Origin of the sequence: Acinetobacter sp. MD2 (assembly GCF_035615575.1) — a bacterium.
Classification (GTDB): Bacteria; Pseudomonadota; Gammaproteobacteria; order Pseudomonadales; family Moraxellaceae; genus Acinetobacter.
In genome coordinates, this window is the sequence record NZ_VTDK01000002.1 from 288358 (window position 1) to 346028 (window position 57671).

58 protein-coding genes and 1 riboswitch (2 of these 59 only partly in view) are annotated in these 57671 nt (G+C 40.3%); of the genes, 39 read left to right on the forward strand and 19 right to left on the reverse strand.

Features of this window, described 5'->3' with window-relative positions; translation table 11 throughout:
• Both FXN70_RS04575 and FXN70_RS04580 read right to left on the reverse strand, forming a co-directional pair.
• Window positions 1–504 carry the start of a hypothetical protein gene (locus FXN70_RS04575; protein WP_324646299.1) on the reverse strand. 870 nt of this gene lie to the left of the window's left edge, so the window shows 504 of its 1374 coding nt (coding positions 1–504); its start codon is at window positions 502–504; its stop codon lies beyond the left edge, outside the window.
• A 242-nt stretch (window positions 505–746) separates the two neighbouring features.
• Window positions 747–2459, reverse strand: coding sequence for an electron transfer flavoprotein-ubiquinone oxidoreductase (locus FXN70_RS04580; protein WP_324646300.1), 1713 nt, complete (start codon window positions 2457–2459; stop codon window positions 747–749).
• 187 nt (window positions 2460–2646) lie between these two features.
• Here FXN70_RS04580 and FXN70_RS04585 point away from each other — a divergent pair, with 187 nt between their 5' ends.
• The 6 genes from FXN70_RS04585 to FXN70_RS04610 all read left to right on the forward strand — a co-directional run bounded on the left by FXN70_RS04585 (window position 2647) and on the right by FXN70_RS04610 (window position 7361).
• Window positions 2647–3258, forward strand: coding sequence for a DUF1285 domain-containing protein (locus FXN70_RS04585; protein ID WP_324646301.1), 612 nt, complete (start codon window positions 2647–2649; stop codon window positions 3256–3258).
• 47 nt (window positions 3259–3305) lie between these two features.
• Window positions 3306–4169 carry a glutamate racemase gene (murI, locus tag FXN70_RS04590; RefSeq protein WP_324646302.1) on the forward strand — a complete coding sequence of 288 codons (864 nt, stop codon included), beginning with the start codon at window positions 3306–3308 and terminating at the stop codon, window positions 4167–4169.
• 163 nt (window positions 4170–4332) lie between these two features.
• Entirely contained in the window at window positions 4333–5328 is a 996-nt protein-coding gene (locus tag FXN70_RS04595; protein WP_324646377.1) for a DUF4062 domain-containing protein, read from the forward strand.
• A gap of 116 nt (window positions 5329–5444) precedes the next feature.
• Complete coding sequence (gene hemH / locus FXN70_RS04600) at window positions 5445–6443, forward strand: ferrochelatase (RefSeq protein WP_324646303.1); 999 nt, start codon at window positions 5445–5447, stop codon at window positions 6441–6443.
• A 12-nt stretch (window positions 6444–6455) separates the two neighbouring features.
• Window positions 6456–7100, forward strand: a complete 645-nt coding sequence (locus tag FXN70_RS04605; protein ID WP_324646304.1) for an MBL fold metallo-hydrolase — start codon at window positions 6456–6458, stop codon at window positions 7098–7100.
• Window positions 7101–7148: 48 nt separating this feature from the next.
• Window positions 7149–7361, forward strand: a complete 213-nt coding sequence (locus tag FXN70_RS04610) for a hypothetical protein (RefSeq protein ID WP_324646305.1) — start codon at window positions 7149–7151, stop codon at window positions 7359–7361.
• 44 nt (window positions 7362–7405) lie between these two features.
• Here the strand turns inward: FXN70_RS04610 and FXN70_RS04615 are convergent, their stop codons facing one another.
• Window positions 7406–7594: a DNA gyrase inhibitor YacG gene (locus FXN70_RS04615; protein WP_324646306.1), complete on the reverse strand. Its 189-nt coding sequence runs from the start codon at window positions 7592–7594 to the stop codon at window positions 7406–7408.
• A gap of 91 nt (window positions 7595–7685) precedes the next feature.
• Between FXN70_RS04615 and FXN70_RS04620 the strand changes: the two genes are divergently transcribed.
• From FXN70_RS04620 to crcB, 4 genes are all read left to right on the forward strand, one after another.
• Window positions 7686–8315: an SAM-dependent methyltransferase gene (locus FXN70_RS04620; protein ID WP_324646307.1), complete on the forward strand. Its 630-nt coding sequence runs from the start codon at window positions 7686–7688 to the stop codon at window positions 8313–8315.
• Window positions 8315–9526: a TIGR03862 family flavoprotein gene (locus FXN70_RS04625; RefSeq protein WP_324646378.1), complete on the forward strand. Its 1212-nt coding sequence runs from the start codon at window positions 8315–8317 to the stop codon at window positions 9524–9526. Before FXN70_RS04620 ends, FXN70_RS04625 begins: the two co-directional genes overlap by 1 nt.
• A 59-nt stretch (window positions 9527–9585) precedes the next feature.
• The gene (locus FXN70_RS04630; RefSeq protein WP_324646308.1) at window positions 9586–9990 is read left to right on the forward strand and encodes a GFA family protein; all 405 of its coding nucleotides are present in this window, start codon (window positions 9586–9588) and stop codon (window positions 9988–9990) included.
• Window positions 9991–10033: 43 nt separating this feature from the next.
• A riboswitch (Fluoride riboswitch) is annotated at window positions 10034–10099 on the forward strand.
• Window positions 10100–10221: 122 nt separating this feature from the next.
• The gene (gene crcB / locus FXN70_RS04635; protein WP_324646309.1) at window positions 10222–10605 is read left to right on the forward strand and encodes a fluoride efflux transporter CrcB; all 384 of its coding nucleotides are present in this window, start codon (window positions 10222–10224) and stop codon (window positions 10603–10605) included.
• A gap of 107 nt (window positions 10606–10712) precedes the next feature.
• Here the strand turns inward: crcB and FXN70_RS04640 are convergent, their stop codons facing one another.
• On the reverse strand, window positions 10713–11054 hold the full coding sequence (locus FXN70_RS04640) for a HopJ type III effector protein (RefSeq protein WP_324646310.1): 342 nt from the start codon (window positions 11052–11054) through the stop codon (window positions 10713–10715).
• Window positions 11055–11220: 166 nt separating this feature from the next.
• Here FXN70_RS04640 and FXN70_RS04645 point away from each other — a divergent pair, with 166 nt between their 5' ends.
• Window positions 11221–12105, forward strand: coding sequence for a hypothetical protein (locus FXN70_RS04645; protein WP_324646311.1), 885 nt, complete (start codon window positions 11221–11223; stop codon window positions 12103–12105).
• 174 nt (window positions 12106–12279) lie between these two features.
• Here FXN70_RS04645 and secB read toward each other — a convergent pair whose 3' ends face one another.
• The 4 genes from secB to rsgA form a co-directional block, all read right to left on the reverse strand.
• Entirely contained in the window at window positions 12280–12726 is a 447-nt protein-coding gene (secB, locus tag FXN70_RS04650) for a protein-export chaperone SecB (RefSeq protein ID WP_324646312.1), read from the reverse strand.
• A gap of 27 nt (window positions 12727–12753) precedes the next feature.
• Complete coding sequence (gene grxC / locus FXN70_RS04655; RefSeq protein ID WP_324646313.1) at window positions 12754–13008, reverse strand: glutaredoxin 3; 255 nt, start codon at window positions 13006–13008, stop codon at window positions 12754–12756.
• A 12-nt stretch (window positions 13009–13020) separates the two neighbouring features.
• Window positions 13021–13431: a rhodanese-like domain-containing protein gene (locus FXN70_RS04660; RefSeq protein ID WP_324646314.1), complete on the reverse strand. Its 411-nt coding sequence runs from the start codon at window positions 13429–13431 to the stop codon at window positions 13021–13023.
• Window positions 13432–13525: 94 nt separating this feature from the next.
• Window positions 13526–14584, reverse strand: coding sequence for a ribosome small subunit-dependent GTPase A (gene rsgA / locus FXN70_RS04665; protein ID WP_324646315.1), 1059 nt, complete (start codon window positions 14582–14584; stop codon window positions 13526–13528).
• Window positions 14585–14701: 117 nt separating this feature from the next.
• On the opposite strand from rsgA, the gene orn reads away from it, so the two are divergent.
• Window positions 14702–15256: an oligoribonuclease gene (orn, locus tag FXN70_RS04670; protein WP_324646316.1), complete on the forward strand. Its 555-nt coding sequence runs from the start codon at window positions 14702–14704 to the stop codon at window positions 15254–15256.
• A 348-nt stretch (window positions 15257–15604) separates the two neighbouring features.
• On the forward strand, window positions 15605–16492 hold the full coding sequence (locus tag FXN70_RS04675; protein WP_324646379.1) for a DUF535 family protein: 888 nt from the start codon (window positions 15605–15607) through the stop codon (window positions 16490–16492).
• A gap of 53 nt (window positions 16493–16545) precedes the next feature.
• On the opposite strand, the gene FXN70_RS04680 is transcribed toward FXN70_RS04675, so the two are convergent.
• Window positions 16546–18021 carry an aldehyde dehydrogenase family protein gene (locus FXN70_RS04680; RefSeq protein WP_324646317.1) on the reverse strand — a complete coding sequence of 492 codons (1476 nt, stop codon included), beginning with the start codon at window positions 18019–18021 and terminating at the stop codon, window positions 16546–16548.
• Between the two features lie 519 nt (window positions 18022–18540).
• On the opposite strand from FXN70_RS04680, the gene FXN70_RS04685 reads away from it, so the two are divergent.
• From FXN70_RS04685 to FXN70_RS04695, 3 genes are all read left to right on the forward strand, one after another.
• Window positions 18541–19956 (forward strand): FAD-dependent oxidoreductase, encoded by a 1416-nt coding sequence (locus tag FXN70_RS04685; RefSeq protein WP_324646318.1) that lies wholly within the window; start codon window positions 18541–18543, stop codon window positions 19954–19956.
• Between the two features lie 269 nt (window positions 19957–20225).
• Window positions 20226–20954 (forward strand): Bax inhibitor-1/YccA family protein, encoded by a 729-nt coding sequence (locus tag FXN70_RS04690; RefSeq protein ID WP_324646319.1) that lies wholly within the window; start codon window positions 20226–20228, stop codon window positions 20952–20954.
• A gap of 162 nt (window positions 20955–21116) precedes the next feature.
• Window positions 21117–21920 (forward strand): enoyl-ACP reductase, encoded by an 804-nt coding sequence (locus FXN70_RS04695; RefSeq protein WP_324646320.1) that lies wholly within the window; start codon window positions 21117–21119, stop codon window positions 21918–21920.
• Between the two features lie 56 nt (window positions 21921–21976).
• Here FXN70_RS04695 and FXN70_RS04700 read toward each other — a convergent pair whose 3' ends face one another.
• From FXN70_RS04700 to FXN70_RS04730, 7 genes are all read right to left on the reverse strand, one after another.
• Window positions 21977–23356: an efflux transporter outer membrane subunit gene (locus FXN70_RS04700; RefSeq protein WP_420714372.1), complete on the reverse strand. Its 1380-nt coding sequence runs from the start codon at window positions 23354–23356 to the stop codon at window positions 21977–21979.
• Window positions 23357–23396: 40 nt separating this feature from the next.
• Window positions 23397–25388, reverse strand: a complete 1992-nt coding sequence (locus tag FXN70_RS04705; RefSeq protein ID WP_324646322.1) for a MacB family efflux pump subunit — start codon at window positions 25386–25388, stop codon at window positions 23397–23399.
• Between the two features lie 2 nt (window positions 25389–25390).
• Window positions 25391–26713: a MacA family efflux pump subunit gene (locus FXN70_RS04710; RefSeq protein ID WP_324646323.1), complete on the reverse strand. Its 1323-nt coding sequence runs from the start codon at window positions 26711–26713 to the stop codon at window positions 25391–25393.
• A 106-nt stretch (window positions 26714–26819) separates the two neighbouring features.
• A complete protein-coding gene (gene holA / locus FXN70_RS04715; protein WP_324646324.1) occupies window positions 26820–27809 on the reverse strand; it encodes a DNA polymerase III subunit delta in 990 nt (329 codons plus the stop codon).
• A gap of 7 nt (window positions 27810–27816) precedes the next feature.
• On the reverse strand, window positions 27817–28359 hold the full coding sequence (lptE, locus tag FXN70_RS04720; RefSeq protein WP_324646325.1) for an LPS assembly lipoprotein LptE: 543 nt from the start codon (window positions 28357–28359) through the stop codon (window positions 27817–27819).
• 70 nt (window positions 28360–28429) lie between these two features.
• On the reverse strand, window positions 28430–31054 hold the full coding sequence (leuS, locus tag FXN70_RS04725) for a leucine--tRNA ligase (RefSeq protein ID WP_324646326.1): 2625 nt from the start codon (window positions 31052–31054) through the stop codon (window positions 28430–28432).
• 104 nt (window positions 31055–31158) lie between these two features.
• Window positions 31159–31473: a DUF4124 domain-containing protein gene (locus tag FXN70_RS04730; protein WP_420714364.1), complete on the reverse strand. Its 315-nt coding sequence runs from the start codon at window positions 31471–31473 to the stop codon at window positions 31159–31161.
• A gap of 466 nt (window positions 31474–31939) precedes the next feature.
• On the opposite strand from FXN70_RS04730, the gene FXN70_RS04735 reads away from it, so the two are divergent.
• The 4 genes from FXN70_RS04735 (at window position 31940) to FXN70_RS04750 (ending at window position 37937) form a co-directional block, all read left to right on the forward strand.
• The gene (locus FXN70_RS04735; RefSeq protein WP_324646327.1) at window positions 31940–33664 is read left to right on the forward strand and encodes an acetolactate synthase 3 large subunit; all 1725 of its coding nucleotides are present in this window, start codon (window positions 31940–31942) and stop codon (window positions 33662–33664) included.
• A complete protein-coding gene (ilvN, locus tag FXN70_RS04740) occupies window positions 33664–34155 on the forward strand; it encodes an acetolactate synthase small subunit (protein WP_324646328.1) in 492 nt (163 codons plus the stop codon). The genes FXN70_RS04735 and ilvN overlap by 1 nt, the downstream gene beginning before the upstream one ends.
• Window positions 34156–34262: 107 nt before the next feature.
• Window positions 34263–35279, forward strand: coding sequence for a ketol-acid reductoisomerase (gene ilvC / locus FXN70_RS04745; RefSeq protein WP_324646329.1), 1017 nt, complete (start codon window positions 34263–34265; stop codon window positions 35277–35279).
• Between the two features lie 591 nt (window positions 35280–35870).
• On the forward strand, window positions 35871–37937 hold the full coding sequence (locus FXN70_RS04750; RefSeq protein ID WP_324646330.1) for an EAL domain-containing protein: 2067 nt from the start codon (window positions 35871–35873) through the stop codon (window positions 37935–37937).
• 8 nt (window positions 37938–37945) lie between these two features.
• On the opposite strand, the gene FXN70_RS04755 is transcribed toward FXN70_RS04750, so the two are convergent.
• The 3 genes from FXN70_RS04755 to FXN70_RS04765 all read right to left on the reverse strand — a co-directional run bounded on the left by FXN70_RS04755 (window position 37946) and on the right by FXN70_RS04765 (window position 40921).
• Window positions 37946–38656, reverse strand: coding sequence for a M15 family metallopeptidase (locus tag FXN70_RS04755; RefSeq protein WP_324646331.1), 711 nt, complete (start codon window positions 38654–38656; stop codon window positions 37946–37948).
• A 151-nt stretch (window positions 38657–38807) separates the two neighbouring features.
• Window positions 38808–39701 carry an amino acid ABC transporter substrate-binding protein gene (locus FXN70_RS04760; RefSeq protein WP_324646332.1) on the reverse strand — a complete coding sequence of 298 codons (894 nt, stop codon included), beginning with the start codon at window positions 39699–39701 and terminating at the stop codon, window positions 38808–38810.
• Window positions 39702–40027: 326 nt separating this feature from the next.
• On the reverse strand, window positions 40028–40921 hold the full coding sequence (locus FXN70_RS04765; RefSeq protein ID WP_324646333.1) for an amino acid ABC transporter substrate-binding protein: 894 nt from the start codon (window positions 40919–40921) through the stop codon (window positions 40028–40030).
• A 339-nt stretch (window positions 40922–41260) separates the two neighbouring features.
• On the opposite strand from FXN70_RS04765, the gene FXN70_RS04770 reads away from it, so the two are divergent.
• The 19 genes from FXN70_RS04770 to FXN70_RS04860 form a co-directional block, all read left to right on the forward strand.
• Entirely contained in the window at window positions 41261–42523 is a 1263-nt protein-coding gene (locus FXN70_RS04770; RefSeq protein WP_324646334.1) for a glycosyltransferase family 1 protein, read from the forward strand.
• 15 nt (window positions 42524–42538) lie between these two features.
• Window positions 42539–43090 carry a phosphatase PAP2 family protein gene (locus tag FXN70_RS04775; protein ID WP_324646335.1) on the forward strand — a complete coding sequence of 184 codons (552 nt, stop codon included), beginning with the start codon at window positions 42539–42541 and terminating at the stop codon, window positions 43088–43090.
• Between the two features lie 60 nt (window positions 43091–43150).
• Window positions 43151–43351, forward strand: a complete 201-nt coding sequence (gene iscX, locus FXN70_RS04780) for a Fe-S cluster assembly protein IscX (protein WP_324625812.1) — start codon at window positions 43151–43153, stop codon at window positions 43349–43351.
• 107 nt (window positions 43352–43458) lie between these two features.
• Window positions 43459–43890 (forward strand): nucleoside-diphosphate kinase, encoded by a 432-nt coding sequence (ndk, locus tag FXN70_RS04785; RefSeq protein WP_324646336.1) that lies wholly within the window; start codon window positions 43459–43461, stop codon window positions 43888–43890.
• A gap of 118 nt (window positions 43891–44008) precedes the next feature.
• Window positions 44009–45244, forward strand: coding sequence for a 23S rRNA (adenine(2503)-C(2))-methyltransferase RlmN (gene rlmN / locus FXN70_RS04790; protein ID WP_324646337.1), 1236 nt, complete (start codon window positions 44009–44011; stop codon window positions 45242–45244).
• Between the two features lie 27 nt (window positions 45245–45271).
• Window positions 45272–46132 (forward strand): type IV pilus biogenesis/stability protein PilW, encoded by an 861-nt coding sequence (gene pilW, locus FXN70_RS04795; RefSeq protein ID WP_420714365.1) that lies wholly within the window; start codon window positions 45272–45274, stop codon window positions 46130–46132.
• A complete protein-coding gene (locus FXN70_RS04800) occupies window positions 46123–46914 on the forward strand; it encodes a helix-turn-helix domain-containing protein (RefSeq protein WP_324646338.1) in 792 nt (263 codons plus the stop codon). Before pilW ends, FXN70_RS04800 begins: the two co-directional genes overlap by 10 nt.
• A 22-nt stretch (window positions 46915–46936) precedes the next feature.
• On the forward strand, window positions 46937–48055 hold the full coding sequence (gene ispG / locus FXN70_RS04805) for a flavodoxin-dependent (E)-4-hydroxy-3-methylbut-2-enyl-diphosphate synthase (protein WP_324646339.1): 1119 nt from the start codon (window positions 46937–46939) through the stop codon (window positions 48053–48055).
• 3 nt (window positions 48056–48058) lie between these two features.
• A complete protein-coding gene (gene hisS / locus FXN70_RS04810; protein ID WP_324646340.1) occupies window positions 48059–49351 on the forward strand; it encodes a histidine--tRNA ligase in 1293 nt (430 codons plus the stop codon).
• 31 nt (window positions 49352–49382) lie between these two features.
• A complete protein-coding gene (locus FXN70_RS04815; protein WP_324646341.1) occupies window positions 49383–50084 on the forward strand; it encodes a YfgM family protein in 702 nt (233 codons plus the stop codon).
• 1 nt (window position 50085) lies between these two features.
• Window positions 50086–51231, forward strand: coding sequence for an outer membrane protein assembly factor BamB (bamB, locus tag FXN70_RS04820; RefSeq protein ID WP_324646342.1), 1146 nt, complete (start codon window positions 50086–50088; stop codon window positions 51229–51231).
• A 3-nt stretch (window positions 51232–51234) separates the two neighbouring features.
• A complete protein-coding gene (der, locus tag FXN70_RS04825) occupies window positions 51235–52644 on the forward strand; it encodes a ribosome biogenesis GTPase Der (protein ID WP_324646343.1) in 1410 nt (469 codons plus the stop codon).
• Window positions 52645–52799: 155 nt separating this feature from the next.
• On the forward strand, window positions 52800–53429 hold the full coding sequence (locus FXN70_RS04830; protein WP_324646344.1) for a beta-ketoacyl synthase chain length factor: 630 nt from the start codon (window positions 52800–52802) through the stop codon (window positions 53427–53429).
• 38 nt (window positions 53430–53467) lie between these two features.
• Window positions 53468–54232, forward strand: a complete 765-nt coding sequence (locus FXN70_RS04835; RefSeq protein ID WP_324646382.1) for a lysophospholipid acyltransferase family protein — start codon at window positions 53468–53470, stop codon at window positions 54230–54232.
• The gene (locus FXN70_RS04840) at window positions 54216–54479 is read left to right on the forward strand and encodes a phosphopantetheine-binding protein (RefSeq protein WP_324646345.1); all 264 of its coding nucleotides are present in this window, start codon (window positions 54216–54218) and stop codon (window positions 54477–54479) included. The genes FXN70_RS04835 and FXN70_RS04840 overlap by 17 nt, the downstream gene beginning before the upstream one ends.
• A gap of 2 nt (window positions 54480–54481) precedes the next feature.
• Entirely contained in the window at window positions 54482–54748 is a 267-nt protein-coding gene (locus FXN70_RS04845; protein ID WP_324646383.1) for an acyl carrier protein, read from the forward strand.
• Window positions 54733–55281 (forward strand): septation protein IspZ, encoded by a 549-nt coding sequence (locus FXN70_RS04850; RefSeq protein WP_324646346.1) that lies wholly within the window; start codon window positions 54733–54735, stop codon window positions 55279–55281. The genes FXN70_RS04845 and FXN70_RS04850 overlap by 16 nt, the downstream gene beginning before the upstream one ends.
• Window positions 55278–56948: an AMP-binding protein gene (locus FXN70_RS04855; protein WP_324646347.1), complete on the forward strand. Its 1671-nt coding sequence runs from the start codon at window positions 55278–55280 to the stop codon at window positions 56946–56948. Before FXN70_RS04850 ends, FXN70_RS04855 begins: the two co-directional genes overlap by 4 nt.
• Window positions 56945–57671, forward strand: the 5' portion of a protein-coding gene (locus FXN70_RS04860; protein ID WP_324646348.1) for a glycosyltransferase family 2 protein. It continues 20 nt past the right edge of the window; only the first 727 of its 747 coding nucleotides appear in the window; the start codon lies at window positions 56945–56947; its stop codon lies off the right edge, out of view. The genes FXN70_RS04855 and FXN70_RS04860 overlap by 4 nt, the downstream gene beginning before the upstream one ends.

Genomic DNA, 57671 nt, shown 5'->3' on the forward strand with positions numbered 1-57671 from the left:
AAGTTCTATATCACGTTGTAGTTGCTGTGCAACACGCATTTCAACAGAAGCTGCGTCCATATCTTTTAAGAAAATATAATTTTTAGCTTGGGAGATATGTGCAATCACTTGTTCATAAGGTGGAACAAGATAGGGAACAACAGAATCATTACTGAGCATTGATAGTGCCTGAAATCCTACCCGAGAGACACTAATTTTTGCACGCTGATTTTGTTTATCTAACAGTTCAAAGGCTTTTTTATAGGTATCTAAACTGGCTTGATAATTTTGATCCACTTGTTCAATACGGGCTTGTTCTAATAAATATAATACGCCATCTTTTTTAGAGGCATTTTTTTTGAATTTTTCAGTAAAACTGCTTTCATTATTTTGATTCAAAGCGGTTCTAAATTGATCACTTTCCTCTTTATACGTTTTAAACGTTGCTGCATTGAGTGAACTTGATGTAACAAAAAGTAGTGCTGTTATCGTAGTTAGTGATAACGTTCGTCCTGAAATAGTCATTTTATTCAATTTATTATGTTAAAAACAGTGTAATTCTAATTGTATAGATTATTTTTTCAAGCGTTAATTTTTTGTAATCAATATCTTTATTTTATACATATTTTAAAATTCAAAATAACTTATTTATTTTTCTAAAAAAGCTGAAAAATTATCTTTTATTTTCAGGTAAAAATTAGCCCATGTCATATGAGATGGGCTAAAAATTGCTTGAAATGCTACTTTTATTGTAAAGGTGGGTCTATTTACATATTTGGATAATTTGGCCCACCGCCGCCTTCAGGTGCAACCCATGTAATATTCTGTGACGGATCTTTAATATCACAGGTTTTACAATGTACACAGTTAGCCGCGTTAATTTGGAAGCGTTTCGCGCCGTCATTTTCCTCAACAATTTCATAAACCCCAGCTGGGCAATAACGCTGTGCAGGTTCATCCCATTTCGGTAAATTGACATTTACAGGAATGCTGACATCGGTCAATTTCAAATGCGAGGGCTGATTTTCTTCATGCACAGTATTTGAAACAAATACCGAAGATAAACGGTCAAAGGTGAGTTTGCCATCTGCCTTTGGATAAGTTGGTTTAAACGTTGCAGCATCAACTGTTTTTAACGCAGAAAAGTCAGGCACTAAGTCATGTAATGTAAAGGGTACTTTAAAGACATTTTGGTCAATAAAGTTAAATGCACCACCCATCCACATGCCAAATTTATGCATAGCAGGGCCAAAATTACGTGCGCTATGCAGTTCTTCTTTTAGCCAGCTGTGGTCAAATTTTTCGGTGTAACTGGTCAGTTCTTTAGCAAAGAAATCTTCGCCTTCAACCACACGTGCAATGGCCAAGTCGCCGCCTTTTTCTACACCGGCTTGAATGGCTTCAAACACCGCTTCGCCACACAACATGCCAGATTTCATAGCGGTGTGTGAGCCTTTAATTTTGGCAAAGTTTAAGAAACCTGCATCATCACCAATTAAACAACCACCAGCAAAAGTGAGTTTTGGTAGTGAGTTTAAACCGCCTTTAGTCACAGCGCGTGCACCATATGAAATACGCTTGCCACCCTCTAAAAACTGTTTAATTAAAGGATGGGTTTTCCAGCGTTGCATTTCCATAAATGGGAACATGTGTGGGTTTTGGTAAGACAAATCAATAATCATACCCAAAGTTACTTGGTTGTTTTCGGCATGATATAGCCACCAACCACCCGCCGATGCTGTTTCAGCCAATGGCCAACCTGCACCGTGCATGACTAAACCTGCTTTATGTTTGGCAGGGTCAATTTCCCATAATTCTTTAATACCAATTCCATAGTGTTGTGGATCGGCATCTTTGTCTAAATTAAATTTATTAATGAGGCGTTTACCTAAATGACCACGACAGCCTTCAGCAAACAGGGTGTATTTGGCATGCAGTTCATAACCCGGTGCAAAGTTATGCGTTGGTTCGCCATCTTTACCAATACCCATATCGCCAGTTTGAATGCCTTTTACAGTGCCATCTTCATGGTAAAGCACTTCGCTTGCAGCAAAGCCTGGAAAAATAGAAACTTCGAGTTCTTCGGCTTTTTGTCCTAACCAACGAACCACATTACCGAGTGAGACCACATAGTTGCCATCATTGTGCATGGTTTTAGGAACCATCCAATGTGGGGCTTCTTTAGATGTCGTTTCAGACATTAAGAAGAAGGTTTTATCTTCAGTCACAGGCACATTTAAAGGTGCGCCATCTTCTTTCCAATTTGGGAAGAGTTCGTTTAATGCACGTGGTTCAAGTACAGCACCAGATAAAATGTGTGCGCCTACTTCAGAGCCTTTTTCGACCACGCAAACAGACAGATCGTTTAGGTTATGTTCAATTGCCAATTGACGAATTTTAATGGCGGCGGATAGACCGGCAGGGCCTGCGCCAACAATAACGACGTCAAACTCCATCGATTCGCGTTCGATGTGCTCCATGTAGGACTCCTCATACTGCTAAAGGTGGCAACCAAGATCAATGCAATGGTGCTGCCATGAGTGTTCTGTTGCTGTAGACACAAACGTGCTAACGTGTCTAAAGGAATTTTGGTTACTATAGGGTAAACCTATCTCAGTGTGATTGGCTGAGCGGTGTGTATTTTCTGTCAAATAAGGCATAAAAGCGATGGTAAAACAAAAGTTTTTTCCAAATATGAGTGAAAAAACAGCACATAGTGATGATAAAAATTTTGGTCAGATCACACAATATCTAAAAGATGCACAGTTGAGTCACAAAAGAGTTATTCCTCCGCTACAAGATTGGCATCCCAAACACTGTGGTAAAATGGATTTGGTGATTATGGCCAATGGCGAATGGTGGCATGAAGGGCAGAAAATTGAACGCCAGAGTCTAATTGATTTATTTTCGAGTGTATTGTGGGCAGAAGGCGATAAATTTTATTTAAAAACGCCTGTCGAAAAAATTGAAATTGTGGTTGAAGATGCCCCTTTGCAGATTAATCGTGTTGATCAGCTTGAAATAGATGGCAAAACTTATTTACAACTTATGACGCCGCAACAAGACGTGGTGATTGTAGATGAACAACATTCGATATTTTTTCAAAATTACCAAGGCGAACAACGTCCTTACGCACATGTTCGTTTTGGTTTAAATGCGTTAATTCAACGTGCCTGTTTTTATCATTTAATTGAATATGGAACTTTGTTTGAAAGTACGCAAGGCGAAACCGAGTTGCATTTGCAAAGCGGTGATTATTGCTTGCATTTCAGCGTTTGAGGTTTATGCTTAATTGTATTCTTTGATCTAAACAATGCAGCCCGATCATGGCACTGACACAACCCACGATGACAGAAACACTTGCAGCTTCACTTCCGAATCCAAATGCACCAATTGGTATTTTCGACTCAGGGATTGGTGGGCTATCGGTGGCACAAGAAATAGCCCAATATTTACCAAATGAACGGATTATTTACTTTGCCGATACGGCGCATGTCCCTTATGGCCCAAGAACAGGCGATGAAATTCGTAAGTTGACTGCACAAGCAATTGAATGGCTATATCAACAGGGGTGTAAAGCAGTAGTCGTAGCGTGTAATACCGCTTCGGCATTTAGTTTAGATTATTTGCGTGATCATTATGGTGAACATTTTCCAATTATTGGCTTAGTGCCCGCCTTAAAGCCCGCAGTGTTACACAGTAAAAGCAAAGTGGTGGCAGTACTTGCAACGCCTGCAACATTTAGAGGACAATTAATTCAAGATGTCGTCACAAAATTTGCAGTGCCATTGGGCGTTAAAATGTTACCAATCACCAGTCTTGAACTTGTACCATTGGTTGAGGCTGGTAGACAGTTTTCAGATGAATGTATTCAGATACTCCAAAATATTTTACAACCCGCAGTAGATCAGGGGGCAGATTATTTGGTTCTAGGGTGTACTCATTATCCATTTTTAAAGCCTGCTATTGAACAATTGTATGGTTCACAATTAAAATTGATTGATTCAGGCTTGGCTGTTGCCCGCCAAACTGCACAGATTTTATTAAAATATAATTTGCTACGGAATGTTAAATTCACAGATTCAACGCAAATTCAGTGTTATATGAGTGGTGAAGATACCGAGCGTGTACGCATGGTGATTCAACACTTAATGCCATTACATGTGCGTTGGAATGTGATCAAAACTTAAATTTAAGGTGTTGTTTTTGGCAAGATTGATGTGTGTGAGTTTGGAATGTTATCATGTCAAAGACATCAACTTGTTTTAAGTTATTTATAAATAATCTGCTTTAAATCTGTAAAAATCATTTGAGGTTTCATCAAGACTCGAATGAATGGTATGTGATATGGCAATCAATGAGAAAAAATATCAAGTCTTTCTTTCAACCTCAGGCGCTGACATGCAAGCCGAACGACAGGTGTTGTGTCAGACTTTAGTGGGTATGGGCTTTTTTGCTTGGGGGCTTGAACAACGGACGCCTTTAACTACAACCCTTGCACGTCGACAAATTGATGAATGTGACTATGTTGCATTGTTGCTTGGACAACACTATGGTGAATTGTCGATGTCGGGCGTGAGCTATATGCAACTTGAATATTTGCATGCCTTAAATAAGCAAAAACCAATGGTGATTTTTCTTCAGCAACCTAGCGCAGGTCAAAATACAACTGAAGATGCAAAAATTCAGGAACAGTATCGACTTTTTCGCCAAAGCTTAGTTCAAGATGTACCTATAGTGGTTGAATTTAGTAGTTTACGTGAGCTTGAGTTAGCTGTACGTTCTCAAATGTCGGCTTTGGTTAAACGATTCTCGGCGCAAGGTTGGGTGCGTTATCAACAAGTCGATTTAGCCCCGCAGATGCAAGGGTTATACGATAAAATTAAAGATCTAGAAGATGAATTAGCACAGAAAAAGATTGAGCTTGAGTTTAAGCAGCCAAGCATTCAGCTGCATGATATTTATGCGATGAATTATCAAGTTCAAGCCTATCAGGATGGACATTTTAAAGAGCTAAAATTGACCTGTGAGCTGTCATGGAAAGCAATTTTAAATATTCTCGCACCTACTTTTCAAAATCCAAGTCCTGAAGATTATTTTGCTTTACGGTTAAATGCATTTTTAAATGAAACAGGGTTAGAGCTTGCGAAAAAACAAATGCCTAGAGCACATGCTGTCGCACGTTCACAGGTCAATTTTAGAGATTTGCATCAAATAAAAAGTGTCATGAAAAGCGGTGGTTGGCTTGTGCAAATTGGACGAGATGACCGTCATCGTGCACTTTGGCAACTGACTGAAAAAGGCAAAGCGATCATTGAAAATTCTATTGCTGTGGAAAAACAGATTTAAGTTGCTTTGTTATTTATGCAGCACATGAATTGTAAAACACCTGAGGATGAGAGTTTCTTTCACTTGCCGAACAAGGTAGATTAGAACTCTCGATTTTTTCAAAGCATGAGTTTCGTGTGAGTAAACCTAAAGTCACCGTTATTTTAGCCAATTTAGGCACACCAGATGCACCGACTGTTCCTGCGGTACGCGAATTTTTAAAAGAGTTTTTATCAGATTCACGTGTGATTGAAATTCCCAAATTGCTTTGGCAAATTATTTTACGTGGTTTTATTTTACCGTTCCGTCCAAAACGTGTGGCACATGCGTATGCTACTATTTGGGGGCAGCAGGCATCACCAATGCGTGAAATTTTATTGGCGCAGACAGCAGCAGTGAAAGCACAGCTATTGGCGCAATATCCAGAATTTGAATTGAATGTTCTACCTGCAATGACTTACGGTACGACAGGGTTGCGTGACTGTTTGGGTGAGTTAGCACCGCAACAACACTTGATTTTATTGCCATTATTTCCTCAGTATTCGGCAACATCAACCGCACCACAATATGATATTTTAGCCGATTGGGTGAAAAAACAGCGTCATTTGCCCGGTTTAAGTATCATTCGTGATTATCATCAGCATCCACTGTATATTCAGGCTTTAGCAAATAGTGTACGTGCATTTCAACAACAGCATGGTGTACCTGAAAAGTTACTGATGTCTTTTCATGGTATTCCACAGCCATACGCCGATAAGGGCGACCCTTATCCTGAGCAATGTCATCGCACCGCAACATTATTGGCACAAGCACTTGGTTTAACTGAACAAGAATGGGCGATTAGCTTCCAATCGCGTTTTGGCAAACAAGAGTGGGTAAAACCCTATACGGATGCATTATTGCAGCAATGGGCAGAAGATGGCGTGCAGTCAGTACAAGTCTTGAGTCCTGCATTTTCGGCAGATTGTTTAGAAACATTAGAAGAATTGGCATTACAAAATGCAGAACTATTTACCCAAGCGGGTGGTGGCAGTTATGCCTATATTCCTGCACTCAATACATTGCCTGAGCATGTGAAATTGCTTGAGCATTTGGTCAGTGCCCATTTAGATGCATTGAAACTGACCTTACAATAGGATTGAATTAAGATGTTGCAAGTCAAAATTGTGCCCGTGACAGTATTTTCGCAAAATTGTTCAATTGTTTGGGACAGCGAGAGTTTAGAGGCGGTTATTATTGATGCAGGTGGCGAGCCTGAAAAATTACAACAAGAAATTACTGCACTTGGCTTAAATGTTAAAGCATTATGGATCACCCATGGCCATCTTGACCATGTTGGTGCAGTTGGGGCGTTGGCAAAAGTTTGGCAAGTGCCTGTAATTGGCCCACATCCAGACGATCAATTTTGGTTAGATGCATTACAAGATGTTTCAGCGCGTTATGGTTTTCCAATTCCCGAAAAAGTACATGTCACGCAGTGGTTACATGGTGGCGAAAGTTTAAGTTTAGGTGAGCATGAGTTTGAGGTGCGTTTTGCACCGGGGCATACCCCAGGGCATGTCATGTTTTATAACGCCGCCCATCAAATTTTATGGACGGGAGATGTGTTGTTTAAGGGGTCAATTGGGCGCACGGACTTCCCGAAGGGCAACCATGAACAGCTATTGGCTTCCATTCAACGAGAATGTTTTTCTTTACCTGATGAAACGCAGTTTATTTCGGGACATGGCCCAATCAGCAGTATTGGTTATGAAAAACAATTTAATCCATTTGTTGCGAATTCAAGCGGATAAGGGTAGTCTTCGCCCATAAAAAATAGGACATTATGAGAGAGAATAGCCTTGAAAAAGATGACATTATTGATGGTGTTGGGAAGCTTGGTAGGATGTACTGCTGCACCAACATGGCAAAAATCAGGTGTAAGTTCATATAGCGCACAAAATAAATTAGCCAAATGTGAATATGATGTGGGCATGAACAAAGTCAAACCTGAATATGAACAACGCTTAATTCGGGCTTGTATGCATGCACAGGGCTTTCGTTTAAGTTCATAAATAAACATTAAAAAAGAGAATCGAATGAGATTCTCTTTTTGATTTTAAAATTCATCTTGACGTGAAAGTTCCGATTGTGGCGAGTCTTGAGTGGGTAAACGGTATTCATCATTCGCCCATGCACCTAAATCAATCAGTTTACAGCGCTCGCTACAAAACGGACGAAAAGGATTATCCTGCCATTGGCTCGGTGCATTGCAACGAGGGCAAGGAAAAGTTTTGGGTTCTGTCATGGTTTCAATCCTGCATTGACTAGATGAGAGTAGGCATTTGCTTCTACTCTTTGTTAGACTTAAGCGACTTGTTTATTAGTTTGATCCGATTATGCAGATTCGTCAATTTCAAGCACAGCGTATGCGTGCCCCACGTCTTTTCCAAGCAATTGAAAATACACCAATTGCGGTGGAAATAGGGGCAGGAAAGGGCAAGCATGCGGTGTTGTTTAGCCAGCAGCAGCCTCAAACTACGCTGTATGCAATTGAACGAACCAAAGAAAAATATGAAGCGATGCTTAAACAGCATCAGTTAATCGAAACGCCATTGCTGTATCCTATTCATGCTGACGCTTTGCCGTGGATCACCCATGCGCTGTATCCTGCACAGGTCGAGCAATTCTTTATTTTATATCCGAATCCAGAACCGCATAATCCGGCGCAGCGTTGGTTAAATATGCCATTTTTTGAGTTTATTTTGTCACGGTTGCAGGAAAATGGCCGCATTACGCTTGCCAGTAATATTCCTGAATATATTGATGAAGCCGAGCAACAATTAAAAGATCTTTGGCAACTGCCATATGAAAAACAAGTGATTGCCTCTGATTCGGCACGGACGCATTTTGAGGTGAAATATTTAGAGCGTGGAGAATTGTGCCAGCAATTGATCATTCAAAAACCCGCAGGTTACAGCACCCGTTTTGATACCTTTCAACCGCTATTAGGGGCGGTGGTTGAATGATGCCGAAAAAGGTTGCCATTGTGGGTGCAGGCCCTGCTGGATTAATGGCGGCAGAGGTTTTAACTGCCGCAGGGCATGACATTCATATTTATGAACAAATGCCATCTGCTGCACGCAAATTTTTAATGGCAGGTAAAACTGGACTCAATATTTCGCATGCAGAACAACTTGAACAGTTTATTGCTCGTTATGACCAAGCTGAGTGGCTTGCGCCGTGGATACGTGAATGTGATGCCAATTGGATTCAAACATGGATGCAGAGCTTAGGCATACAATCCTATGTGGGAACATCAGGGCGGATTTTCCCCAAAGAAATGAAGGCTGCACCTTTGCTACGCGCATGGCTGAAGCGATTAAGCGAGCATGGCGTGAAGTTTCATTATCGGCATAAATGTGTGGCATTGCAGGGCAACTGTTTAAGTGTGCAATCGACTCAGCAAGGTACAGACCATGCTATTCAACGCTTAGCATTTGATGCCATTATTTTGGCTTGTGGTGCGGTGTCTTGGCCAAAACTTGGCAGCGATGGTGCATGGCAAAACTGGTTAAATGAAGACAGTTTAAGCCCATTTCAAGCCAGTAATGCAGGTGTGGAACGGACATGGTCTGACTATATGCAACCTGTATTTGGGCAACCGTTAAAACGCGTGCAGGCATGGGTGAATCCTCAACATAAAACCCATGGCGATGCGGTAATTAGCCACTATGGATTAGAAAGTGGTGTGGTTTATAAGCTCAATCGTGAATTACGAATGCAATTGAATCAGCAGCAAAATATGACGTTATATGTAGATTTATTGCCTGATATGAGCATTGCTGATTTGGCAAAAAAATTACAACCCAATAAAAAACAATCGGTTTCAAATGTGTGGCGAAAGGTTGGTTTAGATGCAGCTAAAGCCTGTCTTGTACGTGAATTGGTGGATAAATCACTGTGGACGCAGCCGGAGCAACTTGTAAAGGAAATTAAACAATTAAAAATTGAATTTGAGTCTTTTCGACCGATTGAGGAAGCGATTAGTTGTGCAGGCGGTGTGAAAATTGATGCTTTAAGTAATCAATTGCAACTGAAACAAAATCCTGCGGTATTTTGTTGTGGTGAAATGTTAGATTGGGATGCCCCTACAGGTGGCTATTTGCTCACAGCTTGTTTTGCAACTGGGCGCGTTGCAGGGCGTGGAGTCGCACAATATCTAGCGGAAGTTGTATGATTGATGTTGGTTACAGTCTAGGTTAATTTAGTAACTTAAATCATTATAAGGATAGGGCAATGACAGAGATTCACAAAGGCAGTTGTTTGTGTCAGGGCATTCGCTATGAAATTCATGGGTTGATTGGTGAAAGTGTCCAATGTCATTGTCAGCGTTGCCGTAAAGCAAGTGGAACAGCGTATGCTGTGACAGCACCCATTCAGGCGGTAGATTTTAAAATTGTGCAAGGCGAAGACTTGCTTAAAAAATATCAGTCTGCACCCACTATTCAGCGGTGTTTTTGTGCCGAATGTGGCTCGCCAATATTGAGTATTCGACAAGAAATGCCTGAGATTTATCGTTTAAGAGTGGGTACTTTAGACACGCCACTCATGCAAAAACCAGTGATGCATATTTTTACGGCTGACAAAGCAGAATGGCATGATATTTGTGACCACCTGCCGCAATTTGCAGAACGCCCATAATTATCATAAAAAAGCGGTAATGGATTGCGATATCCGTTATATTAATCGAATGGGAGATGGCATTCCTCCTTGCACAAACCGCCATTCGGCTAATGATGCCTACGTTTAATCCTTGATTACAGGGAACGTAGGTTTATGCACGTACTCTGTATCCAAGTTTTTAGAGTACGTGATGATTCCAAATTCTATCCATCGTTATCGTACTCTTTTAGATTTCTAAAGGAATATTTCATGTTTTATCCACTTGCTGCAATTGCACTAGGCTCAATTTTGGGTGGCTGGGGACGTTGGTTTCTAGGTCTTAAACTCAATGCAATTTATCCCAATATCCCATTAGGAACGCTGACCGTTAATTTAGTGGGTGGATTCATTATTGGTTTTGCGATTGCATTTTTTGCCCAAAGTAATTTAAGTCCGAATTATAAACTTTTTGTGGTGACAGGATTTTGTGGTGGGCTCACAACATTTTCAACTTTTTCAGTTGAAATGGTCACGTTATTACAAAGTGGAAAATGGACGATGGCGATAACGGCAATAGCATTGCATGTTTGTGGTTCATTGCTGTGTACGGTGCTTGGAATGATATGTTATCAAGCATTGAGCCAACATGGATAAAGCCAGAGAATCCTTTTTTTGTTGTATTGAAATAGATGCTAGTGCTGTGTGCGACAAAGAAAAAGAGCAATGAAAGCAGGCAATTGACTGCTTTCATGTTTGTTGTTTTAAGCTTTTGGTGTCAGTGCTTGGCCTTCAAATTCAATACCCGACCAGCCATGCTGCATAAACTGGCGAATATTTTGATGGTCGGTTGCATCGGGGGTGGCAAGTACCGCAGCATAATGTTCTGCAAAGAGTGCTAAGGTGTCGGCTTGGTTTAAATTTTGCAATTGTGCAAAAGCAAATACTTTGGCACTGCCTTGATTTTCAGTTGCAGCATTGTGTTGTGCGCCATTTTTAAAAGCAGTGGCTTGAACATGAAAAGCTTGTTCGATCGCTGCAATAACATCTTTAAATTGAATTTGACCTGCTTTTAATTGTGTTAAAAGCGTGTGTGCTTGTGCCATGATAATCTCAAAAATTGAAAATTGCCAAGCAGCATAGCATTGAATCTTATTTTTTTAAAAGTGAGTGATAAAAGTAACAGATACTGCTGAAAACAGCAGTGCTGAATAAAACAAAATTTTATAAAAAATGCTATAACTTGCATAATTAGGTCGGTTATGTGATGACATGCATAAACATCAAATTAAATTCAAACATTTATCGGTGATTCAACGCGTTTTATTGCATTTATTGACATGCAAAGCATTGCTGAAAGTACGTCGTTGGTTGATGCGCTATGTCCCTTTTATGCGGTTAAAAAGTGAAGTGACCGATGTGGTGTATTTATCTTGGTTGGTCGATGCCGATGCAGTCATTGCTCAATATCCTGATTTTGTGCCTTTTTGGCAAAAAGATGGCAAAACGATTTTTACAATTTTGACGTATCAACATCATCATTTTGGCTTGGCATTTTTAGGCCCGTTACGCAAATTTTTTCCATCACCCAAGCAAAGTAATTGGCGTTTTTATTTGGCGCCCATGCAAGCCAATAAAACTGTCATTTTTGAACAGGTGATTGTTGATCAGTTGCTTTATGTACTGGGTGGGCGTTTAGCAAGTGATGTGATGCCTGCACAATTGGCAGCACAGTTTGAGCATTGTATAGATAGCAATGCAGAATATGACGAAATAAGTACGCAAATTCAGTTGGATGAACAGTATTCCTTTTCTGCTCAAGTCAGAACAGTAGATCAAAAACAATTACCCAAAACATGGCAGCCATTTTTTAACGACTGGAGTACAGCGGTCAAATTTTTGGTTGATCAAGACCATGCATGGTCGCAGTGGAGTGATGATGTCGGGCGTCTTTCTCAGGGAAATATTGAGATGCCGATTCAATTTGAGCAAATTTCACCTGCAAAAGTGCAACAAATTCAGAGCCCTGAAATTTTAAAACAGTGGACAACGCAAACAGAACCAGAAGTGTTCGCTTTTATTGTGCCAAATTTAAATTTTTATGTTCAAGGTGAACAAATAGTATTGAGCGATACATTATACAAAAAAGAAGCCTAAGAGGAGGAGGGGCTTAGGCTTCTGAATAATTTGAGTCTAAAGGGCTTAACTTAACCAAAAATTAAAGAAATTTAGTCACGTTGTTCATGTTATGTATTTGCTTTGTTAATAGATTAGATCATTTGATATAAAAAAAGCGACCCTTTCGGATCGCTGTTTGGTTACTTAAAAAAATTAAGCTTGACCTTCAGCAGCGACAGCGCGTTGCATATTCGCTTCAAATTCTGCATCGAAGTTGATTGGCGTTAATAACAACTGCGGGAAACTGCCTTTGGTGACCAATTCATTTACAGCTTCGCGTAAGAATGGGAACAAAATATTTGGGCAATATGCACCTAAAATGTACGGTAGGCGGTCATCTTCAACACCATCGATTAGGAAAATACCCGATTGTGTTACGTCCACAATAAATGCAGTTTCGCCCGCATTTTGTGCTTGAACAACGACTTTTAACGATACTTCAAAATGATTTGCATCAATTTTCTCTGCTGCAGAAGAAAGATTGATGTTGAGTTCTGGCTGCCATTCTTTAGTAAATACTTGTGGGCCTGGAATTTCAAAAGATGCGTCTTTTACATAAATACGTTCTAATGCGAGTTGAACTTGTTGTTCTTCACTCATTGTATAAGTCCTTAATTGAAGTGAGGTTTAAGCGAGTAATTGGTCTAATTTGCCATCACGCTCTAAGGCGTATAGCTGATCAAAACCACCAATAAATTGGTCGTTAATAAAAATTTGTGGCACAGTACGATGATTGGTGCGTTGCATTAATTCAATACGTACTTCTGGTGCTTCATTTGAAAGATTAATTTCTTTAAACGCCACGCCTTTACGTTCAAGCAATTGTTTTGCACGAACGCAATAAGGGCAGACGGTTGTTGAATAAATTGTGACTTCAGCCATGTGTAATCCCCTTTATGCTTTAGCTTTTACAAGTGGTAAGCCTTGTGCTTTCCAGTTCGACACACCACCATCTAAACGGTAGCTATCTGTATGTCCAACTTGTTGTAAAGCACTGCCTGCAACTTGTCCAATATTACAAATGAACACCAATGGACGTTCTGAGCTTTTTAACTCTTCAAGATGACTGCTCAGTTGGCTATATGGAATATTACGGCTGCCACTGATGTGACCTTCGCGGAAGTCTTTTGCATCACGTAAATCGATCAAAATCGCATTTTTAACTTTGACTAAAATACCGAGTGATTGTGGTGAAATTTTACGTCCACTCCGTTGTCCTTCAAATACGAAAAACAGAATAATCAGAACGGCGAGAACACCAAACAAAAAGGGGTGATTCCCCATAAACTCAAACCAACGTTCCACAAATTCACCTTATTAGCATTTCTAAATGCGCTAGAGTATAACGTATATTAATAGTGATCAAAATCACTGCTTCAAGAGCAATAGCGCAACAAAATTAACTTTTTTGTTGTGCATCCAAAATTTCATCCGATAAACGTAAAAAACTCTCTAAGCGCCGCAACAAAATTTCACCGTTATCGGCAGCCTGTTGCAAGGCGCAGTTTTTTTCATTTTTATGGGTGCAGTTACGAAATTGGCAGCGACCTAAATAGTTAGCAATTTCAGGGTAACCTGCTTCAACCGCATCTAAATTTAAATGCCACAGACCAAATTCACGAATACCCGGCGAATCAATTAATGCGCCGCGCTCGCCAAAGTCAACCAAACGGGTTGAAGTGGTGGTGTGCTGCCCAAGGGCTGAGTTTTCGGAAATGATATTGGTTTTTTGCAATGCATGAGGTGCAATTTTATTGATTAAAGAGCTTTTGCCTACGCCTGACTGCCCCACAAAGGCAACGGTTTCACCTTCTAAACGCTGTGCAAGTTCGGTTAAATTGCCATCAATACTGCTTTGCAGTACTTCGTAACCTAAGTCTTGATATTCTTGGAGTAAATCTAAAATTGGGTCGTGTTCTTTTAATAAGTCGGCTTTATTTAAGACCAAGAGTGCAGGAATATTGGCATTGTTGCACGCCACCAAATAACGGTCGATCAGCATTGGCGCAGGTTCTGGCAAAGGTGCAAATACAATCACAATTAAACTGATATTGGCTGCCACAGGTTTGACTTTATGATAGCGGTCAGGGCGGGTAAGCAGTGAGCGCCGCGGATGAATCGCAGTAATCACTCCTAAGCCTGTGTTCGGGTCTGCTTGCCATTTAACGCGGTCGCCTGTTACCAATAACTCTAAATTGGTGCGGGTGTGGCAACGCCAAACACTGCCCAGCTCAATCGGCTTCCAAAAAGGTTCAGGTTCGCCTTCTACACATACAGGTGCAATAGGATGTTGTTCAGGTTCTGATAAGGCTTTGACTTCAAGCTGCCGCCCATAATGTTGCACCACCAAACCTTCAAGGTCTTGAGAGGTATCAAGTTCCTCTTGACGAGATTGATGTTGTTTTTGAATACGTCGTTGTTGTTGCTCAGTTAAACGACGTTTACGGATCAGAGCCATTCCTATCCTAAAGCCAGTGTGGAAGATTGGCAAAATAGCATGATGGAACGTGAAATTACAGCCAAGAAGCGAGAAATTTGTTAAGATTGATGTTTTAAATCGATAAGAACTGACCCTATGGCAAGCACCCCAGAAACACGTTTAATTTGGATTGATCTTGAAATGACAGGATTAGATACCGATAACGATCAAATTATCGAAATTGCAACTCTTGTTACCGATGATAATTTAAATGTGTTGGCAGAAGGGCCTGTTTTGGCAATCCATCAACACGATACCATTTTGAATGCGATGGATGAGTGGAATACCCGTCAACATGGTCAATCGGGGTTGGTGAACCGTGTTCGCCGTAGCCAACTAAGCGCACGAGATGCCGAAGTACAAACCCTTGAGTTTTTGAAAAAATGGGTGTCACCAAAAGCATCGCCAATGTGTGGAAACTCAATTTGCCAAGACCGCCGTTTTATGCATCGTTTAATGCCTGAACTTGAACAGTTTTTTCATTATCGTAATTTAGATGTGTCATCGGTTAAAGAGCTGGCGAAACGCTGGCGCCCTGAAATTATGAGTGGTTTGAAAAAAGAAGCTTCGCATTTGGCTATGGATGACATTCGTGATTCGATTCGTGAACTTCGCTATTACCGTGAATATTTTTTTATCACCAATAATTAAGTGAATGATTCTACTTGTTCAATATATTCTTATGATGCAAGTGAGTAATGCTCTTAACAAAATGAAAAACAGCTTATTGAAATTTAAACCATAAGCTGTTTTGAACTTCCTAGACTCCAAAATAATTAATGAAGTTTTTTTAGATATAGCATGAATAATATGTCTTTTTATTCCACAAAATTTTGTGGAATTTGATTAAACTTATTAATTCAATATTAATAATATGTTTCAATCGGAATCGTTTTCTTACGTGTACCTATTGGCCGTATCGAACCGAAAATTTAAAATATTTTGTGATTGGGGATACTTTTGTCTGTTTTAAAAAACAAATTTGTGTACTACTGGTTGGTGGATTCTTATTTTGCTTTTGCGAAAAGTTCACATAGTAAGTACATTAAGTATATTTTCAGATATATAATCAATGGATCTGTTAATTATCAATGGTCTAAGTTTATTAATTCGACCGAGCAACATAAGCGATGGACAAGTTATTATGGATATAGTTTTTTGCGTAAAATGCAGTATTCATATTTGAGTTCACACATCAATAAACAAGAGCAATTGAACATTTTGCAACAGCACTATAATTGGCTTTTTTCTAATATTAAAGAAGAGTCTTATTATCGTGAAATCCATCTATTTAATTCTACTTTTACCGATAGCTTGGAAAACACGCATTTGGTAGAAATTATTTTACAGTGTAACAGTCTTTTTGAATATGAAGGTGAAATGAGCCTTCTCATGAAAGTGAATGGTGGTGTTCAATATACACTCACATTTTCAAGTATGTTAGATAATCAAAAAACATGTTTCTTTATTGGTGGATTACAGGCTGGAAAGCAAGATGTGACAACGCTGGATGGACTAAAAATATTAACAAAAACAATGCATGGATTGCGACCTAAACAATTTATTTTACATGCATTATCTATTTTGGCGAATCAATTTGCTGTTGATGATATCTTTGCGATATCAAATAAAAACCATGTGTTTAATGGATTACAAAGGTTGTGGACGAAAAAGCAAGTAAAAGCATCGCTTGATGGTTTTTGGGAGGAATTCGATGCTAAAAAGCTGGCAACGGGGAATTATTGTTTTAAACCACTGTCAAACAACATTGATTTAGAAGAAATTGCATCTAAAAAAAGAAGCCAATATCGCAAGCGACAGTTGATATTAGATGAGTTGAATGAGCAAATGGTGAAAAATTTAAATAATATTCGACATATTGTCTAAAATAAAAAAACCTGTCATGGCAACATGACAGGTTTTTTACTGGATGATGGATATTATTTTAAATACCAGCCCCATGGTTCTGAACTGTTATAGGTTGTAATCTGCTTTACTTCTAAATAGTTGTCTAATCCCCATTCGCCCAGTTCTCGCCCAATGCCACTTTGTTTATAACCCCCCCAAGGTGCTTGGCAAAAGGTTGGCTGTGAACAATTGATCCAGACAATTCCTGCACGTAATGCTCGAGCCACCCGATTACAACGTTCGCTATTTTGTGACATGACCGCTGCTGCCAAACCAAAAATAGAATTGTTGGCACTAGAGATTGCCTCCGCTTCGGTTTGAAATGAGCGAATACTCACCACGGGGCCAAAAATTTCTTCATTCCACAGAGGATGATCTTCAGGTACATCTGCGAATATGGTAGGTTCGATATAATAGCCCGTTGCTAAGTGTGGCGGACGTTTGCCACCACTCACCAAACGGATACCATCATTGATACCATTTTGAATGGTAGTGCAGACATGTTGGTATTGTTTTTGATTGATCAATGGCCCAAGTTTTACCTCAGTTTCAAAACCATTGCCGATTTTAATTTTTTGCGCTTCAGTTTTTAAGCGATTCAGCAAGGGTTCATAAAGATCTGCATGGATGAGTACACGAGAAGTTGCTGAGCAGACTTGTCCTTGATTCCAAAAAATTCCAAACATAATCCATTCAACCGCAGCTTCGATGTCACTATCTTCAAAGACAATGAAACTTGATTTTCCACCTAATTCAAGGCTGATATTTTTGACCTGATACGCAGCGCTTTGCATAATGTGCTTGCCAACGGGCACGCTACCCGTAAAGGCAATTTTATCAATCATTGGATGTTCGGTCAGCATTGGGCCAATGTCTGAACCAATACCCGTTAAAATGTTAAGTACACCCGCAGGTAATTGCACTTTTTCGGCGATTCGTCCAAGTTCAATGGCTGTAAGCGAAGTTGCCTCGGCAGGTTTTAAGATTAAAGTACAACCTGCGGCAAGAGCAGGGGCCACTTTCCATGCTGCCATAAGCAGTGGATAATTCCATGGAATAATGGCACATGCAACGCCTACAGGTTCTTTACGTGCGACGCTGCTAAAGCGTGCATCTGGCAAGGGAATCACTTGCTCAGTGTTATGATCTAGGTTTTTGGCTAAATTGGCGTAAAAATCAAAGCAATCAGCAGCATCATTAATATCCCATTCTGCTTCGGCATACGGTTTGCCATTGTCTTGTACTTCAAGTCGGCTTAACAGTTCAATGTTTTCACGAATTTCGTTGGCAATGGCATGTAAATAATCGGCGCGTTTCTGACCTGACAAATCTGACCATATCCCACTATCAAAGGCTTGACGCGCGGCTTGAACGGCAAGCTCTACATCGGCAGCAGTTGCAGATGCAATCTGCGCGATTTCGATTTCAGTACTGGGGTCAATACTTGCAAAATTTTTTTTAGAATCAACCCATTGTCCATTAATAAAAAACTGGTCATATCTATTCATATTTTAATTCGCTCAAGTTTATGCAAAGACTAGCAAAGTGCCAATCGGCAATTAAGGATATAAATAATCAATAAGTGAAAAACAGTGTTTTGACAAGTACTTCTTTCATCCAACAAATTGCAACATAAATCATGCTTGAGCGAAATTTTTAATTCCTCTATATTGATTAAACTCACCCCATTTGGCTTATTTCTGTTTTCTGTGACTCAAGCCAGGTTATAGGAGTATAAACAAGAGAATTGGCATAGCATTTGCTAATTTATAAACAAAAATGGAGCTTGTCCTCGACAGATTTTTATTCTAAAAAATTGAGTGATTCAAATTGTGACGCTGATTTTTTAAAAAGGAGATGAAGGTCTCGGCATCGAAGTTATTTATCTTTTATTTGTGTTTAAGCATACCTCACATACTGTAATTTTACCGAAAACCCCCTGTTTTATAAGCATATAACTTTGATTCTGTAACTGTTTAGCTGTATTTGGGAAGAATCAAAATTCTAATAAAAATCGGAGAATACCTATGTTAAAGATTAATAAACCCATAATTTTAGAAGATGTTGAATATAGGCCGAGCATTCATAATAAGCTCGATAAAGAATGGAGTTGGCTTAATCCGAAATGTGCCGATATTGAACAAGCTGCCAATTATTACGAAAGCTCATTAAATGAATGGCATTGCTTTGATGCACTTTCGACCGACCAAGAATGTGATGTAGTGGTCATTGGTGGTGGTTTATTAGGTGCATCTACTGCGCTGCATTTGTCGGAGTTAGGCATTGACACAATTTTGGTTGAGAAAAATCGGATTGGTAGTGCTGCTTCTGGGCGTAATGGAGGGCAACTCACACCAGGGCTTGCACGTTGGGAAGCGGCAGAAATGCTTGACCACATGAGTGTGGAAGATGCGAAAAAATTATGGCGTTTTACAGCCAATGAAGCCATGGATTTGATTGATGAAATTAGTGATAAATATGGTTTAGCGCTTGACCGCAAGCAAGGACACATTACCGCAGCGGTACATGAAGGACATTTGATTGCGTTAACTCAAGGTGCCGATGCACGCAAATTTTTAGGCGAAGATCATACCAAAATTGTGGGTCAGCACGAGGTGCATAATTATGTGAACAGTGAAGCTTATCATGGTGGTTTAATTGACTATTTGGGTGGGCAAATCCATCCTTTGGCGCTAACACGTGGTTTAATTTATGGCTTCAATCAAAATGGTGGTCAAGTTTTTGAGCAGACAGAAGTCATAGAATTAAAAACGCAGGCGGATGGTATTTATGTGAAAACCGCACAGGGAGTAATTAAAGCCCGAAAGAGTGTAGTTTTGGCGGTGCATCATGCCTCGTTTAAATTGCTCGAATCACATAATCATACGACCATTCCATTGTTTACTTATGTGTGTACGACTTCGCCGTTAGAGATTGATTTAAAAGAGTTAATACCTGCGGATTATGCGGTTTATGATACGCAATTTGCGCTTGATTTTTATCGGGGTGTTTCTAAAAATCGACTGTTATTTGGTGGCGAAGGAACGGGAAGTTGTTGGAATGAGCACAAAGCGTATCAATATTTACTTGGACGTATTCATCATGTTTTTCCGCAATTAAAGTCGGTTGATTTAGACTTTGTTTGGAGTGGTGAAACTGATTTAACCTATAACGGTGCAACTGATTGCCGTAAATTTGGCGAAAAGTATCCAATTTATGCAGTGCAAGGTTGGAGCGGACATGGCGTTGCGCAAACAGTTCGGATTGGTAAGGCAATCGCACATGACTTTATTGGTGTATCGCATGACTATGAAATGCTGACCAAAATTCCACATAAAGATATTTTATTTGGGCGTGAACTTGCACCTTTTGCTATTCCACTCGCGAAGAGTGCCTATGAAATTAATGCTTTTTTTAATCCTGCAAAATTGATTTCGTTTTAACACGCTTTTAAGCGGTAAGGTCTGGCTAAGATCAAGTGGTTGGCTTATTTTCTTTGAATTAAATTGGATTATTTCTTATTTGGTTCAAAGAAATATAAGTTGCGGCGAATAAGAGATAAAAAAAGAGGCTATGTTAATTTTATATAAGCTTAGATGTGATGCTTGAAAAGAAAACAACTTACAAAAAACACACCTGTAAACTATATTGAAAATGTGAAAAGCTTTAAAATAAATGCAGTCATTCTAAAAACAATATGAGTTGATGTGCTATGCAAAGTAAAAATCCTATTTTAATGCGTGTGGAGACCTACGCAGATTTACAAAATCCAATGTCTGTTCAAGGAACAGTACAGAAGTCAGTTATGCTTACCGCAATTGCTGCTATTGTTGGCGTTGCAATTTTCTTTTATGCAGCCTTCACAGCCAATGTAACATTGGCTTATGCGGCGAGTATGGTTGGTATGTTTGGCGGCATTATTCTTGCCATCATTACCGTGTTTAAACCACAAACGGCACAAACCCTTGCTATTCCTTATGCTTTATTTGAAGGTGCATTTTTAGGTGGTATTTCATTTATTTTTCAATTGAAATATCCAGGTGCGCCGTTACAAGCACTACTAGCAACGTTTGTGACCACATTCGTTTTATTTGGTTTATACAAAGCCAAAATTATTCGTGCGACCGAAAAATTTAAAGCTGTGGTGATGTCTGCAACGATTGCAATTGCAATTGTATTTGTGGTGCAGTTGGTTATGCAATTGGCATTTTCATCTAGCATTCCTTATATTTTTGAAAGCAATTGGTTGGGTTTAGGTTTAGCCGCTTTTGTTGCCGTGATTGCATCACTCAACTTAATTTTAGATTTTGATTTAATTGAAAATGCAGCGATGCAAGGTGCGCCTAAAAGTTTTGAATGGACGTGTGCAATTTCTTTATTGGCTACGTTGGTGTGGATGTATATTTCATTTTTACGTTTAATCGGTTTGGTACGTGACTAATTGGGTACACGTTAATCAACTTAAAAATCGCGCTACTTTAAGCGCGATTTTTTATGCAAATTTATTTTAAAACAGCAAAGCTTAAAAAAAGATGCATTATGCAATTTCTAAATTTGCCAAGTATTGGCATTATAGCGCTATATTTTTGCTGAGAGACGATTCATGGCACAAGGATTATTAGCAGGTAAACGCTTTTTAGTTGCAGGTGTTGCAAGTAAATTATCAATTGCATTTGGTATTGCTCAAGCTTTACATCGTGAAGGTGCAGAACTTGCATTTACGTATCCAAATGAAAAATTAAAAAAACGTGTAGATGATTTTGCTGCACAATTCGACTCAACTTTAGTATTCCCTTGCGATGTTGCAGTTGATGCAGAAATTGACAGTGCTTTTGCAGAACTTGCAAAACATTGGGATGGTTTAGATGGTGTGATTCACTCTATTGGCTTTGCACCTGCACATACTTTAGATGGTGACTTTACCGACATCACCGACCGTGAAGGTTTCCGTGTGGCACATGACATTAGTGCATATAGCTTTATTGCTATGGCACGTGCTGCAAAACCGTTATTACAAGCACGCCAAGGGTGTTTATTAACGCTGAGCTACCAAGGTTCTGAACGCGTGATGCCAAATTACAATGTAATGGGCTTGGCTAAAGCATCTTTAGAAGCTGGCGTGCGTTACTTGGCATCAAGCTTGGGTACGGATGGTATTCGTGTCAATGCAATTTCGGCAGGTCCAATTCGTACTTTGGCTGCTTCAGGCATTAAATCTTTCCGTAAAATGTTAGATGCTAATGAAAAAGTTTCGCCACTTAAGCGTAATGTGACCATTGAAGAAGTGGGTAATGCCGCGTTGTTCTTGTGTTCACCGTGGGCATCTGGCATTACAGGTGAAATTATGTATGTCGATGCCGGCTTTAATACCGTTGGTATGAGCGACAGCATGATGGGCAATGATTAATCTTCGTTGAATCATTCTTAAAACGACCGCAAGCGGTCGTTTTTTTGTTTTGAGTCTTACTTGGGTAACTGTTGCAGAGGAGAACCACCCAAAGCTTGCAATAAGGTCACATAGGCATTGTATTGGCTTTGTTTGGTATTCACTAAAGCCAAACGCGCAGTACGAGTGGTTTGCTGTTGATCCAGTAACGTTTTTAATGGTACGGCACCATAACGATATTGAACTTGAATGAGCCGCTCAGCTTTTTGTGCCAAAGCCACATTTTGCTGCTGTAATGCTACTTGCTGATCGAGTGCGGTGCGGGCAGACAGAGCATTTTCGACATCGGCAAAAGCCTGATACAAGCTTTGACGATACTCAATAATAGCTTTTTCATAATCTAAGTTACTTATCGCAAGCTGTTTTTTCATATCGTTATATTGCAAAAACGGTAGATTGATACTTGTGCCCAAAGCCAAAACAGGGTTTTGGAGTAATTCCACTAATGAGGTACTACTTGCACCTAACTTACCTGTTAAGCTAATTGATGGATAATAACTTGCAGTGGTTGCATCTTTGGTGGCTAATGTTTTGCGAAGTCGTAGTTCTTTCGCTTTTAGGTCAGGGCGACGAGACAACAAATTGGCAGGTAGTCCAGCACCAATGTTGGGTAACGTGGCATTTGGTAGCTGCTGTGGTGCCTGTATTTGCAATTGCTGTACAGGAATGTGAAGCAATACTGCCAAAGCAGTGCGTGTTTCAAGCAAACTTTGTGTGGTTTGACTTAAGCTAGCTTTTTGGCTTTGTACTGCTTGTGCCGCTTGGGTTAGCTCGACGCCCGATACAGCGCCTGCACGATATTGGCTTTGTACCAATTGATACAATTTTTCAGAATTACTAAGACTCTGTTGTGCCGTGGTTAAGCTTTCCTGCAAATAAGCTAATTGCCAATATAGCTTTGCTGTTGTGCCAATTAAGGTTTGTGCGGTTGCTTGTAAATCTTGTTCAGAAGCCAACGCCTCCCATTTTGTTGCTTCAGTTTGACGTGCTAATTTGCCAAATAAGTCGAGGGTGTAGCTAACACCTACATTCGCCGATAAACCTTGGTCTGAGCCTTTTCCTGAGTTTAAGTCAAAATTATGACCAGCCGAAGCACTGGCATTTGTCCGCAAGCCTTGTTGGTCTGCGGCTAAGCCTGCTTGTAGGCGGGCTTGTTTTAAGGTCAGTCCTGCAACAGCTAAGTTACTATTTTGTTGTAGCACCTGTTGGATTAAGTGATTCAGGTTATCATCGCCAAATAATGTCCACCATTGATCGGTCGCGACCTCAGACAAAATTTGGGCAGAATTTTTATTGTATTGGAACTGTTGTGGTATTTGCACGATTGGTGCTTGATAGGGTGTTTTGACCAGTGCAGCACAGCCAACCAGTTGACTACTGATGATCAAGCCAAGCATTATTTTTGGGTATGAAAATTTATTGAACATTAACGTATCCTTATTCTCGTGCAAGGGCTGCAACAGGGTCAAGCTTGGCAGCATTTTGCGCAGGCAGGAAGCCAAAAATAACACCAATTAAGGTTGAACAAACAAAAGCTGCCACAATTGAGGTTGTGGAATAAGCAACGGCAAAATTGCCACCTGCAAAATGGCTAATGACTTGTCCAAGCCCAAGTGAGAGTAATACGCCAAGTATTCCACCAATTAAACAAACCAGTACAGCTTCAATTAGGAATTGCTGCAAAATATCACTTTGGCGTGCACCAACAGCCATGCGAACGCCAATTTCTTGAGTGCGTTCGGTCACTGAAACGAGCATAATATTCATCACACCAATGCCACCCACCACCAATGAAATGACCGCAATTGCAGAAACAAGCAGGGTCATGGTATTGGTGGTTTTTTGAATGGTTTGGCGAATACTGTCGCTGTTCATGGTAAAAATATCTTGTGCGCCGTGACGTAAGGTGAGTAAATTCACAATCGCATTTTCGGCTGCACTGGTCGAATAATTATCGTTAATCCGTACAATGATATTGCGTACATGGGCTTGGCCAAGCATACGGCTCATCACTGTGGTATAGGGCATATAGACGTTCAAGGTATCATCTGAACCCATTGCATTGGTTTGCGGCTCGACCACACCAATAATGCGTGCAGGCACGCTGCCAAGCAGCACAACTTGCCCAATCGGGTCTGTGCCATCGCTAAAAAATTGCTTTTGAGTGTTGGTATCAATTACGACATTCTGACTGCGATCATTCACACTTTGTTGGTCAAAACTTTGTCCTGACTTAAAGGTCAAACCTTTCACATCAAAATAATCATTGCTGACCCCATTAATGGTGGCACTGGCTTCATTTTGCTGATAACGAATGGTTTTTGAGGATGAGACCATTGGGCTCACTGCACTAACATAAGGCTGTGAGGCTAAAGCAGAAGCATCACTCGGAACAAGGGTTTTAAAGTTGGCGGTTTTAGAATTGTCGCCAAAACCCCGTCCTTGAAAAATAGTAATGGTATTGGTGCCTAAGCTGCTAATGTTACTCAAAATTTGTTTTTGAGAGCCATTGCCAAGTGCAACAACCGTCACCACCGAGGCAATCCCAATAATAATGCCAAGCATGGTTAAAAATGTACGCATCCGATGTGCGTTCATCGCCAATAATGCCATGCGGAAGGCTTCGGATAAACGGTCTAAAGTTGAGCGCCATGCAGATATGCTGTTTGAAGAAGTTTTGGTTTGCTGTAAAACAGGTGCAGCATCAATATCGGTATTTAATGGTGTTGCATGCTGTGGTGTATTGGCGCGGTCAGCAATAATGTTTCCATCACTGATTTCAATAATGCGAGTCGCATTTTGTGCAACTTGCATGTCATGTGTGACCAAAATAATGGTGTGTCCTGCTGCATTAAGCTCACGCAAAATACGCATGACTTCAATACCACTTTGTGAGTCGAGAGCACCTGTTGGTTCGTCGGCTAAAATGACATCGCCACCATTCATTAAGGCACGCGCAATTGAAACGCGCTGTTGTTGTCCACCCGAAAGTTGACTTGGGTGGTTTTTGGTTTTACTACCAAGACCAAGTTCAGTTAAAATGGCGTTTGCACGTTGCTCACGCTCACTTGCAGGAGTTCCTGCATATACCGCAGGCACTTCCACATTGCCTTCGGCTGTTAAGTCACCGAGTAAATGATAACGTTGAAAAATAAAACCAAAATATTCACGGCGTAAGTGTGCTAATTCATCGGGTTCAAGTTTTCCTGTTTCTTGGCCATTTACTTTATAACTGCCCTGAGTTGGGCGATCTAAGCAACCCAAAATGTTCATTAAAGTAGACTTACCTGAACCTGATTGCCCCACAATGGCGACCAACTCACCTGCATAAATGGTCAGATTGATATTTTTTAATACTTGAATGGTGCTTTCACCCGCAGGAAACTCTCGGATGAGATCATGGACTTCAAGCAGTGCTTGTCTGTTCATGTTTACATTCCCATAGGTGGGCCATTACGGCGATTCTTACTATTGGCCGAAGATGCTGAAGAGTCGGTACTGTCGGCAATAACAACTTGGTCACCTTCTTTTAAGCCGGCTAAAACTTGGGCATTAATTCGGTTGTTAATTCCAATTAAAATTTGTTTTGGTACCGCTATTCCATCTGCCTGTAGCACACGAACAATATTCAAATTTGCTTTCCCATCTTCAATTAATTGTTTTTGTTCAGTATTGAGTTCTAGGCGTTGCAAATGAGGGCCAGTCGAATTGGATTGCGGTTTGACGTTCGTATTTTTATTGCCATTTTTATTTTTTGCACTCATTTTGTTGCTGAGTGCAGAAGATGGTACAAGCAAGGCATTCTTGACGTCATTTAACACAATATAAACTTGTGCAGTCATATCAATCCGTAATTTTCTATCATCATTTGGCACATCAAATAAAGCATTATAATAAACGGCTGTATTGGTCGATGAATTTGATGAGCTACTGTTTGATTCACTGCTAATAGAGTCGGGTGCAGGTTCAATTTGACGTAAAGTTGCATAACGTTTGCGGTCTTCACCTAAAGTGGTGAAATAAACTTTTTGTCCTTTTTCAACTTTCATAATATCTGCTTCACTGACCTGTGCTTTGATGGTCATATTTTGCAGTTTGGCAATTTTTACAATTGTTGGTGCACTTTGGTTTGCATTTACAGTTTGACCTTGTTCGGTCACAATCGCCACAATTGTTCCATCTGTTGGTGCAACAATACGGGTATAACCAATGTTGGTTTGTGCGGTTGATCTCGTGATTTTAGCCGACTCTATTTGTGCATCTAGTGCTTTGACTTGTGCTTGAGCTGTTTTATAAGCGGCTTCGGCTGTTTCTAAATCGGCTTTTGATGTTGCATCTTGTGCGAACATTTGTTGTTGGCGACGATAGCGCAACTGTGCTTCATTTAAATTGGCGGCTTGTTGAAGACGCTGTGCTTCTAGGTTTTTAATATTCGCGGCAGTGGTTTTTAAGTTATTTTCTTGCGTGGTTGAATCAATTTGGGCAATGAGTTGTCCTTCTTTGACTTGGTCACCCAATTGTACGTACATTTTTTGAACTTGACCCGACACTTGTGCACCGACACTGACCAATTTAGTTGCATCGAGTGTTCCTGTAGCAAGTACTGTATTTTCTAAATCACCACGGCTTACATTTTCAGTAATATACTGAGGTAAGTCTTGTTTTGGCTTAAGATAAAACCAAGCCAATGTGGCAAGAATAAGCAGTAATAGAACACCCAAAACCAATTTTAAAGGTTTAATTTTCTGGAACATAGTTGTCGTCAGGATAAAAAAAGTACGAACTTAGTATAAAATTGAATTAAGAATAAAACATGAATATCTTTCACAAATAGTAATTATTTTTAAATGATTTTGATTCTTAATTATAAAATAAGGGCTCACGACAGATTTCAACAATTGCTTGCAGCACTAACTGTTCGGCATTTTCTTTCGATACGCCTTTAATTGCAGCATCAATTCTAAGCAGTAAATTTGGCCAAGCCAATAGTTGTTGCGGTGCAATACGGCGTAGTGCTTGCTGATAATGCTGTATTCTGGTTTTCCATATCCCAAGTTGTAAAGCATTGTGTGGTTGCTCATACAGTTGCATGAGTAGACGCATTTCTTTGCTTAATGTCCATAGAATGAGACTCATGGCTTCGCCAGTTGCGAGCAGATATTGATAAATTTTAATTGCCGCAGCAAGGTTGCCTTTTAAAAGTTCATCGCTTAAGTCATAGGTACTATAGCGCGATTGATCTTGTAAGCAGCTTTGTAGTTCCGGTACTCCAATTTGGTTCGTTTCAGAGAAAGTATCACTGACGCGAATCAAGCTGTTTTTAGCGGCAAGTAAGTTATGTTCGTGATGTTCGAGTAACCATGACCATGCTGTTTGATTGAGCTGAATGCCCAATTTTTCTGCTTCAACTGCTAAAATTCTTTGACGGTCTTGCGGGTAGGGTGCATTTAATGACACTAAAACGGCATTGGCCTCAATAGTTTGGAAAAATGCAGATTTTAAACTTTGTGTGTCTTGCTTTGGCATCACCACCACAAGCAAGTTTTGTTCATTATGTTGTAAATAATGTTTTAATAGCTTGAGTGAGGCAGCATCGGGTTTAATGTTACCGTGTGCTTCAATAGCCAGTTTATCGGAAAATAAAGACAAGCTATTGAGTGCATTAAAGACGGTTTTCCAATCAGAAACACTTTGAATTTCATGGCGCTGCCGTTCAATACCTTGATTTTGCCAATGCGCGCGCAATTGGTCGAGTAAGTTTTGTTCAAGCAGTGGTTCTTGACCTTGCAGCACCCATGCACCTTGGGCGGTATCAATTCTTTTAAGTGCTTGCAAATAGTCAATTTTCATAGCGTAATTAAGGTGTTGTGGTACTTAGTGCAGTTGGAGGTGCCATTTGAATTAAGGGTAAACGATTCGTTGAAATTTGTCGTGCCATTTGCTGTGCAACATCATCAATCAACATACTAATTAAATAATCTTGTTCATTATCATCAACGTTGACAGTTGCAACATTATATTGATAAGTTTTTGTACTACGGATCATGCGCGGTTGAGTGACAGGACGTCCATTTTTATCTTCCATTTGGAAGGTAACTTCTAAGATTAATAATACTTCAGCAACACGACCACTGAGTTTTTGACGACGATAATTATAGTCAATTACATGTAAGGTATAAGCATCTGCAGTGTTGTCAAATTTAACTCCATCACCGGTTAAATAGAGTTTTAACTTGTCACCTAAAACACTAGAGCTTGATGGCAAATTTAATTTCATGTGTTGATATGCCAATGGTGTAGTGTTGGTACCACGATCGACCAAATGAAAACCACAACCAGTTAAGCCTGCACCTAAGCCGAATGTGAGTACAATTGCAGCAAAACGAGGGGCGAAGCGCATAGAACATCCTCTACAAGAAATGAATCCTCCTCGCAATCGAGGAGGATGGATTATGCTTGGCGTTAGAAAATTAAACCACCAAATTTACAAGTTTATTTGGAACAACAATTTCTTTCTTGCTTGGACCTGTTAAGAACTGCTGAACTTCAGGTAAAGCTTTGGCTTGAGCTAATAAATCTTCTTTAGAAATATCAACACTAACCTCTAATTTACCACGAAGTTTACCATTGACTTGTACCACAATTGTTTGCGTGTTACGGGTTAGCGCAGCAGGATCAACTTGTGGGAACGCAGTTGCTGTCATATCAATGTCAAATTTAGCCAGTAATGCTTGGCTTAAATGTGGCGCAAATGGTGCAAGTAACGTCAGCAATGTAATGACTGCTTCACGAGCAACTGCTTGGTCATTGTCAGATTTTGCATCAAATTTAGTAATGCTATTTAACAATTCCATTTGTGCTGCAATCGCGGTATTAAAAGCATGACGACGTTCAATATCATCACCAACTTTGGCAATCGTTTCATGCACTTTACGGCGTAAGTCTTGTGCTTCTTTTGAAAGATTAGCCGTATCAATTGCGGTGTTGCTGTCGCCTTGTTCAAGCAAGTTGCTGCTTAAACGCCAAACACGTTTTAAGAAACGGTTTGAACCTTCAACCCCTGCATCAGACCATTCTAAAGACTGATCGGGTGGCGCTGCAAACATCATAAATACACGTGCAGTGTCTGCACCGTATTGGTCAATAATGGCTTGCGGGTCTACGCCGTTGTTTTTAGACTTCGACATTTTTTCTTGTCCGCCTACTACAACTGCTTGCCCATCTGCTTTATATGTTGCAGATAAAACACGGCCTTTTTCGTCACGTTCAAGTTCTACATCGGCAGGGTTAAACCATGTTTTCTTGCCTGCTTCATCTTCACGGTAGAAGGTGTCTGCAAGTACCATACCTTGAGTAAGCAAATTGGCAAATGGTTCGTTACCTTGAACGACGCCTTCATCACGCATGAGTTTGTGGAAGAAACGTGCATAAAGTAAGTGCAAAATGGCATGTTCTACGCCACCAATATATTGGTTGACTGGCAACCACGTTTGCGCAGCTTCTGGCTTAATCATGCCTTGTTGATAATCAGGCGATGCATAACGTGCATAATACCAAGATGATTCAACAAAAGTATCAAGTGTATCTGTTTCACGTTTTGCCGCTTTACCACAACATGGGCAAGTGGTTTCATAAAACTCTGGCATTTTTGCCAAAGGGTTACCTGAACCGTCTGGTACTACATCGGTTGGTAATACTACTGGCAATTGTTCTTCAGGAACAGTGACTTGACCACAGTCGTCACAGTTAATCATTGGAATTGGGCAGCCCCAGTAACGCTGACGAGATACGCCCCAATCGCGCAGACGGAATTGAACTTTTTTGCTTGCAAGTTCTTGAGGCGCTAATTTTTCAATAAAGGCATCGAAAGCAGCTTTGAAAGCCAAGCCATCAAACTCACCTGAATTGACTAAAGTGCCTTCTTTGCTGCCATACCATTCTTGCCAAGTGGTTGCATCAAAGTCGGCATCATCTGCTTTTCTCGCATCAATCACTTGTTTAATTGGCAAGTTGAATTTATTGGCAAATTCAAAGTCACGCTCGTCATGTGCAGGAACTGCCATCACTGCACCCGAACCGTAGGTCATCAGAACGTAGTTGGCAATCCAAACTTCAACATGTTCGCCTGTAACAGGGTGTTGCACGAATAGCCCTGTAGCACGGCCTTTTTTCTCGGCAGTTGCTAAGTCGGCTTCGGCAACTGAACCATGACGGCATTCTTCAATAAAGTCAGTTAATTCAGGTCGTAGTTCGGCAGCTTTTTTCGCTAAAGGATGATCTGCGGCAACCGCCACATAAGTTACGCCCATTAATGTGTCTGGACGGGTGGTATAAACCACCAACGGGTCGGCATAAATGCTAGTGTCTGCTGAAGGGAAGGTAATTTCCATGCCTTCAGAGCGGCCAATCCAGTTACGCTGCATGGTTAATACTTGCTGTGGCCAACCGTCTTTGAGTTGTTCTAAATCGTCTAATAATTCTTGCGCATAATCGGTAATGCGGAAGTAATACATTGGAATATCACGTTTTTCAACCAATGCACCTGAACGCCAACCACGACCATCCACCACTTGTTCATTGGCTAACACGGTTTGATCGACAGGGTCCCAGTTTACCGTTGAAAGCTTGCGGTAAATTAAGCCTTTTTTATACAGCTGAACAAAAAGCCATTGTTCCCAGCGATAATATTCTGGGGTGCAGGTGGCAATTTCACGATCCCAATCAATCGCTAAACCTAAACTTTTAAGCTGATTACGCATGTAATCAATATTTTCAAAAGTCCATTTTGCTGGTGCAACTTTATGGGCAATCGCTGCATTTTCAGCAGGTAAACCAAAAGCATCCCAACCCATTGGTTGTAAAACGGTTTCGCCTTTTAAGCGATGAAAGCGGCTGATCACGTCACCAATGGTATAGTTACGTACATGCCCCATGTGCAGTTTTCCACTTGGATAAGGGAACATCGAAAGGATATAACGATGCTTACCTTCTACGGTGTCTGCAACTTTAAAAACCTTGCGATCTGTCCAATCTTGTTGGACATGAGGTTCAATCGCACCGGCTTGATATTCAGGGTCAATGTGAGATGTAGTCATAAAGGTAACGTGAAAACAGAAAAAATTAAAATAGGTGAAGAGAATAGCGCAAAACACAGCGAAATGTGAGTCTTACGCAAAAAAATCTCGATTTGATGTGTTGCTTATTTTGCCTGAGCCTCTTGAGCAATATGAGCACCTTGAGGTGTATTCATGTTGTCTTTAGCGTCAGGTGTATCACCTGTTGGGCTGTGATTGGGTGTCACTACCTGTGTGGTTGCAGGCTTGTCTTGAGTGCCACCCGAACCGTAAGTTTTAATTTTACCACTGTTTTTAATGCCTTTTTCTTTAGGTGGTGGCGTTGCAGAATAATGAGTTGAACCATGTGCATCAGTCCACTTGTAATAGTCTTTTGCGATACAAACTGAGCTAAGTGTCAGTAAGCCCATCCCCATAGATAACAGTACGATTGCTTTCATTTTGATTTTGGCCCCATGTTTAAAATCATTGTTCTGATCATGGACATATTTTAGCGCGATTAAACCTGAAAGCCTATGAAATCGTATTAAAAATGCTCAAAATGTGGCGTGGGGTATACAAATCAGATAAAAATGTAATCGTTTAAGAAAAAATATAGACAACACTTGACAAGGCATAACGAAACAATAAGAATGCTAGGCTCATTATCTGATCACCCTTTAGATAAATGATGCTACTGCAATAAGCATAACGTTCTAGCCGAAAGTTATGTGTTTTGTAAATATGTTTATCCCAGCATATTTCGCTTTAAATACACCACCTTAAATAGCCTCACTGCTATGGTGATATTTTTTCTTATTGCAGATATGAATGCGTTAAATTTGTGCTATAACAGCATAGTTGTATGAAATTAAAAGCTTATGGATGTCTCCCATCACATAGCAAAAAAGATTAGGGTGAATCACGTTGGAACTTTTATCAGGTGGTGAAATGCTCGTTCGCGCCCTTGCGGACGAGGGGGTTGAACATGTTTTTGGTTATCCAGGTGGTGCGGTACTGCACATCTACGATGCGTTGTTTCAACAAGATAAAATTCAGCATTATTTAGTCCGTCACGAACAAGCAGCAGGGCACATGGCCGATGCTTATTCTCGTGTTACGGGTAAAACAGGTGTTGTTTTAGTCACATCAGGCCCAGGCGCAACCAATACAGTCACAGCCATCGCTACGGCGTATATGGATTCAATTCCAATGGTGGTCTTGTCGGGTCAAGTGGCTTCGCACTTAATTGGTGAAGATGCATTTCAGGAAACCGACATGGTTGGGGTATCTCGCCCAATTGTGAAACACAGTTTCCAAGTTCGTCATGCCAGTGAAATTCCTGCCATGATTAAAAAAGCATTTTATATCGCAGCAAGTGGCCGTCCTGGACCAGTTGTGATTGATATTCCTAAAGATGCGACCAATCCAGTCGATAAATTTGCCTACGAATATCCAGATAAAGTGAAGATGCGTTCGTATCAGCCGCCATATCGTGGTCATTCGGGACAAATTCGTAAAGCGGTAGATGAGCTCATTAGCGCCAAACGCCCCGTTATTTATACTGGTGGCGGTGTGGTACAAGGCAATGCATCTGTATTATTGACTGAGCTTGCACATTTACTCAATTATCCTGTGACCAATACTTTAATGGGCTTAGGTGGATTTCCTGGTACAGACCCACAATTTGTTGGCATGCTAGGGATGCACGGTTGTTATGAAGCCAATATGGCCATGCATAATGCCGATGTGATTTTTGCTGTAGGTGCGCGTTTTGATGACCGCGTCACCAATAATCCGGCAAAATTCTGTCCAAATGCCAAAGTTATTCATATTGATATTGATCCAGCAACCATTTCTAAAACGATTTCGGCGCATATTCCAATTGTGGGTGCGGTTGAACCTGTTTTACAAGAAATGTTGGCGCAGTTAAAACAGCTTGATGTGTCGAAGCCAAATCCTGAAGCGTTGGCGAGTTGGTGGGATCAAATTAACGAATGGCGTAAAGTCCATGGATTACGCTATGAAGCTGCCAACAATGGCGGTATGAAACCACAGCAAGTGGTTGAAGCGATGTATAAAATTACCAATGGCGAAGCGATTATTACGTCTGACGTTGGGCAGCACCAAATGTTTGCTGCATTGTATTATAAATACGATGAGCCACGTCAATGGATTAATTCGGGTGGCTTAGGCACCATGGGCGTGGGCTTACCTTATGCCATGGCTGCGAAGCTTGCCAAACCTGAAAAAGAAGTGGTATGTATTACTGGTGAAGCTTCTATTCAGATGTGTATTCAAGAGCTTTCAACTTGTAAGCAATATGGTTTGAATTTCAAGATTTTGTGTTTGAATAACCGTGCCTTAGGGATGGTTAAACAATGGCAAGATATGAATTACGAAGGTCGTCATTCTAGCTCTTATGTTGAATCATTGCCTGATTTTGCCAAGTTGATGGAAGCTTATGGGCATGTAGGTATTCAAATTGATCATGCTGATGAGCTTGAATCTAAACTTGCTGAGGCAATGGCGATTAAAGACAAATGTGTGTTTATTAATGTGATGACTGACCGCTCAGAGCATGTTTATCCAATGCTGATTGCAGGACAATCGATGCAAGACATGTGGTTAAGCAAAGGAGAGCATACCTAATGCGTCATATTATTTCGGTATTAATTGAAAATGAATCAGGTGCGCTTTCTCGTTTAGTGGGTTTATTTAGCCAGCGTGGTTATAACATTGAGTCACTTAATGTTGCACCAACAGAAGATGAAACATTATCGCGTTTAACCTTAAGTACCTATGGTGATGACCATAAAATTGAACAAATTACCAAACAACTGAATAAATTAGTTGAAGTGGTCAAAGTGGTTGATTTAACCGAAGGTGCGCATATTGAACGTGAATTGATGTTGATTAAAGTCAAAGCATCAGGTTCGGCACGTGATGAAATTAAACGTACTGCGGATATTTTCCGTGCCCAAGTAGTGGATGTAACACCCACTACCTATACCATTCAAATTGCAGGCACGACTGAAAAATTAGATGGCTTTATTGATGCGCTAGCAGAAAATACCATTTTAGAAGTTGTGCGTTCAGGTGTATCTGGTATTGCACGTGGCGAAAAAGTATTGTCGATTTAATCGAATACGTATTTTAAACAAGGAATATTAAGCTTAAATGTGCTTTAACACAAAACACCTTTGAGCTTAAACTGAAAAGATCAAATAGCATTTTAGCGGAGACAGCAATGCAAATTTTTTACGATAAAGACTGTGACTTATCTATCATCCAAGGCAAAAAAGTAGCAATTATTGGTTACGGTTCACAAGGTCATGCACACGCACTTAACTTGAAAGATTCAGGTGTAGATGTGACTGTTGGCTTGCGTGCTAACTCAACTTCTTGGAAAAAAGCTGAAAATTCAGGTCTTAAAGTTGCTGAAGTTCCTGCTGCTGTTGCACAAGCTGATTTAGTCATGATTTTGACACCAGATGAATTCCAATCACAACTTTACCGTGACGTGATTGAACCAAACATCAAACAAGGTGCTACTTTAGCATTTGCACACGGTTTCTCGGTTCTTTATAACCAAGTGGTTCCACGTGCTGACCTTGACGTGATTATGGTTGCACCAAAAGCACCGGGTCATACTGTACGTTCAGAATTCCAACGTGGTTCAGGCGTACCTGACTTAATCGCGATTCATCAAGATGCGTCTGGTAATGCACGTAATGTGGCGATGTCTTATGCGTCTGGCGTAGGTGGTGGTCGTACAGGTATTATCGAAACTTCATTCCGTGAAGAAACTGAAACTGATTTGTTCGGTGAGCAAGCAGTATTATGTGGTGGTGCGGTTGAATTGGTGAAAATGGGCTTCGAAACTTTGGTTGAAGCGGGTTATGCACCAGAAATGGCATACTTCGAATGCTTACACGAACTTAAGTTAATTGTTGACTTGATGTTTGAAGGTGGTATTGCCGACATGAACTATTCAGTATCTAACAATGCTGAATATGGCGAATACGTAACAGGCGTTGAAGTAATCAACGAACAATCTCGTGAAGCAATGCGTAATGCACTTAAACGTATCCAATCTGGTGAATATGCAAAAATGTTCATTCAAGAGGGTGCATTAAACTACCCATCAATGACAGCGCGTCGTCGTCAAAACGCAGCGCATGGTATTGAAGTAACAGGTGGTAAGTTACGTGCGATGATGCCTTGGATTCAAGCGAACAAAATCGTAGACAAAGAAAAGAACTAATTTCTTGATACGTGCGAAAGTGAAGCAAAGCTTCACTCTTGCGCTTGGGTAGAGCGTTGCTCTACAACTCCAAGCTCATACCTTGGATTCAAGCGAACAAAATCGTTGATAAAGAGAAAAACTAATTTCTTGAATCAATTGATTTGAATGTTAAGACCCACTCTATTTGAGTGGGTTTTTTATATTTAGGATTACGTGCCTCAAAAAGATGAAAGCAGTGCTTTCATCTTTTTTCGTGCCTTGGATTCAAGCGAACAAAATCGTAGACAAAGAAAAGAACTAAGTTTTAGTTGTTTGAAAAAACCCTTGTTTTGACAAGGGTTTTTTTATATCTTTAAATTTTAGATGATACGATCTGTTTTAGTGTGAGCATCATCAACAAATAATTAAAAAGTAAAATTAATGACATATTCTTGATAAAAATAGCAAATTTTGTTGTAAAAATAATGCTTTATCAACTTAATGCTTTCACGTCATAATATTTAGAATACATGTAATAAATAAAATGCCAGTGCGCTTTTAAATAAGTAACCGGTGAAAAAAGCTGAAATGAATCCTTAAAATAAATTTGCGCAAACTCGGAAGCTAAAAATGATGCACATTCACTATGAGGGTGTTTATGTTGTAGGATCCATAGTGGCTGCGATTGGTGTTTGTTATGCCATGATCTCGCTCGAACAAAAGCTATATGCTAACCAACCTCAGATTAAGCAAAATTTGCTCATCATCTGTTGTGGAATGTTATTGGGTTTTGCGATTTGGAGTTTGCACTTTATTGGCATGTTTGCGTGTAGTTTACCGAAGGGCTTCTATTTTGATGTTGGTTTAACGACAGTTTCGTATTTTATTGCCTGTGTTGCCTCAAGTTTTGCAGTATGGCTGACCACGCGTCCAACCTTACCACCTTCACGTTTAATGATTGGTGCTGTGTTAATGGGTTTAGGCATTTCTGGTATGCACTATACGGGGATGCTTGGTTTAATTGTGCCGAATCATCATATTTATTATGATCCGACCATTGTGATTTGCTCGATTTTAATCGCAATTGCTAGTTTTGCGATTACATTCAATCTTATTTTTAAATCTCGTGAAAAATTACAACATCAAAGCTATAAGCGATTGCTGATCGCTTTTTCAATGGCACTTGGAATTGGCGGGATGCATTATACTGGCATGCTGGCCACCTCGTTTGTGCCAGATAATCAGTTATTGCTGAGTGAACACTATCGTGCTGGCGATAAAGTTTTTTTGATGATGGTGGTCTTCATTTCTGGACTTGTTTTGTTAGCAGGCTATTTTATTGCATCACTTGAAATTCGTTTAGAACAACGAAATCGCGATTTAATGTTAGCCAATCAAGAGCTAGAAAATTTAGCCATCCAAGACCATCTAACTAAATTGCCTAATCGCTTGTTTTTAGAAAAATATGCCAAGCAAATTATTGAGCAGCATCAGCATAATCATCAAAAATTTGCCTTGCTTTATATTGATATTGATCGTTTTAAGTATGTGAATGATGTTTATGGACATCGGGTCGGTGATCAGCTACTGATTGCGATTGTTGAGCGTATTAAAGCCCTATTACAGTATGAACAACAGTTGATTCGTATTGGTGGTGATGAGTTCTTACTGGTTTTACCACAGTGTGATTTGACGCAAGCCTCGATACTTGCTGATGCTTTGATTGCAGATGTAAAAAAAACGTATTGTATTCAAGCATATGAGTTGGAAATTTCTGCGAGTGTCGGTATCGCTTTATATCCACAGCATGCTTTGAGTTTTCAAGAATTGATGATGGATGCCGACAGTGCGATGTTTGAAGCAAAAGCGGGTGGACGTAATCGCTATCGAATTTTTGATGCGGATATTGCGGCTAAAAAGAATAAATTAACTTTAACTTTGGAAAGTGATTTGACCAAAGCAATTATACAAAAACAATTTTTTTTGGTTTATCAGCCTAAATATACAGTTGATTTGCAGTTGTGTGGCGTCGAGGCATTATTGCGTTGGCAGCATCCGACAATGGGATTGTTATACCCACAAGCATTTATTACTTTGGCAGAGCAAAAGGGCGAAATAATTGCACTAGGTTATTTTGTATTAGAGCATGTATGTCAACAATTGCAACGTTGGCAGCAGCAAGGGCAAACGCTTTATCCAATTGCAGTTAATCTTTCTGCGGAACAATTTGAAGATAAATCGCTGATTGCTTATTTAAAAAAATTGATAGATCAATACCAGATTTCGACCGAATTTCTAGTTTTGGAGATCACTGAATCAACCGTTATTCGTCATATCAAAATGAGTATTGATGCATTTAATCAGTTACGTGATTTAGGGATTAAAATGGCGATTGATGATTTTGGTACGGGCTATTCAAGTTTTGCCTATTTAAAGGATTTACCCTTAGATGAACTCAAGATTGATCGAGGATTTGTAAAGAGCTTAATTGCTGATTCAAAAGAAGAAATTATTTTATCTAGTATTATTGATTTAGCAAAAAAATTAGGTTTATCAACAACTGCTGAAGGTGTAGAAACCATTGAACAAGTCAATATTCTACGGCGTTTGGGCTGCCATAGTTTACAAGGCTTTTTACTGGCTAAGCCGATGAAGGCGGATGAAGTGCAACACCATCGGCTTAAATTAGTGTTTTAGTATTACAGTTAAAGTGTTGGAATACCTAAATAATATGCTGTAGGTTGTTGTTTAAAGTATGCCCATAACTGATTGCCATAATCGAAATGCCACCATTCGGATGGCAAGTTAGTGAATCCTGCATGGTGCATTGCCCAATATAATACGCGACGCAGCCGTTGTGCTGAATGTTCAGGATATTTCTCGAGAGCAGCGGTCCAGCTTTCTTCGATAGGTTCATCAAAAGCAGTGCCTAAATTCAATGCCTGACCATTTTCATCACATAATGTCACATCTACAGATCCACCTGTCATATGTGGGCTAGGTTGGCGAGGATCGAGGCTTGGTGCGGAAACAAAGAGTGAGAGAATTTTTTGTTTTTCATCTTCAGAATGTGTTGGATAGCGTGCACTAATTTCTGCATTAAAACTTTCGACTAAGGCTGCTTGTAATGGATAAGGTCGCCATGCATCTAATAACATTAAATGCAGTCCTTGTGGAAGTTGTTGTGATGCCAAGTGAAGCTTTTCGAGTACTTGTTTGCGAATATAGAAATCAGCTACTGCTCCCGCAATTTTTTGTTGATAGTAATATGGTTCTAAGATCAAATTCCGCTGATTGTTTATATCAATTTTGATTAATGGGTCTTGGTTGGCATGAATGGGAATCTGCTGAATTTGTTCCCAATCTATTACATTGTTTTGTGGAATTTTTTGGTCTAAATTGGGCTGAAGGTGCACAGCGTTATTCCTAATAATAGTGCATATATTTGATTAAAATACTGTAGTTTTAGATTGATGATCAGTTTTTTACATAAAATAATGGTTGTGGTTGATGTGCTTTTGGCTTTTCAATTTTAAAGCCCTAAGACTCGCTTAGGGCTTTCATGCTTTAAACGCCTGCATCGGTCGGACGGCGTTGTAGGTTCAGGTAAGAACGATTGGGTGGCATGTTTAAGTTAATGTTTTTAGGTGGAATTGGAGCTTGAAACCATTTGTGGTAAAGCTTCATCATCTCACCAGACTTCCATAATCCAATGACTGTTGTATCGGCTAATGTTTTGAGTTTTTCATCATTCTTTGGCAGCATAACCGCATAAGGTTCTGAAGATAACACAGGTCCGACAATTTCATAATTGTCTGGGTTCTGACTTTTTGCAATTAAGCCTGCCAAAATATTATCATCCATGACAAATGCTTCGGCCTTACCAATTGCGAGCAGATTAAAGGAGTCATCCATATCATGCCCATAAATAGTGCGAACAGTGACATCTTTGCCACGTGCATCACGTTTAATGTATTGGGTTGATGTTGTGCCAGCAGAAGTAGAAACAACTTTATTGTCTAAATCAGATAAATCTTGGAAATGTGTACTTTTCTTGACCGCCATACGAACTTCGGTGTAGTAGTAATTGGTTGAAAAAGCCACTTGTTGTTGGCGTTTATAGGAATTGGTTGTCGAACCACACTCCATATCAATTCGCCCTGAATTGATCGCATCAATACGTTGATTTGGTGTTAATGGAACAAATTCAATTTTTAAATTTGGCGCATTAAGTTCTTTTCTAATATTGTTTGCAATATTTCTGCAAATATCAATGGCATAGCCCGCAGCATTACCATTAACAACATAGGAAATTGGCATTGATGCATCATTAAAACCAATGTTAATTTTACCTGCCGCCTTAATTTTTGCCAAGGTGTCTACGGCATAAACGTGGCTTGCCCCAAGTGAACAGCAGGTGAATATTGCTGTTGTGAATGTTAATTTTACAATGTTGCGCATATTTGACCTTTTTGTTTTTGTACAAGTGAAAGCAGCCAAATAATAAGCAAAAGCAATGCCATTTTTCATGCCTGTTTGTGCTTTTGGTTTTAATTTAATATCTGATTTTAAAAATAAAATATATTTTTTATATCTGTTTTTTGAGAATTTTAGGAGTTTAGTATTGGCTGTGAAGGTTGTGTATATTTCTTGGGATTTTTTATTGGCTTGTAGTGTTAACACTGGGATTATGTTGTGGTGATGGATTGACAGCCAAAAGAGCAGCATTATATTGTGATTATGCTGACATCATAAAAGCCCTAAGACTTGCTTAGGGCGTGAATAAGTTAAACACCTGCGTCTGTTGGGCGACGTTGTAAGTTTAAATAAGAACGGTTAGGTGGCATATTTAAGTTAAGATTTTTGGGTGGAATTGGAGCTTGAAACCATTTGTGGTAAAGCTTCATCATTTCACCAGACTTCCATAAACCAATAATGGTGCTGTCCGCTACGGCTTTGAGTCGATCATCATTTTTTGGCAACATCACTGCATAAGGTTCTGAAGATAAAACGGGTCCAACAATTTCATAATGGTCGGGTTTTGCACTTTTGGCAATCATGCCCGCTAAAATATTATCATCCATGACAAATGCTTCGGCTTTGCCAGTGGTAAGCATATTAAAAGAATCATCCATATCGTGACCATAAATGGTGCGGACAGTGACATCTTTTCCGCGTGCATCGCGTTTAATGTATTGGTTTGTGGTACTTCCGATAGAAGTGACCACCACTTTGTTGTTTAAGTCAGAGAGGTCTTGAAAGTTGGTGCTTTTTTTCACAGCCATGCGAACTTCTGTGTAATAAAAATTCGTTGAGAACGAGACTTGTTGCTGACGCTTATAAGAATTGGTTGTTGAGCCGCATTCCATATCGATACGTCCTGCGTTGATTGCATCGATACGTTGACTTGGGGTTAGAGGAATAAATTCAATTTTTAAGTTTGGCGCATTGAGTTGTTTTCTAATATTGTTTGCAATATTACGACAAATATCAATGGCATAACCCGCAGCATTGCCATTTGAGACATAAGAGATGGGCATTGAAGTATCGTTAAATCCAATATTAATTTTGCCTCGTTCTTTAATTTTATCTAACGTATCTGCCGCAGAAATTTGACTTGCCCCAAATGCTAAAGAGATCAATACAGTTTTTGCTAAACTAGATTGTAAAAATTTTTTCATAAACAGCCTTGTTTTGTATTTTGATACACCTAAAATAGGTGTGGTGTGCAAGCAAAATTTATGCCATGCTTGATTAAGAATTATGATAAAAAACAGATATTTTGCGAGTAATTTACTCTCTTTTTGATTGGTTAAAAACCAGTTTTAATCGTACTTGAAAAAGGATTAATTTTTATGGGAAAGCAATGGTGCTAATTTAGTGCAAAACAATTGGTTCTGCGCTATTTTTGTGCGAAATTTATCTGTTTGACTGTCAATAAACTGTCATGGATTGATCATTAAAATGCAAAACATAAGATTTAAAATGCAGTTATAACAACAAAATATTAGGTGATTTTGATGTCACTGAGCAATGTATTTAAGCGACAGTCATGGTTTTGGAGTGAATGGAAGCATAAATCATTTCATAATGTGCATGCGATACAACTTCCACGTGTATCTGATCAAAAACTAAAAATTGCAATGGTGACCGAAACATGGCCGCCTGAATTAAATGGTGTGGCACAGTCGCTGATGTATTTGTGCCAAGGCTTGCAAAATAAGGGGCATCAAATTTTACTTATTCGCCCTGAACAAAGCCAAATTTCCAATCAGTTCACCCCAACGCAGCAATGCTTAGTGGCTGCACAGCGTTTGCCAAAATATCCATATCTCCAATTTGGAGTGCCACAGTACAGTAAAGTCCGTCAAGCAATTAAAGATTTTCAGCCAGATGTGATTCATGTGGTCACGGAAGGGCCTTTGGGTTTACTTGGTTTGCAAATTGCGCATTTAGAGAATATCCCGTTGTCGAGTGGATTTCATTCGCCATTTCATGAGTTTAGTCGTTTTTTTGATTTGGCTTTTTTAGTTAAGCCAATTCAGCATTATTTGCGTTGGTTTCATAACCAAACGCAGCTGACGTGTGTGCCAAATCATGATACAGCTCATGCTTTAAAGCAATATGGCATAGATTGTCCTTTGGTTGTTGTGGGGCGTGGGGTAGATGTGCAGCATTTTTCGGCGGATTTCCGTTCTCAGGCATTGCGAGAATCATGGCGGGCGGATGAGCAAACCACAGTGTTGTTGTATGTAGGACGGCTTTCGCCCGAAAAGCAGATTGATCAAATCATTACGAATTACTTAGCACAAAAGCAACAGGGTGCTGAAAATTTAGCATTAATCATTGTTGGAGACGGCCCTGATCGAGCGCGTTTACAAGCATTGGATGTAGCGCAAAATATTATTTTTACAGGTGCTTTGACAGGTGTGGCATTGGCACAGGCTTATGCCAGTGCTGATGTATTTGTCTTTGCAAGCCAAGTAGAAACTTTTGGTAATGTGGTGTTGGAAGCGATGGCAAGTGGCTTGCCTGTACTGGCTTATGATTATGCTTGTGCACATCAATATATTGAACAAGGGCAGACAGGATGGAAAATTCCTTTGCAGCGGGCAGATTTATTTAAGCAGCAATTTGAGCAATTTCCTGCTTTGGCACAATTGCATAAAATGGGTGTGCAAGCACAATTGTCGGTACAGCATGTGGGTTGGGAGCACCCTATTCGTCAATTTGAACAAGCATTGCAAAGTGTTGTGCAACACTTTCATTACGGTTTCACTTAAATAGAAGAGGCGCGTATGAATATGCAAAATTTAAAAATAAAATTTTTGGCGCTCGATTTACAAGCTTGTCTGTATTTTAATCATTTTTCACAATCTTCAAAAGTCAGTTTATTTTTTAAGTGGGTGAGTCGCTTAGGTGATGGTTGGTTTTGGGTTGCAATGCTGTTGCTCACTGCATTTATGCAGGCATGGCAGAGTATTTTGCCTGTGCTCTATATTTTAATGACAACACTATTTTCAACAACTGTTTATAAACTATTAAAACATAAAACGGTTAGGCCGCGACCGTATCAGGTTCATCAGGTGATTATTTTGGGTGAGCGTCCATTAGATCATTTTAGTTTTCCGTCTGGTCATACCCAGCATGCAGTCATGTTTAGCTGTATTTTAGGCGCAATTGAGCCACTATTGTTAACTCTTATGCTGCCATTTACCTTGTTGGTTGGGTTGTCAAGAATGGTTCTGGGGCTACATTACCCAAGTGATGTACTGATTGGTGCAACATTAGGTGCATGTATTGCAGGGTTGAGTTTATGGTTAGCGCCAATCTATGCGTTGCAACTCTAAGCTGCACCCAAATACAAATTTTTGTTAAAGTAGCCCATTGGTTATGGTTAGGGAATAAAGATGGCTTTACGTTGGTCAGACAGTATTGATATTGCAATTGAATTATTAGAAGCACATCCAGAGGTTGATCCGCAGTGGGTGCGCTTTACCGATTTACATGCGTGGGTGTGTGCTTTACCCGATTTTGGTGATGATCCGCAGAAGTCGACCGAAGGTTTATTGGAAGCCATTCAAATGGCATGGATTGATGAAGCCAATTAAAACTGTAAAAAATTAAACTTTTACATATTTTGTGCTGATTATTCCCCTATTCATGGGTATAATGCGGCAAAATTTTATCTCTAATATTTGAGTTAAGGAGCCTAATCATGGCGATTGAACGTACTTTATCGATTGTAAAACCAGACGCAGTAGCTAAAAACCACATCGGTGACATTTTTGCCCGTTTTGAAAAATCTGGCCTTAAAATTGTTGCAACTAAAATGAAACACCTTTCTCAAGCTGAAGCTGAAGGCTTCTATGCTGAGCACAAAGAACGTGGTTTCTTTGCTGACCTAGTTGCATTCATGACTTCTGGTCCAGTAGTTGTATCTGTACTTGAAGGCGAAAACGCTGTACTTGCTCACCGTGAAATTTTAGGCGCTACAAACCCTAAAGACGCGGCTCCTGGTACAATCCGTGCTGATTTTGCTGTAAGCATCGACGAAAATGCTGCTCACGGTTCTGACTCTGTAGAATCTGCTGCACGTGAAGTGTCTTACTTCTTTGCTCAAACAGAAGTTTGCCCACGTACTCGTTAATCGAGATACTTAAAACCAGATAAGTGTTATACTGCTTATCTGGTTTTTTTATTCCTTAAATTTCCCTGACTGCTTGAACAGTCCTTTTTTTCTCCTCAATCGTGTTTAGGTATTACATATGGCTATTGAAGCAGTTGGTTCGTCTTTGGTTTTGGATGAGCAGAACAACACTGCCACATTGCAACAACCTGCAACGTCTGTGCAAAAAGTAAATTTGCTAGGCTTGTCACGGGTTGAACTTGAACAGTTCTTTGAAAAAATGGGCGAAAAAAAGTTCCGTGCAGGTCAAGTGATGAAGTGGATTCATCAGTATTTTGTGACTGATTTTGCTGAAATGACCAATATTTCAGGAAAACTAAGAGAAAAACTAGAAGCAAAATGTGAAATTAAAGCACCAGAAGTGGTGCATCGTAACTATTCTAAAGATGGAACCCGTAAATGGGTATTTCGTGTTGGTGATGGTGCAGGTTCTTTGGTTGAAACCGTGCTTATTCCTGCCGAAGATAAAACTGGTTCACGTAAAACCTTATGTATTTCATCACAAGTGGGTTGTGCACTTGATTGTTCATTTTGTTCAACCGGTAAACAAGGTTTTCAGCGTGATTTATTGCCTGCTGAAATTATTGGGCAGCTTTGGGTTGCCAATCAGTCGTATATGGAAGATGTGCCTGTTGCAGAGCGTGAGCGTTCAGTCACCAACGTGGTGATGATGGGCATGGGTGAGCCATTACTGAATTATGATGCTGTTTTAAGTTCGATGACCATTATGCTTGATGACTTTGCCTATGGTATGTCGAAGCGTCGTGTTACTTTATCGACTTCAGGTGTTGTTCCAAAAATTGATCAACTTGCACAAGATATTGATGTTGCTTTGGCGATTTCTTTGCATGCACCAAACGATGAATTGCGTAATGAATTGGTGCCAATTAATAAAAAATATCCATTAGAACAACTGATTGCTGCTTGTCAACGTTATATCACCAAAGATGGTAATGAAAGTTCACGTAAGCACGTGACTATTGAATATGTGATGTTAGATGGGGTGAATGATCATCCTGAACATGCACAACAAATGATTAAATTGTTGAAAAATTTACCAAGTAAAATTAACTTAATTCCATTCAATCCATTTCCACATGCACCTTACGGACGTTCAAGCCGAAATCGGATTATTGCCTTTCAAAAGACATTGTCTGACGCAGGTTTTGTTTGTACGATTCGTCAAACGCGTGGTGATGATATTGATGCAGCGTGTGGGCAATTGGTTGGGCAGGTGGCGGATCGTACTCGCCGTGCAGCACAATGGCAAAAGAAAATTTCTGAGAAGAATGAGATTATGCGTTCTCAGGGTTAGTTTGACTCACTTAGAGGTGGTTTTAGCGTGAATAAGAAGAGTAAAAAGTATATCACTGCGCTAGCGAGTGTCGGGATCATGGTTTTTGGTTTACAGGCGTGTCAAGGTTTAACCATTACGACTAAAGATCAGCAGAAAAATTATCCTGACGCGAGTGTGCAACCGACTAAGTTTAAAAAAGACCCGAAAAAAGCCGCTGAAATTCGCACCCAAATTGCAGCAGAATATCTGCGTAATGGTGAGCTAGATGCGGCGAAACGTGCCTTGGACGAAGTGTTTGAGCAAGATAGTCGTAATGTTCAAGCCAACATGCTGATGGGGATCTTGCTGCAACAAGAAGGTAGCCCTGAAAATGTTGCAAAGGCGGACAGTTATTTTAAACGTGCGTTGGCATTAGATCCAACTGACGCACAAACCCGTAACAATTATGGGCGTTACCTGTTTCAATTGGGGCGCTATAATGATGCGCTTGAGCAGTTAAGAATTGCGGGTTCAACCTTAGGTTATGAGCAGCGTGGTATGGCGCTTGAAAATCTAGGACAAGCCTATATGAAGCTTGGTGATGTGTTGAATGCTGAAAAAACATTCAAACAGGCACTGCAAGTCAATCAAAGCTCAAGTGTTTCAATGTTAGAGTTAGCGGAAATTTTTTACCTGCGCCAAGACAAGTCTTCTGCAAATGATGCTTACGACAATTATGTTCGTATTGTAGGCAGTAAAAATCAGTCTGCGCGTGGGCTATGGGTCGGTATTCGCATTATGCGTGCAAATGGTGATAACATGAGCATGCAGGTCTTGGTGAACCAATTAAGGGCATTATTCCCTGATAGCCAAGAATATCAACATTATTTGCAATTACAGTACAGTACTGAGGCGGTATGGAAGTAAATCCAAATTCACAACAATCGACGGTTACCCCAACAACTCCTAATACATTAGGCAATGTTCAACGTCCAGGTGAATATTTACGTCATATTCGTCTTAATCAAAAACGCGAGTTGGCTGACGTATCACAAGCATTAAGTTTACCTGTGAAAACACTAGAAGCACTCGAAAAAGATGAGTATACCGCATTACCTGAAGCAACCTTTATTAAAGGTTATTATCGTACCTATGCGAAGCTTTTAGGCGTGGATGCATCGGCAATTATTCAGCGTTTTGATGAAATTTACGCTAACGATACTGGCTTATTGCCGAATCACGCTTTAAAAGATTCTCCAATTCGAATGATGGGGAAACTTCCGGGTTCAAATAGTGGTCGTAATAAAAAGTGGTTAAAACGTGGTGTGTTAGCACTGTTGGCGGCGGTTGTTTTGGTGCTGCTTGTAACAGGTGTGCAAAAATGGTCAGCAAAACGTCATCAAGCCCAAGCGACAGCGCAGCCACAGTCGACAGTTGATGTTGTATCTGTGGGCCAAAATGCAGCGAGTAGTGGTGATGAGCTAGTGGTTAAGTTTGCTCGTCCAACATCGGTTAAAATTGTTGATTCTACAGGCAAAGTGCTTGCAACAGGTCGTCAAGACAGTAGTCTTGATTTAAAAGGTGTTTCACCTTTTCAAATTCGTTTAGATGATGCGGATGCTGTAGCATCTTTAAGTTTAAACAATGAAGCAATTTCGCTCTCGCCATATACTGTCAATGGCAAAGCAGACTTCCGTTTGTCACGTTAATTGATTAAGGTCGATCTCCGTCATGATAGAAAATCCAATCAAACGTCGCCCAACACGTAAAATTCGTGTGGGTTCGGTGTATGTGGGAGGCGATGCGCCAATTAGCATCCAAAGTATGACCAACACTGAAACATGCGATGTCGATGCAACGGTTGCACAAATTCAGCGTTGTGCCGATGCAGGTGCAGACATTATGCGGGTTTCGGTACCGACCATGGAAGCTGCTGAAGCCTTTGGTGCGATTCGTAAACGCGTGACTGTGCCATTGGTTGCAGATATTCACTTTGACCATAAAATTGCGTTAGCAGTTGCCGATTATGGTGCAGATTGTTTGCGAATTAACCCAGGTAATATTGGTTCAGATCAAAAAGTACGTGAAGTGGTTGCTGCGGCGCGCCATCACGACATTTCGATTCGGATTGGGGTGAATGCAGGTTCGCTTGAAAAAGATTTACAAAAGAAATATGGCGAACCAACAGGGCAGGCTTTGCTTGAGTCAGCCATGCGCCATATTGATATTCTAGACCGTTTAGATTTTCACGAATTTAAAGTCAGCGTAAAAGCATCGAATGTGTTTTTAACCATGGATGCTTATCGTTTGTTGTCTCAACAAATTGATAATCCGTTGCATTTAGGCGTGACTGAGGCAGGCATTTACCGTACAGGTTCGATTAAATCTGCTGTGGCTTTAGGTGGTTTATTAATGGAAGGCATTGGTGACACCATGCGTATTTCATTAGCTGCCGAGCCTGAAGAAGAAGTGAAAATTGGCTTTGATATTTTAAAGTCGTTGGGTTTGCGCTCAAACGGCATTAACTTTATTGCTTGTCCAAGTTGTTCGCGTCAAGAATTTAACGTCATTCAAGTGATGCAAGCTTTAGAAGCACGTTTAGAAGATGTACGTACACCGATGGATGTATCTGTCATTGGCTGTAAAGTCAATGGGCCGGGTGAAGCCAAAGAAGCCGATATTGGTGTGGTCGGTGCAAGTCCGCGTTCATTGGTGTATCGAAATGGTGAAAAAAGCCACTTAATTGAAACCCATCAGTTGGTCGATGAGATCGAAATGATGGTTCGTCAACGTGTTCAAAAAATTGAAGAAGCGAAAGCTAAAGAAATTATTCGTACCAGTTCTGAGTAAGTCATGAGTTCAATTGTTGCTATTAAAGGTTTTAATGACATTCTGCCAACGCAAACACCTGCGTGGAGACGTTTAGAACAACATCTATCTGCGTTGATGGATGCTTACGGCTATCAACAAATTCGTTTGCCAATCGTTGAACATACTGGCTTGTTCAAACGTGCAATTGGCGATGCGACCGATATTGTTGAAAAAGAAATGTATACCTTTTTGGACAAAGGTAATCCGCCTGAGTCTTTGACTTTGCGTCCTGAAGGTACCGCAGGTTGTGTGCGTGCTATGCTTGAGCATAATTTGCTACGTGGCGCTGCACCGCGTGTTTGGTATATCGGGCCAATGTTCCGTTATGAAAAGCCGCAAAAAGGTCGTTATCGTCAATTTCACCAGTTTGGTGTAGAAACATTTGGTGTTGCAACGCCTGATATTGACGCAGAACTGATTTTAATGACCGCACGTTTATGGAAGCGCATGGGTGTGTTGGACAAAGTTCAATTAGAACTCAACACCTTGGGTGAAATGGATGAGCGTAACGACTATCGTCAAGCTTTGGTGGCGTTTTTAACCAAGCATAAAGATGATTTAGATGAAGACTCACAGCGTCGTTTAGGCACCAATCCACTGCGTATTTTAGATTCTAAAAATGAACGTACGCAGCAAATTTTAGAACATGCGCCGAAGTTGCATGACTTCTTAAAAGAAGACAGCTTGCAGCATTTTGCTCAATTACAACAGTATTTGAACGATGCTGGTATTGCTTTTGTGATTAACCAAAAATTGGTGCGTGGTTTAGATTATTACAATAAAACAGTCTTTGAATGGACAACCACACATTTAGGTTCACAAGGCACAGTTTGTGCGGGTGGTCGTTATGATGGTTTGGTAGGTCAGTTAAAAGGTAAAGCCGACCAATCTGTGCCTGCGGTTGGCTTTGCAATGGGTATGGAGCGTTTATTGTTGTTGCTTGAGCAAGTCGAGGAACAACAAGCTGTGCGCGATTGTGAAGTATTCTTGTTGGCTGATGCAGCGTATCAAGCTAAGGCATTGGTTTGGGCAGAGCAATTACGTGACCAATTTGAACAACAAGGCTTAAAGCTGCGTTTAAAAACAGGTTCACAAGGCAGCTTAAAAAGCCAAATGAAAAAAGCCGATCAATCTGGCGCGGTTTTTGCGCTTATTTTAGGTGAGCGTGAATGGGAAAATCAGCAAGTGGCGGTGAAAACATTAGCAACTGCTGAGCAACAAAATTTGGCAATTGCAGATGTATTGCCATTTTTAACGCAATATTTTGCACAATAATTGATACATTAGCCGAATAAAGGATCATGCAATGACTGCGCTTACAGACGATGAACAGTTAGATAACTTTAAATCATTGACCAAGAAATATGGTTCTGCTGCTGTCAGTGGCGTGTTGATTGCACTGATTGCTTTTTTTGGTTGGAATTATTGGCAAAATAAACAATTGCACCGTGCGCAAAATGAAACAGCGCGTGTGCAACAAATGATGGAACAAGCGCAAAGTATGACAGGTGATGCAAAAGCCTATAATCAGCTTGCGCCCTTAGCTGACACCGTGATTAAAAAAGATCAGAATTCTGCTCAAGCGGTGCAAGCTGAATTTGTCATGGCTAAAGTTGCAGCAGATCAGGGTAATTATGTTGCAGCCGAGCGTGAGCTCAAGAAAGTCCAAAATATTAAGCTTGATGACGAAGGTTTGTTACAGCTTGTGAACCTACGTTTGGCTTATGTACAAACAGCACAAAAGAAATATGACGATGCTTTGAAAACATTGGCTTTAGTTACTGTTCCTGCATTTAAAGCCTCGGCAGATGAAGCGCGCGGTGATATTTTTGTTGCGAAAAATGATATTGCCAATGCCAAAAAAGCCTATCAAAGTGCATGGGATGCAACCATTGCACGTAAACAAGAACGACAAATTTTACAAATTAAACTCGAAAGTGTTGGTGTTTTAGTTGATGATCCAAATATTGAACGCCCAATTTTGAAAACACAGGTGGATGAGTCTTAAAATGGATAAAAAATTTATACTCCCGTTTGCACTAACAATTGTTGCTGCGGCATTGGTTGGTTGCTCGTCAAATAAAGAAAAAGTTGATACAAAACCGTTACCATTGCCTAAACTTGTGCAATCGAAACAATTGGTTCCTGTGTTTTCTCAGAGTGTAGCTGCGACCAATAAAGATGATGATTTACGCTTACAAATTGCGGTAGATCAAGGTGTACTCTTTATTGCAGACCCTAAAGGCGTGGTTGAGGCCTATAAAGGCAAACAACGCTTATGGTCTACAAAGATGAGTAATAAAGATGGTTTAAGTGCAGGTGTTGAAGCTGCGGATGGCATTGCTGTTGTCGGTAATCAAAAAGGTCTTTTGACTGCACTTGACCAAGCAACAGGTCAAGTAAAATGGACAGCGCAGCTATCTGGCTCTATTATTGCGCGTTCGCATATCCAAATCGGTCATGTGATTACCGTGACTAACGATGGTAATGTCTATGCCCATGACGAAGCTACAGGTCAGCAGCTATGGACTTATCGTTTACCGAATGTACCATTTAGTTTGCGTGGACAAGCAGCGCCTGTTCAACTTGACCCAAATAATGTCTTGATTGCGACAGCAAACGCGTATGTTTATGGCATTGATGTTGTGAGTGGTGTACCACGTTTACAACGCCGTGTTGCGGTTGCAGAAGGTCGTTCCGACGTACAGCGCTTGAATGATATTAATCCGCCTGTCATGATGGGGCAGTTTATGGTTACGACCAGTTATCAAGGTCAAGTAACTGTAACGGATTTAGCACAGCAACAAGTGGTGTGGAGTGATGATGCAAGTAGTCATCAACGTCCTGAAGTCACTCAAAGCAAAGTTTTTATTACCACAGTGGATGGTAAAGTGATTGCTTATGATTTAATGAGCGGTCAAAAATTATGGGAAAATGATAAACTCTTACGTCGTAATTTAAGTAACCCTGTATTGCTAGGTTCAGACTTAGTTGTGGGCGACTTTGATGGTGTCTTAAGTTTAATTGACCCAAATACTGGTGATTTAATTGGTCGATCAAGCACCAAAGGGCAAGTAAGCTCTTTACGTGTGATTGACAATCAACTTTATGTTTCAACTCAAAAAGGCGCGTTAAGCGTTTGGCAGAATCGTTAATCTATGAAACCCGTTATTGCGCTGATTGGGCGTCCGAATGTTGGAAAATCAACATTATTTAATCAAATCACAAAAAGTCGTGATGCACTTGTTGCTGACTTCGCGGGCCTAACGCGTGACCGCAAATATGGTGATGCGGTTTATCAAAACAAATCATTCATTGTGGTCGATACGGGTGGTATTGGCGAGAACGAAGGTGGTATTGATTCGTATATGGCTGAGCAGTCTAAAACAGCCATCAATGAAGCTGATATCATCGTCTTTGTGGTTGATGCACGTGCGGGACTATTAGCATCCGATGAGCAGATTGCCCGTGAATTACGTACTTTAGGTAAAAAAGTTTACTTGGTTGCCAACAAAGTCGATGGTGTACATGCTGAAGCTGCTTTAGTTGAGTTCTATAAACTCGGCATGGGTGAGCCTATGCAAGTTGCTGCAAGTCACGGTCGTGGCGTGCAGCAAATGCTTGAAGATGTATTAAAAGATGTGCCTGAGGATGAAAATCCTGAAGAGCATGACAAAAATACAGGCTTACGTTTGGCAATTATTGGTCGTCCAAACGTGGGTAAATCAACATTAGTCAATCGATTGCTCGGTGAAGACCGTGTAGTGGCATTTGACCAACCGGGGACCACCCGAGATTCAATTTATATTCCATTTGAACGTGATGGTCGTCAATACACTTTAATTGATACCGCAGGTGTACGTCGTAAAGGTAAAGTTGATGAAATGATTGAGAAATTCTCAATTGTGAAAACTTTACAAGCGATGAAAGATGCACATGTTGTGGTTGTGGTCGTTGATGCACGCGAAGGAATTGTTGAGCAAGATTTACATTTAATTGGTTACGCGCTAGAAGCGGGTCGTGCCATGGTTATTGCCATTAACAAATGGGACAACATGACTGAATACGACCGCAAGCAGTGCAAGTTAGATGTAGAACGTCGTTTTGACTTCATTCCTTGGGCAAAAATTCATTTAATTTCAGCCTTACATGGTACAGGTGTTGGTGAGCTTTATCCTTCAATTCACCGTGCTTATGAGTCTGCGAACTTAAAAGTGTCACCTGCGAAGTTGACTCAAATTTTGAGTGACGCAACTGATGCACATCAGCCACCAATGGTGGGTGGTCGCCGTATTAAAATGCGTTATGCGCATATGGGTGGACAGAACCCGCCAACCATCGTTGTCCATGGAAATAAAGTCGATAAAACCCCTGCGGATTATCGTCGTTATTTAGAAAATGTGTTCCGCCGCGTGTATAAGCTTGAAGGTACACCTGTTCGCATCGATTTTAAAACCTCTGAAAACCCATTCGAAGGGCGTAAAACCCAAATTGATGAGCGTGTTGCGGCACGTAAACGTCGTTATGTGCAGAAGTTTAAAAAGGCCGAAAAGAAATATAAGCGTTAATTGATTTTTGGTCGAAGAGCTATCTTAGGGTAGCTCTTTTTTATATGTAAACGAGAGTGATTATTTATTGATCACGATCAATGGTTTAAAATTTATTTAATTATATTTTTGTATTTTTAGATATAATTGCTTTTTTATTTTTTGGGAGGCGTGTAGTGTATTTACGGCTAGAACAACTGTATACAACGAGATTAAATTCTGAATTACAGTGCCTGAGTCAAATACCTGCAATACAGCGTCGCCGTCTTTCTGCTTTAGCAAAATTAGCACTTAATAGTGCGGTTCAAGCTCTTCAAACACATCAGGTCGACTACATTGTGTGGGTGTCATGTTTTGGTGACGAACAAAAAACCATTGGGATTTTACAAGATATTTTACAAGGGCATGCTCCTTCGCCTACTCAGTTTTCGACTTCGGTACATAATGCGATTGCAGGCTTATATTCTATTTTATTTCAAGATGCGACACCCTCGACCAGTTTAAGTGCGGGCTGGGCTGATGCGATGTTGGAAGCATATGCCTTTTTAAAAACTCAGCCAAATTTAGGTAAAGCATTGGTGGTATATTATGATGCACCTTTGCCTGATATGTATAAGGAAGGGCACGACTTTGAGGCGTTTTCAATGGCTGCTGTCGTGGCATTGGACGCACCTAATTTGATCATGGATTTACAATTGGCATCTAAGCGAAGCCATTGCGTTGCTGCAAAAGATGCATTGGAATTTTTAGCATTTTGGCAATCAGAACAGATGCAAGATGTTTTAGGGATGTGGCAGCGGTGTTAGTGAAGAAGAATAAACAACGGCTGAATTATGCTTGGCGGATGTTAGCAACGGGCTTTAGTTTTGCCAGTTTTGGCATAGGTGGTTTGGCTATTGGTAGCGTGATTTCACCTACAGTGAAGTTATATACCAAAGATCGTGAGCGGCAGATCGAGCTTACTCAACAAGTCATTCGGCATAGTTTTCATGGCTTTATTGACATGATGGCGAAATTGGGGGTTCTGACCTATCAGGTCAATGGTATTGATAAATTAGCCCAAAGCCAAGGTGAGTTGGTCATTGCGAATCATCCCACCTTAATTGATGTTGTTATGCTGATTGGACTGATGCCTAAAGCAAACTGCGTGGTTAAACAAGGATTGTGGCGAAATCCTTTTACGCGAGGACCAGTGCGGGGCGCAGCTTACATCTTAAATGAAGGTTCAGAGCAATTTATTCAAGATTGTGTAAAGCGCCTACAGGAAAAAAATGCAGCATCACTTATTATTTTTCCAGAAGGTACGCGGACTGAACAAGGGCAATGTTTGAATGAATTTCAGCGAGGCGCTGCGAATATTGCGCTACGTGCTCAAGTGCCCATTCGTCCGATTTTAATTCGCTGTACGCCGTCTACGCTGACTAAAAATGAAAAGTGGTATCATATTCCGTCTCGCGCTTTTCATTTGCAAATTGATGTACTTGATGCTGTTCAAGTCGATCATATTCTAGACGACGTGACAGTAAATCCTAAAAATGTCCGTCTCTTAAATCAATTTTTTTCTCAGCTATTTTCTCGGGAGTTAGGTAAGCATGAGCAATCTTGCTGATGAGCTAAAACAAATGATTATTGATGTTTTGGTTTTAGAAGATATTTCAATTCAAGATATTGATAATGAAGCACCTTTATTTAATGAAGGCTTAGGTTTAGATTCGATTGATGCACTTGAACTAGGTTTGGCTTTAAAAAAACGCTATAACATTCATTTAAATGCGGAATCAGAAGATACTAAAAAATATTTTCAGTCGATTCAAAGTTTAGTTCAACTCGTTGAAATGCAAGCACAAGCTGGGTAAAAATCATGATGTTAAGCCAAGAATATATTCTCGAACAATTACGTGAATGGATGGAAGAGCTTTTTGAAATTGAGCCTGAAAGTATTCAACTTGAATCGAACCTGTATACTGATTTAGATGTGGACAGTATTGATGCAGTTGATTTGGTTGTGAAAATTAAACAGCTTACAGGTAAGCAAGTGAAACCTGAAGATTTTAAAAATGTCCGTACCGTACAAGATGTGGTGACGGTTATTCAAAATATGACCAAAGAATGTCCAAGTTTATAAAGTTACTGATGGCTAGCTTGTTGCTAGCTTATCCTTTTTTGGTGGGTTGGAGTTTGTCACATGGCAAACTTTGGGAAATCAGCATCTTACTGATAGTAATGGGTGTGGTGCGCTATTTTGTTGGGCAAAAAAGTCCAATGTTACCTTTAACATTTTTAGCGATTGCCGCGGGTACGCTCAGTTTGATTTTTAAAGATCAGGCATGGTTAAAATTTTATCCTGTGGCGATGAGTTTGGCCGCACTCAGCATTTTTGCGATGACCTTACTACGTCCACCCTCTATGATTGAGCGATTTGCACGTGTTTTTGAGCCAGATTTACCTGAGTCGGGCGTGATATGGACGCGTAAAGTGACGATGGTATGGTGTGGTTTTTTCTTCATTAATGCCTGTATTGCGCTGTATACCGTATTTTTTGCTCCGATGCAGATTTGGGTGCTTTACAACGGATTAGTGTCTTATTTGCTCATGGGTATTTTATTGGGCGGTGAGTTTATTTTACGTAAGCGACAACAACGAATACATCAACAATGAAAAATGTCCATTTTAATGCTTATTTAACAGCAGAGCGTCCCTTGTGTTTTGATGCACAGGTTCAGCCGATTTTATTCTCTGCGTTTTGGCAAGATGTCGCTGCGCAAGCACACACTATTGCAACTTTGCCCGCGACACAATTTGCATTGTGGGAATCCGACAGTTATGAGTTCTTAGTGCTGTTTTTTGCCAGTGTAGTAGCAAAAAAACGTGTGATTTTACCACCGAATCAGGTGCAGCAATTACAACAGCAATTAGCCGAGCAGGGCATCGCCTTTTTACAGCGCCAAGCTCATGTTGTAGCGGCACAGGTTCAACCCATTTCAGATGAATTATTACAACACAGCGAAATTGTCTTTTTTACTTCGGGTTCAACTGGGCAACCCAAACAAATATTACGTTCGTTGCAGCAACTTTTGGCTGAAGTGCAAGGGCTTGCTAGCAGTTTTAGTTTACCTGAACAAGCGGTTGCGATAGCAACGGTCAGTCATCAGCATATTTATGGCTTGTTATTTAAAGTGCTATTGCCACTTGCCACGGGACGAATTTTTTACCGTGAACAACTTATTTATCCTGAATATGTGGTGCAAGCGCAGCAACAATTGCACAGGCAAGGCTATTTAAATTTTGTGATTAGTAGTCCTGCTTTACTCAAGCGATGGTCGGATACTGTTGAATTACAGCACTGTGCAGCAGTGTATTCATCGGGTGGAAAGCTTGAATCAGGCATTCGTGCCAATATCAATATTACGGTGACAGAAGTATTTGGTAGTTCTGAAACAGGTGGGATTGCTTATCGCCATGCTGATGATGCACTTTGGCAACCTTTTAGTAATGTTGATGTATCAAGCGATGCACAAATGCAATTGTCTATTCGAAGCTTGCATGCCTGTGAGACAACTAATTGGGTGGCGACGGGTGATCGTGTTGAATTAATACAACCTAATAATTTAAAGAGTCCTTTTCGCTTGTTGGGGAGAGTCGACCGAATTGTAAAATTGGAAGAAAAACGTTTAAGTTTAGATGAAATTGAACAAAAAATTCAGCAATTAGAGGCGATTGAGCAATGTCATGTCTTGCTTATTCCACATCAGCAGCGTTGCTTGTTAGGTTGTGTTGCTGTGTTAAATACAGACGTTGTTGCTGCATTAAAAACTCATGGTAAAGCTGCGATGGTGAGCCAAATCAAACAGCAGTTACAGCCTATATTAGAGCGTTTAGCCATTCCGCGCCAATGGCGGTTTGTGTCTCAATTACCACAAAATAGTCAGTCAAAATTAAATCGGAACGATATGCTACAACTGTTTCAAGACCCGCAATATCCTTTGGTGTTGTCATCTCAGCATGAAGCAGAAAAAGTGATATTCCAACTTGAATTTCTCCCTGAGCTACAGTGTTTTAAAGGGCATTTTCCTCATCATCCTATTTATCCCGGTGTGGGGCAAATTGCATTTTTGCAGCACTTTGCACGGCAAGTATGGGGCGATTTAGCCCATTGTTGTGGCTGTGAACAGCTTAAATTTCAAGACTTAATTTGCCCCTATGATGTACTTGAACTGAATTTGGTACGGGCACAGCACAAAGTTGAATTTCAGCTAAAAAAAGCTGAAAAAACCTTAGCTTCAGGGCGGTTATTGTTTACTTTGCATGAGGAGTTGGGTGCATGAGTTATCAACTTGCTTGCGTGATTCCTGTTTATAATCATCCCGATTGTTTAGTCGATTTAGTGGCATATTTAGCCGTATTGCCGCATCCGATCATTGTGGTGAACGATGGCAGTGATGCTCAAACATCAGCTATTCTTGGCGACTTAGCTCAGCAATATTCACAAATGACCTTGCTTGAGCATGCACAGAATATGGGTAAAGGTCAGGCGGTCATGACGGGGCTGAAAAAAGCTGCTGAAATGGGTTGTAGTCATGCGTTACAGCTTGATGCCGATGGGCAACATCGTTGGCAAGATATTGAAAAATTTATTGCTATTTCTGAGCTGCATCCAACAGATGTGGTGATTGGTTGTCCAGTTTTTGATGCATCTGTGCCGAAAAAACGCTTGTACGGGCGTTATATGACGCATATTTGGGTATGGATTAACAGTTTATCTTTAGAGATTAAAGACAGCATGTGTGGTTTTCGGATTTACCCATTGGCTGAAACTTTAAAGATTGTGAATCAGCATCATCTACCGCAGCGTATGGGTTTTGACAGTGAAATTTTGGTGCGCTTAGGTTGGGCGGGTCTCCATTTTCGCAATATTGATACCCCTGTAATTTATCCTGAGCATGGCGTGTCACACTTTCGGGTGTGGGAAGATAATTGGGTACTCACAAAGATGCATTCTCGCCTTTTTGCAGGCATGCTGTGTCGTTTTCCAAAGTTAATCACGCAAC

Coding starts and splice junctions, on each gene's coding strand:
- FXN70_RS04580 (WP_324646300.1), bottom strand. CDS start 2,459: ATGGAGCACATCGAACGCGAATCGATGGAGTTTGACGTCGTTATTGTT.
- FXN70_RS04585 (WP_324646301.1), top strand. CDS start 2,647: ATGGTAAAACAAAAGTTTTTTCCAAATATGAGTGAAAAAACAGCACAT.
- murI (WP_324646302.1), top strand. CDS start 3,306: ATGGCACTGACACAACCCACGATGACAGAAACACTTGCAGCTTCACTT.
- FXN70_RS04605 (WP_324646304.1), top strand. CDS start 6,456: ATGTTGCAAGTCAAAATTGTGCCCGTGACAGTATTTTCGCAAAATTGT.
- FXN70_RS04615 (WP_324646306.1), bottom strand. CDS start 7,594: ATGACAGAACCCAAAACTTTTCCTTGCCCTCGTTGCAATGCACCGAGC.
- FXN70_RS04620 (WP_324646307.1), top strand. CDS start 7,686: ATGCAGATTCGTCAATTTCAAGCACAGCGTATGCGTGCCCCACGTCTT.
- FXN70_RS04625 (WP_324646378.1), top strand. CDS start 8,315: ATGCCGAAAAAGGTTGCCATTGTGGGTGCAGGCCCTGCTGGATTAATG.
- FXN70_RS04630 (WP_324646308.1), top strand. CDS start 9,586: ATGACAGAGATTCACAAAGGCAGTTGTTTGTGTCAGGGCATTCGCTAT.
- crcB (WP_324646309.1), top strand. CDS start 10,222: ATGTTTTATCCACTTGCTGCAATTGCACTAGGCTCAATTTTGGGTGGC.
- FXN70_RS04640 (WP_324646310.1), bottom strand. CDS start 11,054: ATGGCACAAGCACACACGCTTTTAACACAATTAAAAGCAGGTCAAATT.
- FXN70_RS04645 (WP_324646311.1), top strand. CDS start 11,221: ATGCATAAACATCAAATTAAATTCAAACATTTATCGGTGATTCAACGC.
- secB (WP_324646312.1), bottom strand. CDS start 12,726: ATGAGTGAAGAACAACAAGTTCAACTCGCATTAGAACGTATTTATGTA.
- grxC (WP_324646313.1), bottom strand. CDS start 13,008: ATGGCTGAAGTCACAATTTATTCAACAACCGTCTGCCCTTATTGCGTT.
- rsgA (WP_324646315.1), bottom strand. CDS start 14,584: ATGGCTCTGATCCGTAAACGTCGTTTAACTGAGCAACAACAACGACGT.
- orn (WP_324646316.1), top strand. CDS start 14,702: ATGGCAAGCACCCCAGAAACACGTTTAATTTGGATTGATCTTGAAATG.
- FXN70_RS04680 (WP_324646317.1), bottom strand. CDS start 18,021: ATGAATAGATATGACCAGTTTTTTATTAATGGACAATGGGTTGATTCT.
- FXN70_RS04685 (WP_324646318.1), top strand. CDS start 18,541: ATGTTAAAGATTAATAAACCCATAATTTTAGAAGATGTTGAATATAGG.
- FXN70_RS04690 (WP_324646319.1), top strand. CDS start 20,226: ATGCAAAGTAAAAATCCTATTTTAATGCGTGTGGAGACCTACGCAGAT.
- FXN70_RS04695 (WP_324646320.1), top strand. CDS start 21,117: ATGGCACAAGGATTATTAGCAGGTAAACGCTTTTTAGTTGCAGGTGTT.
- FXN70_RS04700 (WP_420714372.1), bottom strand. CDS start 23,356: ATGCTTGGCTTGATCATCAGTAGTCAACTGGTTGGCTGTGCTGCACTG.
- FXN70_RS04705 (WP_324646322.1), bottom strand. CDS start 25,388: ATGAACAGACAAGCACTGCTTGAAGTCCATGATCTCATCCGAGAGTTT.
- FXN70_RS04710 (WP_324646323.1), bottom strand. CDS start 26,713: ATGTTCCAGAAAATTAAACCTTTAAAATTGGTTTTGGGTGTTCTATTA.
- holA (WP_324646324.1), bottom strand. CDS start 27,809: ATGAAAATTGACTATTTGCAAGCACTTAAAAGAATTGATACCGCCCAA.
- lptE (WP_324646325.1), bottom strand. CDS start 28,359: ATGCGCTTCGCCCCTCGTTTTGCTGCAATTGTACTCACATTCGGCTTA.
- leuS (WP_324646326.1), bottom strand. CDS start 31,054: ATGACTACATCTCACATTGACCCTGAATATCAAGCCGGTGCGATTGAA.
- FXN70_RS04730 (WP_420714364.1), bottom strand. CDS start 31,473: ATGAAAGCAATCGTACTGTTATCTATGGGGATGGGCTTACTGACACTT.
- ilvN (WP_324646328.1), top strand. CDS start 33,664: ATGCGTCATATTATTTCGGTATTAATTGAAAATGAATCAGGTGCGCTT.
- ilvC (WP_324646329.1), top strand. CDS start 34,263: ATGCAAATTTTTTACGATAAAGACTGTGACTTATCTATCATCCAAGGC.
- FXN70_RS04750 (WP_324646330.1), top strand. CDS start 35,871: ATGATGCACATTCACTATGAGGGTGTTTATGTTGTAGGATCCATAGTG.
- FXN70_RS04760 (WP_324646332.1), bottom strand. CDS start 39,701: ATGCGCAACATTGTAAAATTAACATTCACAACAGCAATATTCACCTGC.
- FXN70_RS04765 (WP_324646333.1), bottom strand. CDS start 40,921: ATGAAAAAATTTTTACAATCTAGTTTAGCAAAAACTGTATTGATCTCT.
- FXN70_RS04770 (WP_324646334.1), top strand. CDS start 41,261: ATGTCACTGAGCAATGTATTTAAGCGACAGTCATGGTTTTGGAGTGAA.
- FXN70_RS04775 (WP_324646335.1), top strand. CDS start 42,539: ATGAATATGCAAAATTTAAAAATAAAATTTTTGGCGCTCGATTTACAA.
- iscX (WP_324625812.1), top strand. CDS start 43,151: ATGGCTTTACGTTGGTCAGACAGTATTGATATTGCAATTGAATTATTA.
- ndk (WP_324646336.1), top strand. CDS start 43,459: ATGGCGATTGAACGTACTTTATCGATTGTAAAACCAGACGCAGTAGCT.
- rlmN (WP_324646337.1), top strand. CDS start 44,009: ATGGCTATTGAAGCAGTTGGTTCGTCTTTGGTTTTGGATGAGCAGAAC.
- FXN70_RS04800 (WP_324646338.1), top strand. CDS start 46,123: ATGGAAGTAAATCCAAATTCACAACAATCGACGGTTACCCCAACAACT.
- ispG (WP_324646339.1), top strand. CDS start 46,937: ATGATAGAAAATCCAATCAAACGTCGCCCAACACGTAAAATTCGTGTG.
- hisS (WP_324646340.1), top strand. CDS start 48,059: ATGAGTTCAATTGTTGCTATTAAAGGTTTTAATGACATTCTGCCAACG.
- FXN70_RS04815 (WP_324646341.1), top strand. CDS start 49,383: ATGACTGCGCTTACAGACGATGAACAGTTAGATAACTTTAAATCATTG.
- bamB (WP_324646342.1), top strand. CDS start 50,086: ATGGATAAAAAATTTATACTCCCGTTTGCACTAACAATTGTTGCTGCG.
- der (WP_324646343.1), top strand. CDS start 51,235: ATGAAACCCGTTATTGCGCTGATTGGGCGTCCGAATGTTGGAAAATCA.
- FXN70_RS04835 (WP_324646382.1), top strand. CDS start 53,468: ATGTTAGCAACGGGCTTTAGTTTTGCCAGTTTTGGCATAGGTGGTTTG.
- FXN70_RS04840 (WP_324646345.1), top strand. CDS start 54,216: ATGAGCAATCTTGCTGATGAGCTAAAACAAATGATTATTGATGTTTTG.
- FXN70_RS04850 (WP_324646346.1), top strand. CDS start 54,733: ATGTCCAAGTTTATAAAGTTACTGATGGCTAGCTTGTTGCTAGCTTAT.
- FXN70_RS04855 (WP_324646347.1), top strand. CDS start 55,278: ATGAAAAATGTCCATTTTAATGCTTATTTAACAGCAGAGCGTCCCTTG.